This is a genomic window from uncultured Pluralibacter sp., from assembly GCF_913775985.1.
Classification (GTDB): domain Bacteria; phylum Pseudomonadota; class Gammaproteobacteria; order Enterobacterales; family Enterobacteriaceae; genus Pluralibacter.
Genome location: NZ_CAJYMB010000032.1, coordinates 1 through 56,999, shown reverse-complemented (window position 1 = coordinate 56,999; position 56,999 = coordinate 1). Strand labels below are relative to the sequence as shown.

General features: G+C 57.7%; 55 protein-coding genes, 2 pseudogenes and 1 other annotated feature (1 of these 58 running past the window's edge). Of the genes and pseudogenes, 34 read left to right on the top strand and 23 right to left on the bottom strand.

Going from position 1 to position 56,999, the window contains the following annotated elements:
• On the top strand, positions 1-977 hold the 3' portion of the coding sequence (locus QZ766_RS04515; RefSeq protein ID WP_297197846.1) for a DUF3748 domain-containing protein. 244 nt of this gene lie to the left of the window's left edge; 977 of the gene's 1,221 nt are visible here — the last part of the coding sequence; its start codon lies off the left edge, out of view; it ends in the stop codon at positions 975-977.
• Here the strand turns inward: QZ766_RS04515 and QZ766_RS04510 are convergent.
• Positions 974-1,303, bottom strand: coding sequence for a YceK/YidQ family lipoprotein (locus QZ766_RS04510; RefSeq protein ID WP_297198067.1), 330 nt, complete (start codon positions 1,301-1,303; stop codon positions 974-976). The genes QZ766_RS04515 and QZ766_RS04510 overlap by 4 nt on opposite strands.
• A gap of 278 nt (positions 1,304-1,581) precedes the next feature.
• Positions 1,582-1,657 (top strand) — a sequence feature (ROSE (Repression Of Heat Shock gene Expression) occurs in the 5'-region of heat shock genes and acts as an RNA thermometer to modulate expression.).
• Here QZ766_RS04510 and ibpA point away from each other — a divergent pair.
• Positions 1,651-2,064 (top strand): small heat shock chaperone IbpA, encoded by a 414-nt coding sequence (gene ibpA / locus QZ766_RS04505; RefSeq protein ID WP_297197844.1) that lies wholly within the window; start codon positions 1,651-1,653, stop codon positions 2,062-2,064. Its footprint overlaps the feature before it by 7 nt.
• Positions 2,065-2,169: 105 nt before the next feature.
• On the top strand, positions 2,170-2,598 hold the full coding sequence (ibpB, locus tag QZ766_RS04500; protein WP_297197841.1) for a small heat shock chaperone IbpB: 429 nt from the start codon (positions 2,170-2,172) through the stop codon (positions 2,596-2,598).
• A 51-nt stretch (positions 2,599-2,649) separates the two neighbouring features.
• Here ibpB and QZ766_RS04495 read toward each other — a convergent pair whose 3' ends face one another.
• The gene (locus QZ766_RS04495; protein ID WP_297197838.1) at positions 2,650-3,522 is read right to left on the bottom strand and encodes a response regulator transcription factor; all 873 of its coding nucleotides are present in this window, start codon (positions 3,520-3,522) and stop codon (positions 2,650-2,652) included.
• An 84-nt stretch (positions 3,523-3,606) separates the two neighbouring features.
• On the opposite strand from QZ766_RS04495, the gene QZ766_RS04490 reads away from it, so the two are divergent.
• The 5 genes from QZ766_RS04490 (at position 3,607) to QZ766_RS04470 (ending at position 8,801) form a co-directional block, all read left to right on the top strand.
• Positions 3,607-5,190 carry a solute:sodium symporter family transporter gene (locus QZ766_RS04490; protein WP_297197835.1) on the top strand — a complete coding sequence of 528 codons (1,584 nt, stop codon included), beginning with the start codon at positions 3,607-3,609 and terminating at the stop codon, positions 5,188-5,190.
• Between the two features lie 3 nt (positions 5,191-5,193).
• Entirely contained in the window at positions 5,194-6,687 is a 1,494-nt protein-coding gene (locus QZ766_RS04485; protein ID WP_297197830.1) for a sulfatase-like hydrolase/transferase, read from the top strand.
• Positions 6,688-6,740: 53 nt separating this feature from the next.
• Positions 6,741-7,088, top strand: a complete 348-nt coding sequence (locus tag QZ766_RS04480; RefSeq protein WP_297197827.1) for a YidH family protein — start codon at positions 6,741-6,743, stop codon at positions 7,086-7,088.
• Positions 7,078-7,461 carry a DUF202 domain-containing protein gene (locus QZ766_RS04475; RefSeq protein WP_297197824.1) on the top strand — a complete coding sequence of 128 codons (384 nt, stop codon included), beginning with the start codon at positions 7,078-7,080 and terminating at the stop codon, positions 7,459-7,461. The genes QZ766_RS04480 and QZ766_RS04475 overlap by 11 nt, the downstream gene beginning before the upstream one ends.
• 245 nt (positions 7,462-7,706) lie before the next feature.
• Complete coding sequence (locus QZ766_RS04470; protein ID WP_366509362.1) at positions 7,707-8,801, top strand: anaerobic sulfatase maturase; 1,095 nt, start codon at positions 7,707-7,709, stop codon at positions 8,799-8,801.
• 8 nt (positions 8,802-8,809) lie between these two features.
• Here the strand turns inward: QZ766_RS04470 and emrD are convergent, their stop codons facing one another.
• From emrD to QZ766_RS04425, 9 genes are all read right to left on the bottom strand, one after another.
• On the bottom strand, positions 8,810-9,994 hold the full coding sequence (gene emrD / locus QZ766_RS04465; RefSeq protein ID WP_297197818.1) for a multidrug efflux MFS transporter EmrD: 1,185 nt from the start codon (positions 9,992-9,994) through the stop codon (positions 8,810-8,812).
• 176 nt (positions 9,995-10,170) lie between these two features.
• Positions 10,171-11,004 (bottom strand): DMT family transporter, encoded by an 834-nt coding sequence (locus QZ766_RS04460; protein WP_297197815.1) that lies wholly within the window; start codon positions 11,002-11,004, stop codon positions 10,171-10,173.
• 62 nt (positions 11,005-11,066) lie between these two features.
• Positions 11,067-11,510, bottom strand: coding sequence for a GNAT family N-acetyltransferase (locus QZ766_RS04455; RefSeq protein WP_297197812.1), 444 nt, complete (start codon positions 11,508-11,510; stop codon positions 11,067-11,069).
• Positions 11,511-11,542: 32 nt separating this feature from the next.
• Positions 11,543-12,940, bottom strand: coding sequence for a 6-phospho-beta-glucosidase (ascB, locus tag QZ766_RS04450; protein WP_297197809.1), 1,398 nt, complete (start codon positions 12,938-12,940; stop codon positions 11,543-11,545).
• Positions 12,941-12,960: 20 nt separating this feature from the next.
• Positions 12,961-14,793, bottom strand: a complete 1,833-nt coding sequence (bglF, locus tag QZ766_RS04445; protein WP_297197806.1) for a PTS beta-glucoside transporter subunit IIABC — start codon at positions 14,791-14,793, stop codon at positions 12,961-12,963.
• Positions 14,794-15,403: 610 nt separating this feature from the next.
• Positions 15,404-16,081, bottom strand: coding sequence for a ribulose-phosphate 3-epimerase (gene rpe, locus QZ766_RS04440; protein ID WP_297197803.1), 678 nt, complete (start codon positions 16,079-16,081; stop codon positions 15,404-15,406).
• The gene (locus tag QZ766_RS04435) at positions 16,078-17,499 is read right to left on the bottom strand and encodes a PTS transporter subunit IIC (protein WP_297197800.1); all 1,422 of its coding nucleotides are present in this window, start codon (positions 17,497-17,499) and stop codon (positions 16,078-16,080) included. Before QZ766_RS04435 ends, rpe begins: the two co-directional genes overlap by 4 nt.
• Positions 17,500-17,562: 63 nt before the next feature.
• Positions 17,563-18,486, bottom strand: a complete 924-nt coding sequence (gene rbsK, locus QZ766_RS04430; RefSeq protein ID WP_297197797.1) for a ribokinase — start codon at positions 18,484-18,486, stop codon at positions 17,563-17,565.
• Positions 18,487-18,501: 15 nt separating this feature from the next.
• Entirely contained in the window at positions 18,502-19,497 is a 996-nt protein-coding gene (locus QZ766_RS04425) for a LacI family DNA-binding transcriptional regulator (RefSeq protein ID WP_297197795.1), read from the bottom strand.
• 368 nt (positions 19,498-19,865) lie between these two features.
• Here QZ766_RS04425 and QZ766_RS04420 point away from each other — a divergent pair.
• The 6 genes and pseudogenes from QZ766_RS04420 to nepI all read left to right on the top strand — a co-directional run.
• Positions 19,866-20,064, top strand: a pseudogene (locus tag QZ766_RS04420) (Tn3 family transposase); the annotation flags it as partial.
• Positions 20,065-20,588: 524 nt separating this feature from the next.
• A complete protein-coding gene (gene ivbL / locus QZ766_RS04415) occupies positions 20,589-20,687 on the top strand; it encodes an ilvB operon leader peptide IvbL (protein ID WP_297197792.1) in 99 nt (32 codons plus the stop codon).
• 103 nt (positions 20,688-20,790) lie between these two features.
• Positions 20,791-22,506: an acetolactate synthase large subunit gene (gene ilvB, locus QZ766_RS04410; protein WP_297197789.1), complete on the top strand. Its 1,716-nt coding sequence runs from the start codon at positions 20,791-20,793 to the stop codon at positions 22,504-22,506.
• A 3-nt stretch (positions 22,507-22,509) separates the two neighbouring features.
• Positions 22,510-22,800 (top strand): acetolactate synthase small subunit, encoded by a 291-nt coding sequence (gene ilvN / locus QZ766_RS04405; protein WP_297197787.1) that lies wholly within the window; start codon positions 22,510-22,512, stop codon positions 22,798-22,800.
• Positions 22,801-22,881: 81 nt separating this feature from the next.
• The gene (locus QZ766_RS04400; RefSeq protein WP_297198064.1) at positions 22,882-23,334 is read left to right on the top strand and encodes a DUF1198 family protein; all 453 of its coding nucleotides are present in this window, start codon (positions 22,882-22,884) and stop codon (positions 23,332-23,334) included.
• Positions 23,335-23,435: 101 nt separating this feature from the next.
• Positions 23,436-24,617 carry a purine ribonucleoside efflux pump NepI gene (gene nepI / locus QZ766_RS04395; protein ID WP_297197784.1) on the top strand — a complete coding sequence of 394 codons (1,182 nt, stop codon included), beginning with the start codon at positions 23,436-23,438 and terminating at the stop codon, positions 24,615-24,617.
• Here nepI and QZ766_RS04390 read toward each other — a convergent pair.
• Positions 24,610-25,524, bottom strand: a complete 915-nt coding sequence (locus QZ766_RS04390) for an EamA family transporter (RefSeq protein ID WP_297197781.1) — start codon at positions 25,522-25,524, stop codon at positions 24,610-24,612. The two genes, nepI and QZ766_RS04390, sit on opposite strands and share 8 nt — an antisense overlap.
• 171 nt (positions 25,525-25,695) lie before the next feature.
• Between QZ766_RS04390 and QZ766_RS04385 the strand changes: the two are divergent.
• Positions 25,696-26,126 (top strand): annotated as a pseudogene (locus QZ766_RS04385) (GNAT family N-acetyltransferase).
• A gap of 117 nt (positions 26,127-26,243) precedes the next feature.
• On the opposite strand, the gene QZ766_RS04380 reads toward QZ766_RS04385, so the two are convergent.
• The gene (locus QZ766_RS04380; protein WP_297197778.1) at positions 26,244-26,900 is read right to left on the bottom strand and encodes a TetR/AcrR family transcriptional regulator; all 657 of its coding nucleotides are present in this window, start codon (positions 26,898-26,900) and stop codon (positions 26,244-26,246) included.
• A gap of 80 nt (positions 26,901-26,980) precedes the next feature.
• Between QZ766_RS04380 and QZ766_RS04375 the strand changes: the two genes are divergently transcribed.
• The 4 genes from QZ766_RS04375 to nlpA all read left to right on the top strand — a co-directional run bounded on the left by QZ766_RS04375 (position 26,981) and on the right by nlpA (position 31,415).
• Positions 26,981-28,486, top strand: a complete 1,506-nt coding sequence (locus QZ766_RS04375) for an MDR family MFS transporter (protein ID WP_297197776.1) — start codon at positions 26,981-26,983, stop codon at positions 28,484-28,486.
• 68 nt (positions 28,487-28,554) lie between these two features.
• Positions 28,555-29,025: a nuclear transport factor 2 family protein gene (locus QZ766_RS04370; protein ID WP_297197773.1), complete on the top strand. Its 471-nt coding sequence runs from the start codon at positions 28,555-28,557 to the stop codon at positions 29,023-29,025.
• A gap of 111 nt (positions 29,026-29,136) precedes the next feature.
• The gene (locus tag QZ766_RS04365; RefSeq protein WP_297197770.1) at positions 29,137-30,450 is read left to right on the top strand and encodes a serine hydrolase; all 1,314 of its coding nucleotides are present in this window, start codon (positions 29,137-29,139) and stop codon (positions 30,448-30,450) included.
• A 152-nt stretch (positions 30,451-30,602) separates the two neighbouring features.
• Positions 30,603-31,415, top strand: coding sequence for a lipoprotein NlpA (nlpA, locus tag QZ766_RS04360; protein WP_297197768.1), 813 nt, complete (start codon positions 30,603-30,605; stop codon positions 31,413-31,415).
• Positions 31,416-31,472: 57 nt separating this feature from the next.
• On the opposite strand, the gene QZ766_RS04355 is transcribed toward nlpA, so the two are convergent.
• From QZ766_RS04355 to QZ766_RS04325, 7 genes are all read right to left on the bottom strand, one after another.
• On the bottom strand, positions 31,473-31,907 hold the full coding sequence (locus tag QZ766_RS04355; protein ID WP_297197765.1) for a hypothetical protein: 435 nt from the start codon (positions 31,905-31,907) through the stop codon (positions 31,473-31,475).
• A 198-nt stretch (positions 31,908-32,105) separates the two neighbouring features.
• Positions 32,106-32,786: an SDR family oxidoreductase gene (locus QZ766_RS04350; protein ID WP_297197762.1), complete on the bottom strand. Its 681-nt coding sequence runs from the start codon at positions 32,784-32,786 to the stop codon at positions 32,106-32,108.
• Positions 32,787-33,257, bottom strand: coding sequence for a YhcH/YjgK/YiaL family protein (locus tag QZ766_RS04345; RefSeq protein ID WP_297197755.1), 471 nt, complete (start codon positions 33,255-33,257; stop codon positions 32,787-32,789). It abuts the gene before it with no gap.
• Positions 33,254-34,423, bottom strand: a complete 1,170-nt coding sequence (locus tag QZ766_RS04340; protein ID WP_297197752.1) for an exo-alpha-sialidase — start codon at positions 34,421-34,423, stop codon at positions 33,254-33,256. The genes QZ766_RS04345 and QZ766_RS04340 overlap by 4 nt, the downstream gene beginning before the upstream one ends.
• 1 nt (position 34,424) lies before the next feature.
• A complete protein-coding gene (locus QZ766_RS04335) occupies positions 34,425-35,840 on the bottom strand; it encodes a sodium:solute symporter family protein (protein WP_297197748.1) in 1,416 nt (471 codons plus the stop codon).
• 78 nt (positions 35,841-35,918) lie between these two features.
• Positions 35,919-36,803, bottom strand: a complete 885-nt coding sequence (locus tag QZ766_RS04330) for a dihydrodipicolinate synthase family protein (protein WP_297197746.1) — start codon at positions 36,801-36,803, stop codon at positions 35,919-35,921.
• 17 nt (positions 36,804-36,820) lie between these two features.
• Entirely contained in the window at positions 36,821-37,966 is a 1,146-nt protein-coding gene (locus tag QZ766_RS04325) for an iron-containing alcohol dehydrogenase (RefSeq protein WP_297197743.1), read from the bottom strand.
• A 162-nt stretch (positions 37,967-38,128) separates the two neighbouring features.
• Here QZ766_RS04325 and QZ766_RS04320 point away from each other — a divergent pair, with 162 nt between their 5' ends.
• The 3 genes from QZ766_RS04320 to QZ766_RS04310 are packed head-to-tail and all read left to right on the top strand — an operon-like array spanning position 38,129 to position 41,145.
• Positions 38,129-39,403, top strand: a complete 1,275-nt coding sequence (locus tag QZ766_RS04320; RefSeq protein WP_297197739.1) for a four-carbon acid sugar kinase family protein — start codon at positions 38,129-38,131, stop codon at positions 39,401-39,403.
• The gene (locus tag QZ766_RS04315) at positions 39,396-40,382 is read left to right on the top strand and encodes a D-threonate 4-phosphate dehydrogenase (protein WP_297197737.1); all 987 of its coding nucleotides are present in this window, start codon (positions 39,396-39,398) and stop codon (positions 40,380-40,382) included. Before QZ766_RS04320 ends, QZ766_RS04315 begins: the two co-directional genes overlap by 8 nt.
• 1 nt (position 40,383) lies before the next feature.
• Positions 40,384-41,145 carry a DeoR/GlpR family DNA-binding transcription regulator gene (locus tag QZ766_RS04310; RefSeq protein ID WP_297197734.1) on the top strand — a complete coding sequence of 254 codons (762 nt, stop codon included), beginning with the start codon at positions 40,384-40,386 and terminating at the stop codon, positions 41,143-41,145.
• On the opposite strand, the gene QZ766_RS04305 is transcribed toward QZ766_RS04310, so the two are convergent.
• The 3 genes from QZ766_RS04305 to QZ766_RS04295 all read right to left on the bottom strand — a co-directional run bounded on the left by QZ766_RS04305 (position 41,142) and on the right by QZ766_RS04295 (position 43,650).
• Complete coding sequence (locus QZ766_RS04305; protein ID WP_297197731.1) at positions 41,142-42,344, bottom strand: cyanate transporter; 1,203 nt, start codon at positions 42,342-42,344, stop codon at positions 41,142-41,144. The genes QZ766_RS04310 and QZ766_RS04305 overlap by 4 nt on opposite strands.
• 144 nt (positions 42,345-42,488) lie before the next feature.
• Positions 42,489-42,959 (bottom strand): cyanase, encoded by a 471-nt coding sequence (gene cynS / locus QZ766_RS04300; RefSeq protein WP_297197729.1) that lies wholly within the window; start codon positions 42,957-42,959, stop codon positions 42,489-42,491.
• A 31-nt stretch (positions 42,960-42,990) separates the two neighbouring features.
• Complete coding sequence (locus QZ766_RS04295; protein WP_297197727.1) at positions 42,991-43,650, bottom strand: carbonic anhydrase; 660 nt, start codon at positions 43,648-43,650, stop codon at positions 42,991-42,993.
• A 106-nt stretch (positions 43,651-43,756) separates the two neighbouring features.
• On the opposite strand from QZ766_RS04295, the gene cynR reads away from it, so the two are divergent.
• The 12 genes from cynR to QZ766_RS04235 all read left to right on the top strand — a co-directional run.
• A complete protein-coding gene (gene cynR / locus QZ766_RS04290) occupies positions 43,757-44,641 on the top strand; it encodes a transcriptional regulator CynR (protein WP_297197725.1) in 885 nt (294 codons plus the stop codon).
• Between the two features lie 78 nt (positions 44,642-44,719).
• Positions 44,720-45,427: a dipeptidase PepE gene (gene pepE, locus QZ766_RS04285; protein ID WP_297197722.1), complete on the top strand. Its 708-nt coding sequence runs from the start codon at positions 44,720-44,722 to the stop codon at positions 45,425-45,427.
• 209 nt (positions 45,428-45,636) lie between these two features.
• Positions 45,637-45,849 carry a DUF1471 domain-containing protein gene (locus QZ766_RS04280; protein WP_297197719.1) on the top strand — a complete coding sequence of 71 codons (213 nt, stop codon included), beginning with the start codon at positions 45,637-45,639 and terminating at the stop codon, positions 45,847-45,849.
• 217 nt (positions 45,850-46,066) lie between these two features.
• The gene (locus tag QZ766_RS04275; RefSeq protein ID WP_297198061.1) at positions 46,067-46,660 is read left to right on the top strand and encodes an ATP-dependent Clp protease proteolytic subunit; all 594 of its coding nucleotides are present in this window, start codon (positions 46,067-46,069) and stop codon (positions 46,658-46,660) included.
• Positions 46,661-47,434: 774 nt separating this feature from the next.
• On the top strand, positions 47,435-47,929 hold the full coding sequence (gene tssB, locus QZ766_RS04270; protein WP_297197716.1) for a type VI secretion system contractile sheath small subunit: 495 nt from the start codon (positions 47,435-47,437) through the stop codon (positions 47,927-47,929).
• A gap of 33 nt (positions 47,930-47,962) precedes the next feature.
• Positions 47,963-49,507, top strand: coding sequence for a type VI secretion system contractile sheath large subunit (gene tssC / locus QZ766_RS04265; protein ID WP_297197713.1), 1,545 nt, complete (start codon positions 47,963-47,965; stop codon positions 49,505-49,507).
• Between the two features lie 14 nt (positions 49,508-49,521).
• Positions 49,522-50,865 carry a type VI secretion system baseplate subunit TssK gene (tssK, locus tag QZ766_RS04260; protein ID WP_297198059.1) on the top strand — a complete coding sequence of 448 codons (1,344 nt, stop codon included), beginning with the start codon at positions 49,522-49,524 and terminating at the stop codon, positions 50,863-50,865.
• A complete protein-coding gene (gene tssL, locus QZ766_RS04255) occupies positions 50,862-51,551 on the top strand; it encodes a type VI secretion system protein TssL, short form (protein WP_297197709.1) in 690 nt (229 codons plus the stop codon). The genes tssK and tssL overlap by 4 nt, the downstream gene beginning before the upstream one ends.
• Positions 51,548-53,272, top strand: a complete 1,725-nt coding sequence (locus QZ766_RS04250; protein WP_297197707.1) for an OmpA family protein — start codon at positions 51,548-51,550, stop codon at positions 53,270-53,272. The genes tssL and QZ766_RS04250 overlap by 4 nt, the downstream gene beginning before the upstream one ends.
• Positions 53,273-53,276: 4 nt before the next feature.
• Entirely contained in the window at positions 53,277-53,768 is a 492-nt protein-coding gene (locus tag QZ766_RS04245) for an Hcp family type VI secretion system effector (RefSeq protein ID WP_297197705.1), read from the top strand.
• Positions 53,769-53,948: 180 nt separating this feature from the next.
• Entirely contained in the window at positions 53,949-56,600 is a 2,652-nt protein-coding gene (gene tssH, locus QZ766_RS04240; protein ID WP_297197702.1) for a type VI secretion system ATPase TssH, read from the top strand.
• Positions 56,597-56,999, top strand: a 403-nt coding sequence (locus QZ766_RS04235; RefSeq protein WP_297197700.1) for a contractile injection system protein, VgrG/Pvc8 family, incomplete at its 3' end; no start/stop codon positions are given. The genes tssH and QZ766_RS04235, both read left to right, overlap by 4 nt.

Here is a 56,999-nt window from a genome sequence, read left to right as displayed (position 1 = left end):
CGGAACATCCGGACGACAGCTGGCGCTACGATTTTCACCACCGTCGGGGCGTCATCAGCGCCGGCGGCAGTGTGAGCAATCTGGATGCGATGGACATTACGCCGCCCTTTACGCCGGGGGCGCTGCGCGGCGGCAGCCACGTTCACGTCTGGAGCCCGGGCGGCGAGTACGTCAGCTTTACCTATAACGATCACGTGATGCACGCCCTCAATCCGGCGCTGGATCTGCGCAATGTTGGGGTTGCCGCACCGTTCGGGCCGGTCGCGCCCGCGGGCAGGCATCCGCGGGAGTATCCGGGCAGCCGCTGGTGCGTGCTAGTTAGCCGCACGGTGCCCGCGCCGGTGCCGGGCAGCGATGACATTAACCGCGCCTACGAAGAGGGCTGGGTAGGGGATCGGCAGCTGGCATTTATCGGCGATACCCTTTCGGCGCAGGGGGAAAAAGTGCCGGAGCTGTTTATCGTCGATCTGCCGCAGGATGAGGCCAGCTGGAAGCGGGCGGGAGACGCGCCGCTGTGCGGCACCGAATCAGCGCTGCCCGCGCCGCCCGCGGGCGTTCACCAGCGGCGTCTGACGTTTACCCACGGGAGGAAATATCCCGGTTTGGTTAACGTTCCCCGCCACTGGGTGCGCGGCAATCCGCAGGGCGATCAAATTGCCTTCCTGATGCGCGACGATGGCGGTGCGGTGCAGATGTGGCTGATCGCGCCAGACGGCAGCGGGCTGCGCCAGCTGACGCGCTGCGGCGGCATCGAGTCGGCCTTTAACTGGCATCCTTCCGGTCAGTGTTTGGGATGTGTTATCGACGGGCGCATCGCTACAGTGGGCGCGACGGACGGCGAGGTTCGTTTTCTGACGCAAAAAGGCGAAAGTGCGCCTTCTGCTGATGCCGTGGTGTTTTCACCGGACGGCGAGCAGATTGCCTGGATGCAGGATACCGCTGGTTTTCGCCAGCTGTGGATGACGCCGGTGAATTAAGGCATATTCATGTCGGCAGGCGGAATAACGTCGTTAATCGACTGATTCGCCTGTTCGCTTTTCTCAACCCGGCTCTTCACCGAGTCGTCGGTGCGGAACATATCCCAGGGAAGCAGCAGGGTGTCCATGACGGCGGTTAGCGGCATATCCACCGCCACCAGCGATTTAGTTCCCCAGCCGTTGCTGTCGTCTCCCAGCATCTGGGCGCTCGCCCGGGTGCCCGGATAGGTTCCTTCTTTGCCGCCGGTGTGTGACATGACGCTGGAGCAGCCCGCCAGCGCGATAATCCCTGACCATAAAATCGGTTTAAGCAGTAATGTTTTCATCATGAGTATCATCATTATTCGCATCGCGGATGCATATCGGGTGAGAGATATACCCTAATAATTCGAGCTGTTTCTAATCCAGCAGTCTGGTTTTCATGGGTATAACTTCTCGTCCGCCAAATGGGTAGTCCCTTAGCGGCGCGCTGTGGCGCCGGTCGCACTTTCCAGTCTAAGCGCTGAAGGCGAAAGTGCAAAAAAATAAGATCCCCTGACTTGAAAAGACTGCCCCCGGACCCATTTTATGATTAAGGCCATTTGGGAGCGCGCCTGAGGGGTGCTCCGGCTAATTAAGACCTGTCCAATGTAGAAGGTCAGTAAATTCTCGCTGATTTCAGGAGCTTTGAACTATGCGTAACTTCGATCTCTCTCCGCTTTATCGTTCCGCCATTGGTTTCGACCGCCTTTTCAATTTACTGGAAAATAACCAGGGCCAGGGCAACGGCAGCTATCCTCCGTATAACGTCGAGCTGGTTGACGATAACCACTACCGCGTGGCGATTGCCGTAGCCGGTTTTGCCGAGAGCGAACTGGATATTACCGCCCAGGATAACCTGCTGGTGGTCAAAGGCTCCCACGAGGCAGAGCAGAAAGAGCGTACCTATCTCTATCAGGGCATCGCCGAGCGCAACTTCGAGCGCAAATTCCAGCTTGCCGATAATATTCATATTAAAGGCGCAAACCTGGTGAACGGCCTGCTGTATATCGATCTTGAGCGCGTGATCCCCGAAGCAAATAAGCCGCGCCGCATCGAAATTAACTAATTCCCGCGGGCGGCGACGCCGCCCGAAATAACCCATGCTTGCCGTCAGGGAGCATATGCGAATTATTTCGCAGACTTCAACTCGCTTCTCAGAAGGAGAAAACACATGCGTAACTTCGATTTATCCCCCATGTTCCGTCAGTGGATTGGCTTCGATAAACTGGCTAATGCCATGCTCAATACCGCTGAAACCCAGGGCTTCCCGCCGTACAACATCGAAAAAAGCGACGATAACCACTACCGCATCACCCTTGCGCTGGCGGGATTTCGTCAGGAAGATCTGGATATTCAGCTCGAAGGTACCCGACTGGGCATTAAAGGCACGCCGCAAAAGCCGGAAAACGAGCCGAAATGGCTGCATCAGGGTCTGGTGACTCAGCCGTTCAGCCTGAGCTTCACGCTGGCCGAACATATGGAAGTTTCCGGCGCGACCTTCACCAACGGCCTGCTGCACATTGACTTAACCCGCAACGAGCCGGAAGCCGTCGCCCCGCAGCGTATCGCCATTAGCGAACGCCCGGCGCTGCATAGCTAATTACCGCCGCCGTAAACTGAGCCCCGCACTGGCGGGGCTTTTTAGTGTCCGCTATTCGCCTTTGCTGCCGGGTTTGAGCAGCACCGAGGGCGCCATCCCGAACCGCCGTTTGAAGGCCTTGCTGAAGTGAAAAGCATCGAAAAAGTTGAGCATGTCCGCCACCCGGCCCACGGTTTGGCCCTCCTGCCTGAGCAGAGAGTGGGCCAGATCCAGCCTTGCGTCCAGGTAATACTCTTTCGGCGTTTTGCCGGTATAGCGCAGAAACAGGCGACGCAGATACTGTTCGCTACACTGCATCTTCTGCGCCATCTCCTGCACCCGCCAGTTGCGCTGTAAATCGCTGTGCAGTACCGACAGCAGATTTTCTATCTGAACAACCCCAGGCTCTTTTTTTTCATTTTCTGAGATGAGGCAGATCCACTGATAAATAATTTTCGTCAGAAACGCCACCGCCAGGTTATTGCGCATTGAGTCTTTTGCCGTAATCATCTCGGCAACTTCTTCCAGCTCGCGATTATAGTGCTCACCATTGTAGATAACCCCCGTCTGCAATAGCGGAATTTGCATGACGCTGGTGGGAATAAACTCCATCCAGTACTGCTCCCACACCAGTCCCGCGCAGTGGTAGGCCTGAATATCGGTAGGTTTTAAAAAGATAATACAGTTGCCGTTAAGGATAATTTCCCGGCCGTCGCGCAGCAGCAGCTTGCCGCATCCCTGCAGCGTATAGACCGCCACCCACGAGTTCGGAATAAGCGGCTTGCGCTTGTCCCGCGGCCAGATTACCCGATAGCTTTCATCGGCCAGCGTGTGCCACAGCGAGAGCAGTGAGATTCCGCTGGAGATCACATTTTCGTCAAGAACCAGCGGAATATTGTATGTGGTTTCGTTTTTTACATGCGAAATATGGCTTTTTCCATTCATTTAATTTCGCGCTCGCTCAATTATCAGCCGAATACAAAACGGGATAGTAACTCCCGCATAATAAAACGTTGAAGGGCTGCAACGATGAACATCCTACAAATTGTGAGCTTTATAGCATTTACCCTACTGGTCGCCGTCATAACCTGGTGGAAATTACGCAAAACAGATAACTCCTCTCAGCAGGGCTATTTCCTGGCCGGACGTTCGCTAAAAGCACCGGTGATTGCCGCGTCGCTGATGTTGACCAACCTGTCTACTGAGCAGCTGGTGGGGCTAACCGGACAAGCCTACCGCAGCGGCATGTCGGTGATGGCCTGGGAAGTTATCTCGGCCATTCCGCTTATTTTTCTGGCGCTGGTTTTTTTACCGCGCTATCTGCAGCGCGATATCGCCACCATTCCGGACTTTATTGAAGAGCGCTACGATAAAACCACCCGCATCATTATCGACTGCTGCTTTTTGATTGCGACCGGCATCTGCTTTCTGCCGATTATCCTTTATTCGGGATCGCTGGCTTTTAACAGCATGTTCCACATCACTGAAGCCTTTGGCATTTCGCAAAATGCGGCTATCTGGGCGATGGCTACGGTGCTGGGGATTTGCGGGATCCTGTATGCGGTGATCGGCGGGATGCGCGCCATTGCTATCGCTGACGTTATTAACGGTATTGGACTGGTGATCGGCGGCCTGATGGTGCCTTTTTTCGGGCTGATGGCGATGGGCGACGGCAGCGTTAGCGCCGGTATTGAGAAGCTCACGACTGAGCATAGCCAGATGATGAACTCCATCGGCGGCAGCAGCGATCCGGTGCCGATCGGCGCGGCGTTGACCGGCCTGATTCTGGTCAATACGTTTTACTGGTGCACTAACCAGGGCATCGTGCAGCGCACGCTGGCATCAAGAAGTCTGGCGGAAGGACAGAAGGGGGCGCTGTTGACGGCGGTGTTAAAGATGCTCGATCCGCTGATTCTGGTGCTGCCTGGTGTTATTGCCTTTCACCTGTTTGCGGATCTGCCGGCAGCAGACATGGCCTATCCGGCGCTGGTGAATAAAGTAATGCCTCTTCCGCTGGTTGGTTTCTTCAGCGCGGTGCTTTTTGGCGCAATTATTAGTGCTTTCTGCGGCTTCCTCAACAGCGCCTCGACCCTGTTCAGCATGGGCATTTACCGCCGCATCATCAATCAGCAGGCGACGCCGGATAGGCTGGTGGTGGTCGGCAGGCGCTTTGGCTTCGTCGTGGCGATTGTCTCCGTGCTGGTGGCACCGTGGATAGCTAACGCGCCGGAAGGGCTTTATTCATGGATGAAGCAGCTTAACGGTATTTATAACGTGCCGCTGGTGACCATTGTCATTATGGGCTTCTTTTTCCCACGTATTCCTGCTGCGGCGGCCAAAGCGGCGATGCTGTTCGGTATCCTCAGCTACATCACTCTTAACTATCTGGTACATGTAGAGATGCATTTCCTCTACGTGCTGGCCTGCACTTTCCTCATTAACGTGGCCCTGATGCTCATTATTGGCGTCTACTCGGCGCTGGCTCGCTTCGGTGGCTACAACAGCACCTGGCTCACGGTTATCAGCTATTTGATTGTCGCCGCCGTCGTGATTTACCTGATTTACAGCAGCCGGCAGGCGCGCCGCTCCGCGCTGGCCCGTTCAGAAGGATAAAAGATGCAACGCCCAAACTTTCTCTTCATCATGACCGATACCCAGGCCACCAATATGGTGGGCTGCTACAGCGGCAAGCCGCTGAATACCAACCATATTGACCAGCTTGCAGAAGAGGGGATCCGCTTCAACTCCGCCTACACCTGCTCGCCGGTGTGTACCCCCGCGCGCGCCGGGCTGTTTACCGGCATCTATGCTAACCAGTCCGGTCCCTGGACCAACAACGTAGCGCCGGGCAAAAACATCTCTACTATGGGACGCTACTTTCAGGACGCGGGCTACCACACCTGCTACATCGGCAAGTGGCACCTCGACGGCCATGACTATTTTGGCACTGGCATTTGCCCGCCGGAGTGGGATGCTGACTACTGGTACGACGGCGCTAACTATCTGGCGGAGTTGACCGACGAGGAAATTGGCCTCTGGCGCAACGGGCTTAACAGCGTCGAAGATCTGCAAAAGCACAATATTGACGAGACCTTCACCTGGGCGCACCGCATCAGCAACCGGGCGGTGGATTTCCTCAGCCAGCCCGCGCGGGAGGATGAGCCATTTTTAATGGTGGTGTCCTACGACGAGCCGCACCATCCCTTTACCTGTCCTGTCGAATATCTTGAGAAATATCAGGATTTCTACTATCCGCTGGGTGAAAAAGGGCGCGATAGCCTTGAGGGTAAACCAGAGCACCATCGTCTGTGGGCCGGGGCGATGCCGTCGCCGGTGGGCGAAGATAACCGCTATCATCATCCGCTGTACTTTGCTTGCAATGATTTCGTGGACGACCAGATTGGTCGGGTGATAGAGGCACTGACCCCGGAACAGCGCGAGAATACCTGGGTTATCTATACTTCCGATCACGGTGAAATGATGGGGGCGCATAAACTCATCAGCAAAGGCGCAGCCATGTACGATGACATCACCCGCATTCCGCTGATTATGCGTCCGCCGAAGGGCCAGCCGGCGCAGGTGGACACGCCCGTAAGCCATATCGATCTGCTGCCGACCATGATGGCGCTGGCGGGCATCGATAAGCCGCCCATCCTGCCCGGCGAGAATATCCTGGGTGCGCGATCCGATCGCGGCGTGATGGTCGAGTTCAACCGCTATGAGATTGAGCACGATAGCTTCGGCGGCTTTATTCCAGTGCGCTGCTGGGTGACCGACCGCTGGAAGCTGGTGCTTAACTTGTTCACCAGCGACGAGCTGTACGACAGGCATCGCGATCCCGATGAGATGCACAATCTGATTGAAAACAGCGACTACGCGCAGATCCGTAACGATCTCCACGATAGCCTGCTGGATTATATGGATAAAATACGCGATCCGTTCCGCAGCTATCAGTGGAGCCTGCGCCCCTGGCGTACCGACGTCGCGCCGCGCTGGATGGGCGCGTTTCGCCCGCGGCCCGAAGACGGCTATTCGCCAGTGGTGCGGGATTACGATACCGGCCTGCCGACGCAGGGTGTTAAGGTCGAAGAGAAAAAGCAGAAGTTTTGATCCGCGTTGCCTCCCGTGAACCTGCAGGAGGCAACCCATCACAAGGAGCCGCAATGAAGATTTCCCGCCTCGGCGAAGCGCCAGACTACCGCTTCTCTCTGGCCAATGAGCGCACCTTTCTGGCGTGGATCCGCACCGCGCTGGGATTTCTCGCCGCCGGAGTGGGGCTTGACCAGCTGGCGCCGGAGTTTGCCACGCCGCTGATCCGCGAGGTGCTGGCGCTGGTGCTGTGTCTGTTTGGCGGCGGGCTGGCGGTATACGGCTATCTGCGCTGGCTGAACAACGAGAAGGCGATGCGCCTGAAGCAGGACCTGCCCTATACCCGCGGGCTGCTGCTGATAAGCCTCATTCTGGTGGCGGTCGTCGCCGCAGTGGCGGGACTGGTGCTGTATGGCGGATAGCCGCAGGGCGCGACGCATCAGCGATCCCGGCCTGCAGCCGGAGCGCACCGCACTGGCCTGGTTCCGCACGCTGCTCGGCTACGGCGCGCTGATGACGCTGGCGCTCAAGCACAGCTGGCACCGGGCCGGCGTGCCGTTCTGGCTTTCGGTGGCGGTGCTGATGGTGGTGGCGTTTATCCTCTGGCGCTACACCCTCAAGCGCAACCTGATGGACGTGACCCGCTGTCATTTTGACCAACCGGGCGCCGTACGGGATAAATTTTTGATCGCACTCGCAGTACTGGCGCTCGCATTGCTGTTTTCTATACCCGTCATACTTCGAGCTGCATGTGTGTTGGCTGCATTTGCTCACCCCGGTCACTTACTTCAGTAAGCTCCCGGGGATTCGCTCACTTGCCGCCTGCATGCAACTCGAATTATTTAGGGTATACCCGTCATACTTCGAGCTGCATGTATGTTGACTACGTGACTCGGTTCATCCCGGTCACTTATTCCCGTAAGCTGCCGAGGACTTGCTCATTTGCCGCCTGCATCCAGCTCGAATTATTTAGGATGTATGACCCAATTAAAACAGCCGCTTATCTTTTTTAATGGAGTGTTATGACAGGATGTCACGTCATGGCCAAACCGGCCAGTTCACGCTGTAATCTCAGCTGCCGCTACTGCTTCTACCTTGAAAAACAGCGCCAGCCGGTGATGGATGACGCCACGCTTGAACAGTTTATCCGCCAGCACATTGAGGCGCAGCCGGGGGAAGAGGTGCAGTTTGCCTGGCAGGGCGGCGAGCCCACGCTCTGCGGGCTGGATTTCTTTCGCCGGGCGGCGGCGCTGCAGCGCCGGTATGCGGACGGCAAGCGGATCCACAATGCTTTTCAGACCAACGGCGTGCTGCTCAATGAAGCCTGGTGCCAGTTCTTCCACGATAACGGCTGGCTGGTGGGGATCTCGCTGGACGGCCCGGCGGATCTGCATGACGCCTGCCGGGTCAGCCGCAGCGGCAACGCCACGCACCATAAAGTGCTGCGGGCGATAGGCATGCTCAGGGCCTGCCGCGTGGAGTTTAACCTGCTGGTGGTGGTCAACAGCCACAACGGCGAATCTCCACGGCGCATGTACCGCTATTTACGCGAGCTTGGCACCGCCCACATTCAGTTTATTCCGCTGATGGAGCTGGACGACCAGCGCAGGCCGGACGATCTGTCGGTTTCTGCAGCGACCTGGGGCCGCTTTCTGCGTGAGGTTTTCGATCTCTGGGTGCGTGAGGATATCGGGCGCATCTTTATCCAGCTTTTCGATTCTACGCTCGGCGTCTGGAGCGGCTACGCGCCGCAGATGTGCTCTTTGAGTAAAACCTGCGGCCACGCCTTTGCGCTGGAGGCCAACGGCGATCTTTACCAGTGCGATCACTATGTTTATCCGCAGCACCTGCTGGGGAATATTCACTGCGAGACGCTGGGCGAGATGAACCTTAGCGCCCGGGCAGTGACGTTTGGGGAGTATAAATCTACCTCGCTGGCCCCGGCGTGCCGCCGCTGCGAGATGCTGCGCCTGTGCCACGGCGACTGCCCGAAGCACCGCGACGAAAGCGGCAAAAGCGCGCTGTGCGCGGGCTATCTCGACTTCTTCACCCACAGCGCGCCTTATATGAAAGCGATGCGCGATCTTATCAGGCTGCGCCGCTCGCCGGCGGAGCTGATGGCGATGCTGCGCTAGCGCGGCAGCTAAACCGCCTGTTGCTGGTGGTGGAAGCGCGAAGCCAGCGGCAGCCAGCACACCAGGATCAGCAGACCCATCAGGGTCATCAGCAGGCCGAGGCTGCCCTGACCGTTTTGCGGCAGCAGCGCGGAGAGCCACGCCAGCGCCCCGGAACCGATGTTTTGCAGGCCGCCCACCAGCGCCCCGGCGGTACCGGCGAGGAAGGGGAACGGCTCCATTGCGCCGCTGGTAGCCAGCGGAAACAGCATCCCGGCCCCGAAGAAGAACAGCGCGGCGGGGATCAGCAGCGTCCAGACGTTCATCACCCCGAGCAGGCCGGGGATCCACATCATCAGGCCCGCCAGCAGGCAGCTCAGCACCGATTGCCACATCAGCGTCGAAAAGCGCTTGTTTGGCCGTCCGGCGAACCAGGAGCCGAAAAAGGCGGCCGGGATCGGCAGAATAAACAGAATGCTTACCGCCATGCTGCTGAGCCCCAGTCCGGCGCCCAGCAGCACCCCGGAGCTGGCTTCAAACGCCGCCACGCCCGCCAGGCCGCCCACCAGCATCAGCAGATAGCAGCTGAAGGCGCTGTTGCGAAACAGCGTCTTGTAGCTGGTCAGCAGCCGGGTTCTCGGTGCCTCCTGCGGGCGGGTTTCCGGCATCCAGCGCGCCATGCTGTAAATCACCACCGCGCACAGTACCAGCAGAAAACCGTAGCAGGCCCGCCAGCCCCACAGCGTGTCGAGCATCCCGCCGATCAGCGGTGCCAGCAGCGGGCTCACCAGAATGCCCATGTTCAGCATGCTGTTGGCGTGGCGCAGCTGCGTACCTTCGTACAGATCGCGGGGCAGGGTGCGGGCCATGACGCCGCCGACGCCGGTGCCCATACCCTGCACGGCGCTGGCGACGATCAGCGTCGTCAGGCTGTGGGTAGAAATGGCGACCAGCGTTGCCAGCAGGAAAATCGACATCCCGACCAAAATTACCGGCCTGCGTCCGACCCTGTCCGACAGCGGGCCGTAAAAAAGCTGGGAGATACCGTAAGTCAGCAAATAGGCGGCCATCACGCTCTGCACTGCCCCTTCGCGTACGCTCAGCGACTGTGCCATGTTGGCGATAGCCGGAATATAGATGGTCTGCGCCATCTGCCCGACGGCAACCAGCAGAATAAGCATCAGCAGCATGCTGATATTTTTATGCCTTTTCATGTCGATGAATACTTTGTTATTTGAGAGAAATGTAGATTATGACTCTAGCCATCTGGCTATTATGCGGAGGAATCTACCACAGTGGCGCGGCAGAACAACGGGCGCTGGCGGAATACTGCCCGCCCGGCAGGCAGTTTTTATCCACGAATGACGGCAACAAATGTTGCCAGCCTGTATCAGGCGACGCGCAGCAGAATCGCTCCGCAGGCAATGCCGCAGGCGGCGATAATGCGCGGCAGGGAAAGCCGCTCTTTGAGGATCAGTACGGCGATAACTGCGCCGAACAGAATAGATGTTTCCCTCAGGGCGGCCACGACCGCCAGCGGCGCCTGGGTCATCGCCCACAGCGCCAGACCGTACGAGCCAAGGGTGCCGACGCCGCCGAGCAGGCCCTTGCGCCAGTGGCGCAGCATATAGCGCGGCACCTCACGGCGCCGGGCGTACAGCCCGCAGGCCACCATACAGGTGCCGTTCAGCATAAACGTCCACAGCGTGTAGCCGAGGGCGGAGCCGGAGAGACGCACGCCGGTGCCGTCCACCAGCGTGTAGCTGGCAATAAAGCAGGCGTTAATCAGCGCGAGCGCCACGCCCTTGCGGGAGCCGCCGCGGCTTTGCATCGCCATCAGCAGGATAGAGAGGCAGATAACGCCGATCCCGGCCCACGCCAGCAGCGAGAGATGCTCGCCGGGCAAAAACAGGCTGACGGCCGCTACCAGCAGCGGGGCGGTACCGCGCATCAGCGGATAGGTCTGGCTCATGTCGGCAATCTGGTAGGTCTTTGCCACCAGCAGGGTGTACACCACTTGCAGTACGCAGGAGATAATAAGCCAGGGCACGCTGGCGAGAGCAGGCTGGGGAGAAAACGGCAGCGTCGCCGCGGCGATCAGCGCCGACGTGCCGGTAACGCTGACCGCGGCCAGCAGCTTGTCGCTGCCCGCTTTCACAATGGCATTCCAGGTGGCGTGCAGCAGGGCGGCAAACAGCAGTATAAAGAAGACGTTGAGCGTCATGGTGCAATTCTGTGATGAATTTCACACGAATGTAACATTGCGTATGTTGGGCTGCCAGCGGATTATGCGCGGCAGAAAATACGGTGAGTGATGCGCGGCTCGTCGACCACTGCCGTAAACCCCATACGCAGATAAAAGCCGCTGGCGGAGGCCGGCGCGTGGGTGTTGAGGTAATCAAATGCGCCGGCAGCGCCGGACATTACCGCCAGCAGAAGGTGCCTGCCTGCGCCGGTGCCTCGATGTTGTTTACTGAGGTAAAGATGGCGAATGCGCCCGGCCCGGGCGCATTCGCTGAACGGATCGCGGTTCAGGCCGCAGACACCCGCCAGCCGGTCATCAATATACAGACCCAGCAGCTTTTCCCCCGGCGCCTCAAAGCGGTTCTCCCCGGTGCGCCAGCCCGCGTCGAGCCGGCGCAGCATATTGAAATTCTCAGTAAGGCTTTCCGCTTTTAGCTCATCAAAGCCTGCTGCGTCAGGGGTTATCGCCACAATGACGTATTGCATCTTATCTCCAGGCTATTTGCCGGCGCATTCGGCTACGCTTTTAGCGTCGCGCCCCTGCTGGCAATCACCTCTTTATACCAGTCAAAGCTCGCTTTGCGGCTGCGGTTCAGCGTGCCGCTGCCGTCCTGCTGAATATCGACGTAGATAAATCCGTAGCGCTTGTTCACTTCGGCCTTCGAGGCGCTTACCAGATCGATAGGCCCCCAGGAGGTATAGCCCAGCACCTCCACGCCGTCTTCTATCGCCTCGCGCACCTGCACCAGGTGATCGTTGAGATAGCTGATGCGGTAGTCGTCATTGATCCTGCCGCTGGCGTCCGGCTTGTCGTTCGCGCCGAGCCCGTTTTCCACGATAAACAGCGGCTTCTGATAGCGATCCCAGAGCATATTCAGCAGCGTGCGCAGGCCCAGCGGATCGATTTGCCATCCCCATTCGGAGCTGGCCAGATGCGGGTTGGGCACCATGTCGAGAATGTTGCCGCGCAGCTTCTCGCCCAGCTGCGGATCGGCGGTAACGCAGCCGCTCATGTAATAGCTAAAGGAGATGAAATCGACGGTGTGGCGCAGGGCCTCGCAGTCGCTCTCTTCGATGTGCAGCGTAATGCCATTTTCGAGGAAGAAGCGCTGCATGTAGCCGGGATAGGCGCCGCGGCACTGTACGTCGCCGAAGAACAGCCAGCTGCGGTTCTCCTGCAGGGCGGTGAACACGTCCTCCGGGCGGCAGGAGAGCGGATACATCAGCCCGCCCAGCAGCATATTGCCCATTTTAGCGTCCGGGATTATCTCGCGGCAGGCTTTCACCGCCAGCCCGCTGGCCACCAGCTGGTGGTGGATGGCCTGATAGACATCGGCTTTTGTGACGTCGCCCGCAAGGCCCACGCCGGTCAGGGGCGCGTGCAGGGACATGTTGATCTCGTTAAAGGTCAGCCACAGCTTGACCTTGTGCTGATAGCGGGTGAAAACGGCGCGGGCGTAGCGCTCGAAGAAGGCGATAAGCTTGCGGCTGCCCCAGCCGCCGTAATTTTCAACCAGGCCCCAGGGCATCTCATAGTGGGAGAGCGTGACCATTGGCTGGATGTTGTGGCGCGCCATCTCGTCAAACAGCGCGTCGTACCAGGCAAGTCCTGCCTCGTTCGGTTCGGCTTCGTCGCCCTGCGGAAAAATGCGCGTCCAGGCAATAGAAACGCGCAGGCAGGTGAAGCCCATTTCGGCAAACAGGGCGATATCTTCGGGATAACGGTGGTAAAAATCGATAGCGGTGTCTTTAATGCTGAAGTCGCCGGGCTGGCGGGCGACCACCTCACCGAAAATCCCCTGCGGCAGCATGTCCGAGGTGGATATGCCTTTCCCGCCCTCGCGCCATGCGCCCTCTACCTGATTGGCCGCGACCGCGCCGCCCCACAAAAAACTGTCCGGAAAGGTGTTGCTCATTGTCTGATGCTCCTTAAGCGTTATTTAACCTGCAAAAATGGCTCGCCGGCGCGGATCTGCGGCGCGCGGTTGACGTGCTCAAGCCCGGCGTATTCGTCGCTGTTGCTGATAAGCACTGGCGTAGTGAGATCGTATCCGGCGCGGGTAATTGCCTGACTGTCAAAGGCAATCAGCGGATCGCCCGGCTTCACCACATCGCCCTCCTGTACAAAGGCGGTAAAGTGCTCGCCGTTGAGCTTTACCGTGTCGATGCCAACGTGGATTAATACTTCAATGCCGCTGCTGCTGAGCAGCCCCACGGCGTGCCGGGTGGAAAACAGCGAGGAAACCTGGCCGTGAAACGGCGCGACCACGCACCCTTCGGCGGGCACAATCGCCGCGCCGCCGCCGATCAGGCCGCTGGCGAAGGTGGGATCCGGCACCTCTTCCAGCGCAATCACCTTTCCGCTCAGCGGCGCCAGAATATCGCGCTCCGACACTTGCGAAGCCGGTGCCGCCGCGCGCGGCAGGCCGGCGGCGAGCGTCAGCAGAACGGCGGTCAGGAAGGCGGCGGCGGAAGCGATAACCGCGCCCCAAACTGCGGCGTTAATACCGTCCGGCGGAATAGACTGGGCGAGGGTGAAAATGCTGGCAAGGCCCATCGAGTAAACCTGGGTCTGGCTGAGGGCGACAATAACGCCGCCCAGGCAGCCGCCGAGGCAGCCAAAAATAAACGGCCGGCGGTTGGGCAGATTCACGCCGTAAACCGCGGGCTCGGTGATGCCGAAGACGCCGGCGACGGCGGCGGATCCCGCCAGGGTTTTCAGCCTGGCGTCCCGGGTTCTCAGCAGCACGCCCAGCGCCGCGCCGACCTGGCCAAATACCGAGGGCACGATAATCGCCAGCATCGGATCGTGGCCCAGCACCGCCAGGTTGTTCATCATCAGCGGCACCAGCCCCCAGTGCAGGCCGAAAATCACGCACACCTGCCACAGCGCGCCGAGCAGGCCGCCCGCCAGCCACGGCGCGAGCTGATAAATCCACTGAAAGCCCGCCGCCAGCAGCTCGCCTGACCCGGTAGCCAGCGGGCCGATCGCCAGAAAGGTCAGCGGCACGGTGATGGCTATGCAGACAAGCGGCGTCAGAAAGTTTTTAACGGCTGAGGGCATAACCCTGTTGCACAGCCGCTCCAGCCAGCAGCTGAAGGCGGCGGCGCAGATAATGGGGATCACCGACGAGGTGTAGTTAATAAATACCACCGGGATGGCGAAAAATGTCTCCGTCGAGCCGCTGGTGAAAGCCTCGATCATCAGGGGATGCACCAGCGCGCCGCCGATAACCAGGGTCACGAACGGGTTGCCGCCGAATTTTTTGCCGGCGGTGTAGCCGAGGATCATCGGCAAAAAATAGAACAGCGCGTCGCCGGCGGCGTAGAGGATGCGGTAGGTGCCCTGGGCCGGATTCATCAGGCCGCACGCCAGCCCGATAGCCAGCAGGCCTTTCAGGATCCCGCAGGCGGCCATTACGCCGATAAAAGGCGTGAAAATGCCGGAAACAACGTCGATAAAGCGCGCCAGCAGCCCTGCGCTGCTGCCCTTTTTTTCTTCTGCGGGCGGTACGTCATCGCTAAGGCCGGCGGCCTGCTGCACTGCGAGCCAGACGTCGTGAACGTGGTTGCCGACAACCACCTGAAACTGGCCGCCGCTTTCAACCACCATAATGATCTCCGGGTTGGCCTTCAGCGCCTCAGCGTCAGCTTTTGTATCGTCTATAAGCCTGAAGCGCAGGCGCGTGGCGCAGTGTACCAGGCTTTGAATGTTTTCCCTGCCGCCGACGCGGCGCACAATTTCCTGCGCCAGTTCCTCATATTTCATGCTCTTTCCCGTACTTATCCTGTGAAATGGCTGCTCGTTCGCCGGAGCTTTCCTTAACAACGCGCAAAAAAAAACCTAAGACACCTGCGCGCAGCCGGGCTGCAGCAGGTGTCTTAGGTTTTGCCTGGGTTCAGTAACAATCCCGGTAGACGTCCTAAAACTAATGGCTGTGCAGCGCCAAGTCCAGAGGGGAACCTTGCTTTATGTGATGGCGGTCAAAAGGCGCGGATCTCGCCTGCAAAAACGGAGTGGCGGTTAGCAGAAGTTATTATTGGAGGGCTGTCTTAGGGATCAGTTTGGATATCGAAAATTATTGTACGTTAAGACGGTTTTTTGTACCTCTAAGATGTAGTCGAGCTTGCCAATTTTGAGCGAGGTGCGGATGGGTCAGCAAGGTGACTGATAGGAAATTGCTATCTGTCTGTCCGGGAAGCATCGTAGATGGGCGTTTTTGTTTAATTCCATATGCGAACATCAATTCATTATTATGGGGAATGGGAGAAATAAGGCAGGACGCTGTTCAAAAGAAAGAACGGAATAATTGCGATTTTTTTGAAAAGACCCCAAAAGAGGGGCCTTTATTATGGTCACATTGGAGATCTTAATATATTCATGATTCCATTGAGACAGTGTCAGTGATTGCCCGGGTTTCCGCCAGATTTTCAGTGAGCGTTCCGCGGTTATGGAACAGTGCACTGGTACCCAATACGAACATTCCTGCACCCTCCGCGACACATGGTGGAATGGTGTGGTGACCTATATTCCCGTCAACTTCGATGACGGCATCACTGCCGTGCTCTTTAAGCCAGGTATGTGCAAAACGAACCTTTTCGTGCATCGTCTCAATGAATTTCTGCCCCGCAAAACCTGGATTTACGGTCATAATGAGGAGCACATCAATCAGATCAACTACGTATCCTAAAGATTCCACGTTTGTGGACGGATTCAGTGCGACCCCGGCTTTTACACCACAACTGCGAATGGTGCTCAGCACACCGTGCAGATGGGTGACTGCTTCGGCATGAACAGTGATAATATCCGCACCAGCTTTGACCAGCGGCTCAATGTAGCGCTCCGGTTTATCCACCATCAGATGCACATCAATAGGACGCGTCGTCAGTGGTTTTATTGAACGGATAAAATCAATGCTCAGCGCAAAATTATCGACAAACTGGCCATCCATGATATCGATGTGATAGAAATCGATACCTCCTTTCTCCAGCTCCAGAATTTGCCCACCAAGTTGAAGGAAATCGGCACACATCAGGGATGCCCCTAAAAGTCTCATTTAACCACCTCAAAATTTACAGAAGGATCACATACAAAACGGACCGTATTAATTTGCTGCATCCGGCGGAAATACCAAATAAACATACTCAGATAGACTACGACCGCGATAACAGACATCACCACCATCTGCATATCGAGAGACACGCTGGCTTTGGCGATTAACATGGAAAGCATTTTTTCAAGTGGATCAGAGTCCACGGAGGAGAATAGCTGGTCATGCGAGAGTCCTTTTGGGAAGCTATTCATAGCGATAGACGTCCTGGTTACAAACTCGGCAATCAGCGTGGCGGCCCATAAAAATAGTGGGATCAGCACCGTCCCAATCAGGGTCATACGGATTACCTTACCCTGAGTAATAATCAGCAAGGCTGGGGCCAGTACGGTCAGTAAAATCCCCCCCAGTGGCAATACTTTGTTTCCGGGTAGAATAATGGCCGCCACCAGTAACACTGGCGCCAGGATATTCGCCACGGCCCACAGCTCTGCGCGGGACGCCAGAATTGGCCAATCAATTGCTACATAAATCTGGCGACCTTTGAAACGCTTCTCCATCATATTGGCAATACCATCAGACAACGGTTTGATAGCCGGACCAAACCAGTTACCGACTGCACTGAACAGCTCCAGGGAGACTCCGGCAGTAAAGGCCAACGCAAACAACTCGCTCATCGGCAGCTTGCCAAGAATACCGACAAAGAATCCAAGGTAGACGCCGATAGCAAATTTCGAACCCCAGAAGCCAATTTTTTCGTTCAGCTTTTCTGCATCAAAATCGTACTTGTCGATAAATGGAATGAAGCGTGAAATAAGTTCATTCACCATCAGAACCGGAGGACAGATGAGTAAAGAAGGGTGCGCGGTAGTGGTAATACTACTCTGTTCATACTTCAGTAATTTTTTTATCTGTGGTTGCATTACATCTGAATTAACCAGCATCAGAATATAAATCACACCTACCACAAACGTCGTCAGAACTAGGTTGTTTTCTGAATAATACAGTGTCAATAGTCCAATCACTGAGATGTTCCAGATGTTAAACAAATCGACGTTCAGAGTTTTAACACGCTTCAGAGAAAGCAACAGGACATTAATAATAATGCAGACCGTCGCGAAATAAAGTGTATACATTGAACCCCAGGTGATTACTGCCAGCGGGGCCCACCCCAGGTCCGTAATTGAGAGAGAAACCCCGGTTGATTCAACGAATTTATTCAGCGCCGGTGCAAATGCCCCGGTTAATAATGAAATAACAGCCCCCATTCCGGTCAGGGCAACCGCCATCAGAATCCCTCCTTCGAGGGCTTTTGATATTTTTACACGAAACAACAATGAAAGTAGCGTAATGATGAAAAACATCATTGCCGGTGCACCCAACGATATAAACGATGAGAAATATGAATTTAATTGCGAAAGCATGTAGCCCACCCTTCCTGAATAACAGGAATAGTTAATACAGAGTTAATATTATTGGTTGTTTAATCAGGCAGTAATACTTTCGATAACGGCTTTCACTTCATCCATCGCCGGGATCGCATCATGACCACCTGCCCTTGAAACTTTAATGCCAGCGACAACCTGTGCAAATCGGATAGCATCTTCTATATTATTTTCGTCGTCGATTAGATAATTGGCTAGCGCTCCGGCAAAACAATCACCCGCACCGACAGTATCGACTGCATTAACTCTCAGTGCTGGAATAAAGACGGATTTTTCATTCTGATAAAGCAGGCAACCATCACCACCCATTTTAATAATGACGTTTTTTACTCCCATTTTATAAATGATTTTTGCGGCTTCCAGTGCACTTTTTTCATCATTCACGGTAACACCGGTAATATGATGGGTTTCACTGCTATTCGGAACAATTAAATCAGCATAAGGGAAGCATTCAGGATTAATGCCCTGTACCGGTGCCGGGTCCAGGATTACAAACATGCCTTTTGCACGTCCCATTCGCATGGCAGCAAGGACGGATTCCTGGCTGGTTTCCATCTGAATCAGCAGGATCTTCCCGCTGATCTCTTCCAGTGCTTTGCTGACATCTTCCGGACCGAAAGCGAAGTTGGCGCCGAGGTTCACCAACAGTGTGTTATCACCACTCGGCTCAACCAGACCTACACAGGAGCCCGTTTTCGCCCCTTCTTTTACGATCATGTACGAATCGTCAATCCGGCGTTTTTTTAGATTCTGACGCAGCTGACGTCCGGCATCATCATCACCAATACAGCCAATAAAACAGACTTTTTTTCCGTAACGGGCGGCGCTGACCGCTTGATTATTGCCTTTCCCGCCGGCTGTCATCTGAATGGATTTACAGAATGTATTATCTCCACTCTTTGGAAATTCATGGCAGTTCACAATCACATCCATATTAATACTGCCCATGACGACGATATCGTACATAATGACTCCTTATTTCTATTCTCGTTTGAAGGTTGATTCTCTTATAACTAGTTCTGGTGTGATAATTAAATGCTTAATTTCAGCTTTACCATTGATGAGCTCAATCATGCTTTTAATTGAGAGTTGGCCAATTTTATTTAGATGCTGATTTATCGAACTTAGCCTTGGTATAAAAATCTCATCCATCGATGAATTATCGTATCCAACCACCAGCACATCATCGGGTACTTTTATTCCTGAGTCGATACAGGCACGGATGGCGCCGAATGCCATGGCATCGTTCGAACAGAATAAACCGTCAAATTTTTCACCTTTATTAATAAATTCCATAAAGGCATGATATCCACCCGTCGATGTTAAATCACTGTGGACGACGGTAATATTTTTACGACCTGTTTTTGATGATACAACCTCAGAAAATCCCGCCATACGCTCATTCGCAATCTCATCATCTGGCGTCCCCGAAAGCATGATCGGATTTACACAGCCTCTTTCAAACAGGTGTTCTGTCGCTAACCTGCCACCAATTCTATGGTCTACCGTCACTGATGAATAATGAGGATCAGAGCCTGAACGGTCTATTGTGATGGTTTTAATACCATTCTTTTCGAGATTCTCCAGATCCTTACCGGTGACCGACAGTGAGTTAATTATGGCTCCGCAGACAAAATTACTGCGCATCGAGTTAAGGTAATATTCAACCTTGGTCCGATCATCACTGCTATTAAAGAACAGTGTGTTATACCCGTTTTTGTTAGCTTCTTTCTCTATTTCAGATAATAAATCCGAAAAGAACTGGTTGTTTAACGTCGGCAGCATGACGGCAATAAGGTTCGTCCGGCCATGGGACAGGTTTTTTGCTATGGAATTCGGTACGTAGCCCATATCGTCGATAATTTTCAGAATGTACTTCCGCATATCTTCGCTGATATCACTTTTGTTGTTTATTGCTCTAGATACAGTTGCTACGGATACCCCGGCTTTTTTTGCTATATCTTTAATTGTTGTCATTCTTTCTCCGTAACCGGTTACGAAACAATACTACCGGTGATGATTTGATGTCAATTAGTGTTCAGAGGGATAAGTGGACGTACTCCACCCAACCCTCTGAAATTCTGGTACAAAACATGATAATCAAAGATTATTGGCATTTCATTTTTTTGATAACCATCACAATAAGATCATCAAAGGTGAGAGGCAGGTGCGGCCATCAGTCGTTAATGCGGTAATGCCCATTGATTACCCCAAACCGAGGCCAGCAGCATAGTGACTATCTTGAAAGCAGACTGCTGAGGATGATCCATGGCTTGTAATAGAAAATATACTCCTATGGACTGAATTTGTTGCCAGTCTGGAGGAAATACGTCATGTCGCTACATCTGCTTATGCTTGACTGGCTCCGCGCTCCGGCACTTTGTTGGCAGGTACAGGCGAAGCTGAATAAAGGAGAAGTCCGTAACGCGCTCGCGCGCGCTATTCCTACACTGTTTGGGTGAAATCAAGGACCGAAATTAGAGCTATCACGCCAGTGGACTAACGCTCCAGACAACTGCCATATCCCTGTGGAATACAGTCTATACCCGTTATACTTAAGCTGCTTGTGCGTTGGCTGCGCTCGTTCACCCCGGTGACTTACGAAAGTCAAGCTCCCGTGGATTCACTCATTTGCCGCCTTCAAGCAACTCGAATTATTTAGGGTATATACGTACAGAGCGGTCTATGCCTTAAAGCGTAAAGGGGCAGAGATCAACGAGTGACTGCTATCACATTTGTTGCCGTTAGGCTGGGTGTACATCAACCTTATATGAAATTATATCATTAAAAACAATAACATATAATGTTTCGGTGAGTTTCCGGCTGAGGCCATCTAAAGTCGAAAAGTCAAACAACAACTTTAACGTACAATAATTTTCGATAACCAAACTGACCCTTTTAGCTTTTTTAATTCTGCGCGGATCGCTATCAGCGGCACGATTTGGTGCGCAGCGGCGGCGGCACGCGATCTTTATCCTCTTTTTCCATGCTGCCCGATAATTTCATTGTCAGCTGCCGCAAGCTGTGTTTGTATAATTCGGTCATCCAAAAAAACGTCATGGTCCCTAATGAACGCTATCCGCAACGCACAGAACCTACTACTTACCGCGCACTCCGCCGCGGTAGTCGTCGTGCGTGTGGTGGTGGTCGTCGGCAACGCGCCGTAGGGTCCGGAACACACGATTCCAAAACCCCGCCGGCGCAAACCGGGCGGGGTTTTTTATTAAGACGCCCCCCGGAAAGTCGGCCCAGAATAAAAAGGACTGGAGCATGGCAACTTCGGACACAATGTCGGGCACCGCACCGTCACGACCTGCCCCGCAGGCAAAGCGCTTTACCGGCGCGCAGTTAATCGTTCATTTACTCGAGCGCCAGGGTATTACCACCGTTGCCGGTATCCCCGGCGGCACGGTGCTGCCGCTGTACGATGCCCTGAGCCAGAGCAGCCAGATTCGTCACGTGCTGGCCCGCCACGAGCAGGGCGCGGGCTTTATCGCCCAGGGCATGGCGCGCACCCAGGGTAAACCGGCGGTGTGCATCGCCTGCAGCGGGCCGGGCGCCACTAACCTGGTGACCGCCATTGCCGACGCGCGGCTCGACTCGATTCCGCTGGTGTGTATTACCGGACAGGTGCCGGCTTCAATGATTGGTACCGATGCGTTCCAGGAAGTGGATACCTACGGCATCTCTATCCCCATCACCAAACACAACTACTTAGTGCGCCACATCAGCGAGCTTCCGCAGGTGATGAGCGACGCTTTCCGCATCGCCCAGTCCGGGCGTCCGGGGCCGGTGTGGATAGATATTCCTAAGGACGTGCAGACGGCGGAAATCGACATCACCGATCTGCCGATGCCCGGCTGCAAAGCCCCGGCGCCGGTATTCGATCTTGCCGACGTGCGCGCGGCGGCGGCGATGATTAACGCTGCCCGGCGCCCGGTGCTCTATCTGGGCGGCGGGGTGATCAACGCCCCGGCGCAGATCCGCACGCTGGCGGAAAAAGCGAACCTGCCCACCACCATGACGCTGATGGCGCTCGGTATGCTGCCCAAGGCGCATCCGCTGTCGCTGGGCATGCTCGGGATGCACGGCGCGCGCAGCACCAACTACATTTTGCAGGAGTCAGATTTGTTGATTGTGCTGGGGGCGCGTTTTGATGACCGGGCGATCGGCAAAACCGCGGAATTTTGCCCGAATGCCAAAATCATCCACGTGGATATCGACCGCGCCGAGCTGGGCAAAATCAAGCAGCCGCACGTGGCGATGCAGGCGGATGTTGGCGAAGTATTGGATCAGCTGATCCCGCTGATTGAAGCCCGGCCGCGTGCCGAATGGCGCCAGCTGGTTTCTGACCTGCAGCAGGAATTTCCCTCCGCTATCGCTCAGGAGCGCGATCCCCTGAGCCACTACGGGCTGATTAACGCGGTTGCCGCCTGCGTGGACGACGAGGCGATTATCAGCACCGACGTCGGCCAGCACCAGATGTGGACCGCCCAGGCCTATCCGCTGAACCGCCCGCGCCAGTGGCTCACCTCCGGCGGCCTCGGCACTATGGGATTTGGCCTGCCCGCCGCCGTCGGCGCGGCGCTGGCGAACCCGCACCGCAAGGTTATCTGCTTCTCCGGTGACGGCAGCCTGATGATGAACATTCAGGAGATGGCGACCGCGGCGGAAAACCAGCTCGATGTAAAAATTATCCTGATGAACAACCAGGCCCTGGGGCTGGTGCACCAGCAGCAGAGCCTGTTCTACCAGCAGGGCGTGTTCGCCGCGACCTATCCCGGCACCATCAACTTTATGCAGATTGCCGCCGGATTTGGCCTGCAAACTTGCGATCTTAATGCCGAAGCCGATCCGCACGCGGCGCTGCAGGCGATTATCTCGCGTCCCGGCCCGGCGTTAATTCACGTCAGGATCGATCCTGAACAAAAAGTCTGGCCGATGGTGCCGCCGGGTGCGGCAAATACTGAAATGGTGGGGGAATAAGCCATGCAAAACGCGACTCATGACAACGTTATTCTTGAGCTAACTGTCCGCAACCATCCGGGGGTAATGACCCACGTCTGCGGCCTGTTCGCCCGCCGGGCCTTCAACGTTGAGGGTATTCTCTGCCTGCCGATCCAGCACAGCGACCGCAGCCGCATCTGGCTGCTGGTCAACAACGACACGCGGCTGGAGCAGATGATTAGCCAGATAGACAAGCTGGAAGACGTCAGCCAGGTTATCCGCCACCAGAGCGATCCGGGGGTATTCAATACGCTGGGACAGTATTTTGACTGATTCTCACTAATCGCCGCGCCGGTCTGGCTTTTGGAACGGATGTCCTTATTATGTCCGGGCAGCGGCGAAGAGAGAGGATGCATGGTCTGGGTGATGATAGCCACTCTGGTGGCGGTTTTTGTGGTGGGATTTCGCATCCTGACCTCCGGCTCTCGCCGGGCAATTAAGCGCCTGAGCGAGCGCCTCGGCGTGACGCCGGAGCCGGTGGAATCGATGATCGATCAGATGGGAAAAAGCGCGGGCGAAGAGTATCTGCGCTATCTGGAGCGCCCCAATGAGGCGCACCTGCTGAATGCCGCTCAGATCCTGCTTATCTGGCAGGTGGCGATTGTTAACGGCAGCGAAAGCAACCTGCTGTGGTGGCACCGCCATCTGCAAAAGGGGCGGCTCGCATCGCCGTTGACCGACGCGCAGGTTCGGCTGGCGCTGGGCTTTCTGCGCGAGCTGGAACCGGATATCGCCGACTTTAACGCCCTCCAGCACCGCTATAACGCGCTGTTTATGCAGGATACGGGCGTCAGCTGGCTGCATTAGCAAGTAGCAAAAATGCATAGCTAAAGTTGGCGAATTGTTAATTGTGTCACGGTTATAATGTTACACTGCGCAACTATTACAATTTTTTGCGCGGTAAATCAATGAGTGTAACTTCCGGGACGTTAACTTCCTCCACAACGCTGGCGCGGCCCAACTGGTCTGCCGTGTTTGCCGTTGCCTGCTGCGTTGCCGGCCTGATTACCGTCGAGTTTCTACCGGTCAGCCTGCTGACGCCGATGGCGCAGGAGCTCGGCATTTCCGAAGGTTTGGCCGGGCAGTCGGTGACCACGACCTCATTTGTTGCCATGTTCTCCAGCCTGTTCATCACCCACGCCATTGGCCGCACCGACCGCCGCTACGTGGTGATCGCTTTCGCCGCGCTGCTCACCTTCTCCTGCCTGCTGGTCTCCTTTGCCACAAGTTTTACCATGCTGCTGCTCGGACGCGCCTGTCTGGGCCTGGCGCTCGGCGGCTTCTGGGCAATGTCGGCGTCGCTGGTCATTCGTCTCGTGCCGACGCTGTTCGTGCCGAAAGCGCTGTCGATTATCTTTGGTGCCCTGTCGATTGCGCTGGTGATCGCCGCACCGCTGGGCAGCTTCCTCGGCGCGCTGATCGGCTGGCGCAACGTTTTTAACGTCGCGGCGGTGATGGGCGTGCTCTGTATTTTCTGGGTATGGAAGGCGCTGCCTTCGCTGCCGGGCGATACCGGGCCGCGCGCCAACATGCTGGCGCTGCTTAGGCGTCCCGGCGTGGTGGCCGGTATGCTCGCTATTTTCACCTCATTTGTCGGTCAGTTTTCCTTCTTCACCTACATCAGGCCGATCTATATGAGCCTGGCCGGGTTTGATGTTAACGGCCTGACGCTGGTTCTGCTGAGCTTCGGCATCGCCAGCTTCGTCAGCACCTCTTTCTCTTCGCTGCTGATGAAGCTCTCGGTGAAGGCAACGCTGGCCCTCGCGCCGCTGCTGCTGGCGATCTGCGCGGCGTTACTGCTGCTGTGGGGCCATGAAAAAGCGGTGGCGGTGGGCGTGGCGATTGTCTGGGGCGCCGCCTTCGCGGTGGTGCCGGTGGGCTGGTCAACGTGGGTAACGCGCTCGCTGTCGGATCAGGCTGAAAAGGCCGGCTCCATTCAGGTGGCGGTGATCCAGATGGCAAACACCTGCGGTGCCGCCTTTGGCGGCATCGCGCTGGACCACTTTGGCCTGCTGTCACCGATTGCGCTCTCCGGTTCCCTGATGCTGTTTACCGCGCTGCTGGTGCTGCTCAAGGTGCGGATCAAGTAGCCCTGCGGTTGACCTTTGCCTGGCGGCGGGAGTCGAGGGAGATAAGCACCACCGAAGAGAGGATCAGCAGCGTGCCCAGCCAGTCCGGCAGGGCAAAGCTGACGCCGAGCAGCAGCACCGACAGCAGGGCGCTGCTGAGCGGCTCCGCGCAGCTGAGGATGCTGGCCTTCGGGCCGCCGATCATCTGCGCGCCCTTCAGATAGAGGCTGAAGGTCAGCGAGGTTCCAATCACCACCAGATAGAAAAACGCCAGCACCAGGCTGCCGCTCATCGTCACGTGTGTCCCCGATCCGGCGTAGAACGGCAGCAGGCAGGCGCCGCCGATCAGCATGCTCCAGCCGACAATCGCCAGCGTGCCGTAGCGGGCAATCAGGGTTGAGGGATAAGTGGTGTAAAACGCCGCCGCGAAAGCCGAGGCGATGCCCCACAGCAGCGCCGCTGGCGAGATAGAGAGCGAAGTAGGGCTGCCGTGGGTGACCAGCAAAAAAGTGCCCGCCAGCGACGTGCAGATAGCGGCTATCACCGGCCAGCCGGGCCGGGCCTTGCGCGCCAGCGCAAACCAGCTGACGATAAGCGTCGGCGACAGGAACTGCAGCACGGTAGCGGTAGCGGCGTTAGATTTTTCAATGGTTTGCAGAAAGGTCAGCTGCACGGTGAGCGCGCCGGCCACCGAAAACAGCAGCAGGCTCAGCGCGTCCCGGCGGTTTTTCAGAATGCGGAAAATTTTATCGCCGTGCACGAAGCCCAGCATCAGCAGAATAAATCCGGCGAAAATCAGCCGCACCATGGTCAAAAACGGCGACGATATCTGGCTCTGCTCCATGATGTACTGCGCGCACACTCCTGAACTTCCCCACAGCACGGCGGCAATCAGAACGTTCAGCATCCCTTTTCTGGTGGATCCCATCTTTCCCTCGATAACTTACTGTTTGCTCGAAGAATAGTCGCAGAAGGAACAAAACGGAAGTTGCCGCCGTCACATCTGCTCAATCTGGCTCGATGTGCGGCGAATACCGCATATCGCAGGCGGATGTTATAAATAAATGAAAATAAAAAGCAGGCTGAACGGGAGAATAAGATGAAGATCGACGTTACGGACGTTATTACCGCGCAAGATCAGGAAGAACTCTTTGCCGGCCTGCGGGCCTACAACAGCCAGTTTATTGATACCCGTGACTGGTACAGTCTCGGGGTGTACGCCCGTGACGCGCAGGGGAAAATGCGCGGCGGGCTGATCGGCAAGCGCAAGGGCGACTGGCTGTGCATCGACTACCTGTGGGTCAGCGAGGAAGCTCGTGGGTGCGGGCTCGGCAGCACGCTTATCGCCGAGGCAGAGGCGCGCATTCGCCAGTGGGCTGCCGCCAGATGCTGGTGGACACCGCCAGCTTTCAGGCGCTGCCGTTTTATCAGAAGTGTGGCTTCACGCTGAGCCATACCCTGCAGGATTTCCCCTATGAGGGGATGCAGCGCCACTACCTGACGAAGAGCCTGGCGCATCAGGTTAATTGACGTGCAATTTTAGCGCCGGGCCGCGCCCGGCATCCTCACGGACTTCAGTACGCGGCGGTTTCTCCGCGCGGGCCGGCGCGAAACTGACTGCGGCATATATGCCTGTTGAAACAGGCTCTAACCCCGTATCCCCTGATTCATCATCGCCAGCGCGTGGCTGACAATGCGTTCGGCGCTGATGCCCTGAATGCGCGCGTCGCTGCGGGCGCGTGAAAACGGCATCAGCACCAGGCTTATCAGGGTGGGGAAAACCAGCTCCGGCGTCAGGCCGGGATTGAGTTTTCCCGCTGCCTGCCAGCCGGCAATTCTGTCCAGCATCTGGCGATAGCTTTCTTCCCCGAAGCGGGCATTCATCTGCTGGCGCAGCACCGGCACCTCGCCAATCATCTCGTGCATCCACAGCGGGGCGAACCAGGGGTGCTTTCCGGCCATGTCGGCCAGCACCTGTGCCATTCCGGTAAAGGCGCTGACGGGATTGTCGGCGTGCTGCAGAAAAACCGCGCCGATGCGGTCGCACAGCGGCATAAAGCGGGCTTCCAGCAGTTCCTCCACCAGCGCTTCGCGGGAGTTGAAATAGTAGTGAAGCATCGCCGGCGTGACGCCCGCTTCGCGGGCAATGGCGTTAAGCGATACCCGGGCGATACCGTCCCGGGCAAACAGCGCCAGGGCAATATCTATCAGCTGTTCGCGATTGGCGGTGCCCGGTTTTTTGCCGCGCGGGCGGCCCGGACGCCGCGGTTTATCAGATTTATCTTTGTCGGCTGATGCTGTCATTTACGCAATATCCCTTGACCTGAACGGTGACTTCTACAAATATTAATTATCTATTTAATTAATTTCAATCGCGTGTAGCTATGGACTCTCAATCTATCAAGCAGCCTGAGCAGACTGGCGTCAAATCCATTCGTCTGCTGTTCAGCGCTCTGCTGCTGGTGATGCTTTTGTCGGCGCTGGATCAGACCATCGTATCAACGGCGCTGCCGACTATTGTTGGCGAACTGGGCGGTCTGGACCGGCTCTCCTGGGTGGTGACCGCCTATATTCTCGCCTCGACCATTGTGGTGCCGCTGTACGGCAAGTTCGGCGATCTGTTTGGCCGCAAGCGGGTGCTGCAAATCGCCATCGTGCTGTTCCTGCTCGGCTCGGCGCTGTGCGGGCTGGCGCAAAATATGACCCAGCTGGTGCTGATGCGCGGCCTGCAGGGGCTCGGCGGCGGCGGGCTGATGGTGGTCAGCATGGCCGCGGTGGCGGACGTCATCCCGCCCGCGGATCGCGGGCGCTATCAGGGGCTGTTCGGCGGGGTGTTCGGCCTCGCCACGGTGATCGGCCCGCTGATTGGCGGCTTTATCGTTCAGCACGCCTCCTGGCGCTGGATCTTCTACATCAATCTGCCGCTGGGGCTGTTTGCACTGCTGGTGATTGGCGCGGTGTTCCGCAGCAGCAGCAAGCGCAGCGAGCATCAGATTGACTGGCTCGGCGCGCTCTATCTCAGCATGGGCCTGCTGTGCATCACCCTGTTTACCTCTGAGGGCGGCTCGGTTCACGCCTGGGACGATCCGCAGCTGTGGTGCATTCTGGCGTTCGGGCTGGTGGGCATCGGCGGGTTTATTTACGAAGAGCGGCTGGCGTTTGAGCCGATTATTCCGCTGTCGCTGTTTCGCAACCGCAGCTTTCTGCTGTGCAGCCTGATGAGCTTTATTATCGGCATGGCGCTGTTCGGCTCGGTAACCTTCCTGCCGCTTTATCTGCAGGTGGTGAAAGCCGCTACCCCCACCGAGGCCGGGCTGCAGCTGATCCCGCTGATGGGCGGCCTGCTGCTGACCTCGATTATCAGCGGGCGCATCATCAGCCGCACCGGCCGCTACCGGCTGTTTCCTATTCTCGGGACGCTGTTCAGCACGGCGGGTATGGCGCTGCTGACGCGCATCACTATTGATTCACCCACCTGGCACCTGTACCTGTTTACCGGCGTGCTGGGCATGGGGCTCGGACTGGTGATGCAGGTGCTGGTGCTGGCGGTGCAGAACGCCGTTGCCGCCAACATGTACGGCGTCGCCACTTCCAGCGTCACTCTGTTTCGCTCCATTGGCGGCTCCATCGGCGTGGCGCTGTTTGGTGCGGTGTTTAACCACGTTCTGCAGTCGAGCCTGACCCGCCTGCTGCCGGAAAACGCGGTTATCCCGCCCGGCATGAATCCGGATGCCATTCACCATCTGCCTGAGAATTTGCGCCTCGGCTATCTGGACGCCTTCGGCTCCGCTATCCACGCGGCATTTACCATGGCGGCGTGCATTATGGCGGCGGCCTTTGTGCTGTCGTGGCTGCTGCGGGAAGCGCCGCTGCGCACCTCGCATCAATAATCGGTTACGTTTGCCCGGGGCTGTGGCAGGATGCCTGATACGCCCCGAGCTAACTCCCGGAGAACACTATGACAGAATCTCGCCCGCCGCTGCCGCCCTTTACCCTTGAGTCCGCCATTCAGAAAGTCCGCGCCGCCGAGGACGGCTGGAACAGCCGCGATCCGCACAAGGTTGCGCTGGCATATACGCCGGACAGCCAGTGGCGCAACCGCAGCGAATTTATCGACGGCCGCGCGCAGATCGTGGATTTTTTACAGCGCAAGTGGGCCCGCGAGCTGGAGTATCGCCTGATTAAAGAGCTGTGGGCCTTCGGCGATACCCGCATCGCCGTGCGCTTCGCCTACGAGTGGCGCGACGACAGCGGCAGCTGGTTTCGCTCTTACGGCAATGAGAACTGGGAATTCGACAGCAGCGGCCTGATGCGCACCCGCTTCGCCTGTATCAACGATCTGGCTATCGCCGACAGCGAGCGGATGTTCCACTGGCCGCAGGGCCGCCGCCCGGACGATCATCCGGGGCTGAGCCTGCTGGGGCTGTAGCAAGACAATCCGCTGCGGGGGATTTTCCCCCGCTTACTGACTGCACCTGCCCGAATCTCTTCACCTACAGTGTGGCCTGCATCATTTACTTTACCGATGAAGGCCAACTTTATGCGCAAGATGAAAACTGAACTCTGCCTCCTCGCCCTCTGCCTGGGCTTCAGCCTTAATGCCGCTGCGGCGCAGCCCGCTAACGATTGCGGCGTGCCGCAGCTGGCCGCCTGCCCGCAGCCTGCGGATACCCGGCTTCCCGACGTTAAAGATATGCTCACCTGGGATCGCCAGCAGCGTGTAGTGGGTTTTCGCAGCGACTTCCGCGCCTATCCGGGGGACGTATTCAAAGCCGGCGAGCCCCGTCCGATCCCGCTGGTATCGCGCTCCCTGAAGGAGGCGACTTACGAGTACCACGGCCACCGCTACGGTGTGGAGGATTACATCAAGCGCAATGACGTCACCGGGATGATGGTGATTAAAAACGGCAGCATTGCATACCAGTATTACGGCAGCGGCAACACGCCGACCACGCTCTGGACCTCCCGCTCGGTGGGCAAATCCGTAGTCTCTACGCTGGTAGGTGCAGCGGTAAAAGAGGGCAAAATTGCCTCGCTCGACGATGAGATCGTGAAGTACAACCCGGACGTGAAGGGCACTGCCTGGGAACACGTCACCGTACGCCAGCTGATGCAGCACACCTCCGGCGTAAAGTGGAACGAGGACTATACCAACCCGCAGTCTGACTTCGCGAAGCTGACCCAGTGTGAAGCCAACAAGGGCACCTACGACTGCGTGAAGGCGCTGGTTAACGATCCGGCGCGCAAAGCTTACGCGAAGCCTGGCGAAGCGTGGTCATACTCCTCCGGCGGCGCGTGGCTGCTCGGAGATACGCTGGAAAAAGCCACCGGCAAATCGCTGGCGCAATATCTGCAGGAAAAAATCTGGCAGCCGTACGGTATGACCCACGACGGCGTGTGGCACAGCTACCAGCCCGGCAAGCACGACGTTGGCGCCCACGGCTTTAACGCCACGCTGGAAGACTGGGGCAAGTTTGGCCTGTTTATTATGAACGACGGCGTGCTGCCTGACGGCACCCGCGTGCTGCCGGATAATTGGGTGAAAGACGCCAGAACCTGGAATACCGCCGACAAATCGGTGACGGCCGGCCACCCTGACGGCAGCTACGGCTATCAGTGGTGGAACAACAGCGTGCCGGTCAATGCCAAAGACGTCGCGCCGGTGAAGGGGCTTGAGAGCCGGGATACGATGTGGGCGCTCGGCATCTTTGGCCAGGTGATTGTCGTTAACCCGAAAGAGCAGCTGGTGATTGTGCAGTGGTCAACGTGGCCGAAGGCGGAGCCGTCATTCAGCGCCCAGCCGCTGGAGGCGTCGCTGATGTTCAACGCCATCGCCAATACCCTCGCCAAATAACATCCCCGCGCGCGCCGCTCACGCAGCAGCGCGCGCATTTTCGTTAGTCGTTTTCGTTCTGATTCATTCCTTTTCGTTTTAAACCTCCCGGCAGCAAACTCGCTATAGTCGATATCCACAGGAGAGTCCTGTTTTTAAAGAGGAAATCGGGCGTGAAAATAGCGTTACCTTCTCTCGGCGCGCTGGCGCTGGCCGGGCTGTTGCTCGCAGGCTGCGACGGCGGCAGCAGCGATGCAAAGCATATTAAAGTCGGTGTGATTAACGGCGCTGAACAGGACGTGGCCGAAGTAGCCAAAAAAGTGGCGAAAGAGAAGTACGGCCTCGACGTCGAGCTGGTGGGCTTCAGCGGCTCGCTGCTGCCTAATGATGCGACCAATGCCGGAGAGCTGGATGCCAACGTTTTCCAGCACCGCCCGTTCCTGGAGCAGGATAACAAAGCCCACGGCTATCACCTGGTGGCAGTGGGCAACACCTTTGTCTTTCCGATGGCGGGCTATTCACGCAAGATAAAATCCGTTTCGGCGTTGGGTGACGGCGCGACCATCGCCATTCCCAACGATCCCACCAACCTTGGCCGGGCACTGCTGCTGCTGCAAAACGAGAAGCTGATTACCCTGCGCCCGGATAAAGGGCTGCTGCCGACGGCGGTGGATATCGTCGATAATCCGCATCATTTAAATATTATCGAGCTGGAGGGCGCGCAGCTGCCGCGGGTGCTCGACGATCCGAAAGTCGATGTGGCGATTATCAGCACCACCTACATCCAGCAGACCGGCCTGTCGCCGGTGCGCGATAGCATCTTTATCGAAGACCGGAACTCGCCCTACGTCAATATCGTGGTGGCCCGCGAGGACAACAAAGACGCAGAGAAGGTGAAAAACTTCGTCAAGGCCTATCAGTCGCCGGAAGTTGCCAGCGCCGCCGAGCGCATTTTTAACGGCGGGGCGGTGCCCGGCTGGGAGTGAGAGCGTCACCTGTAGCAACGAGGGCCGGCAGGATGCTGGCCCGTTTTCATTCTGCGATCAGATACAGGTATAAAAGTAGGGCCCGCGCGGGCAGGGGCGCAGGCGGTATTGCACGGGATTCTGCTTCAGGGTGTACATTTTGCCGGAGAACGGATCGACGCCCAGCCAGCCCGGCAGCCCCAGGAACACCAGATTGCCGAAGGTGTACCAGTTGCTGAGACGGGTCGCCAGCGGCACGTTCACCGAGCTGTAGCCCGGATGGGACAGCGTCAGCGTGTAGCGGAATCCGCCGAAATAGCCGCCGTCGTATTTTTTCAGCACCACGTACTGCGGCGTGGTCCCGGAGGCGGCAATCTGCCCGTACTTATCGGTAATGGTAAACGTGGCGCGTGAGGGAATGCTGTCAATGAGCACGCGCTCGTCGCTGCGGCCAACAATGGTGGCGCAGCCGGTCAACAGCAGCGAAAACAGAAGTATAAAGGCGAGTTTCATCCTTGAGGCTCCGGCAAAGGTTTGCTTTTAAAGGCGGCACGGGCCCGGTGAAACTTAATTTTTTGTTGTTCTTAGAGCGCTGATATCCGCCTCAAGCTGCGGTTTGCCACATCCGCCGATGATGGCTTTTCTCAGTAAACGTAAAAAGCGCCGCGGAGGTGCGGCGCTTATTGATATAACAAGCTGCTAATGAAAGTGCTATTTACCCAGCGACGCGCCGCCGCAAATCGCGATCTCCTGACCGGTAATGGCTCCGGCCTCAGGTTGAAGCAGGAAGGCGATCAGCGCTGCTACCTCCTGGGGCTGGATCAGACGGCCTATTGGCGGCATGATTGGCGCTGATGCCGCGCGGCCTGGCTGAGTCAGCATCGGCGTCGCGGTTGCGCCGGGGGCGACCACGTTTGCAGTGATCCCGCGCGACGCCAGCTCCATCGCCCAGCTGCGTACCATCCCCACTAGCGCGGCTTTGGTTGCAACGTACTGTGAACGATTTGCCGCGCCGCGAGAGGTGCGGCTTCCTACGACAACCAGGCGGCCTCCGGCCTGCATCTGGGGGGCAAAGTGATTCATAACGGTTTCTGCAGCCTGAACGTGAAGCGCCCACAGCTGCTGGCCGATATCGCTTTCAAGTTTGCCCAGCGGCGCGGCGGCCATGATACCGGCAGCGTGAATAATCGCCTGCGGCGTTTCGAGCCCGGCAAGGGTTTCCCTCAGAGCATCACTGCAGGTAAGATCGACGCTGATACTGCGAAAATGCGGATCGTCAATTGCCGTGGGTCGGCGGCTGAGCCCGATAACGGACCAGCCTCTTTCCAGTAGCAGTCGGACCGTTGCCTGTCCAATCCCGGAACTTGCCCCGGTCACTATTGCAAGCTGCATTTATGCCTCCAGTAGCGCCTTTGGCACTTTGAATACGGCTTTTCTGACTTGAGAAGGTACATCTACGGCACACAGCGCCTGATGCGGCTCTCCCGGTAGAAATACCGCAAAATCCCCTTCACCGAGCTGGATCGAGACGCCCGTCGGCGTGCGCGGAGTGATGAATAAGTCCTGCTTACGTTCTTCATCATCAGGCTGCATAACCGCGGTGGCGGCGGCATAAATTAGTTCACTGCCTTCAAGGATCACCTGAATATCGGCCCACTGGCGGTGATATTCGGTATGGCGAGCCTCGCGGTGTTGCGTTTGCGCCGGGCCAATATTGCAGAACCATTGTGCGCCGTCCGGCTGCCATCGTCCGTCTTCTCTGGCCTTCAGGGCGGAGAGCGTTGCGCCCTCGGTGGCCAGGATGGCGTTAAGCACCGCCGGCAAGCCTGCCTGGGACAGGGCGTCGAGATTGCCAACAATCATGATTCACCGCCTTTTACCCACGCCGGGGTAACGCGGACATATTTAATTGCCTGGCGGAAATAGGTATAGGCAATGTGCAGCTCCCCGTCGTGGCCCTGTTTTATGCTGGGATAAGAGAACTCCCGGTTCAGCTTTTCCTGAGAATTATTGGTCATGCAGTAGCCGTCGCCTTCATCCAGATTTCGCTGCCAGGGCCAGCTGAGGCCCCCGTCGCCCGAAATCGCTACGGTCATCGGAGCCCGCGGCGCGCCCCAAAATGCCGAGCGTCCCTCTTTCACTTCAGGCTCTTTGCGTCCGTCGCCATCGTCAATTTCATCGTACAAGGAGGCTCTGCGCTCGGAGGCGCCTGCGGCACTCATATGATTGAAAACAAGCGCCAGCTCGCCGCTTTCAAGCGTTGTCACCTGGATCGAGGAGTTATTGTTTGGCAGCTCTGTAGGCTTCGGAGATGACCAGCTCTCTCCGTTATCCGAAGAGTGGCTGATATAGATATTGTCCGCCCAGCGGCTGCGAAACAGCGCCACCAGACTGCCGTCTTTCAGCGGCGTGATGTTCATGTGTACGCAGCCCAGGCTGTCCTGGACCTCTACATCGCGCCACGTTTTTCCCCGATCGGCAGAAATTTTCACTGCGCTGATATCGTCGTTGCCCACCCACTTTTCACCCGGACGGGTGCGGCAGTAAAATACCGGCAGCAGCCAGTTTCCGTTCTCCAGCACCGTCATCGGCTGACGGATAAACGTGCCCGGCTTATCAAGGAGAGTATCAATTGCCCCCCAGGTTTTCCCGAAATCATTCGACTGGCGATAGCGCACAATCGCCGTGTCCTGGTTGCCGGAAACCTGCGCAGTCCACATCAGCCACAGCGTACCGTCAGGTGCCAAAAACAGTACCGGGTTCTGTTCCGAGCGGGTTGGGTCATCGGAGAGTTTAACCGCTTCACTCCATGTCTGGCTGCCCGGTGCCAGGCGCGAGCTCCAGATGGAAATATCGGCAATGCCCTCCTGCGTACCGCCAAACCAGACGCACATCAGCGTGCCATCCGGCAGCGGCAGTACATTAGCGGCGTGATTCTGTGGGCATTCTGACGGCAACATTGCGATGGCAACAGCGCTGTCCTGCTCCAGAGGGCGTACGACGCCATCACGATTTACGGTTACGGTCATGTCAGGCTCCATTATTTTCGACAGAGGTGGAGAGTGTTGAGTTTTTCGCTTTGTTCGGGATCAGGTAGTCCAGCGCCATAATAATGGCCGGGGTGATCAGCGCGATGTACATGTTATTAATACCAAAGGGATCGCCGAGCATATACCACACAGAAGTCATCACGCATGCGCCTATCAGGCCGGCATTTGCGCCGCGGGCGCTTTTAAAGAACGGGGCATAGAATGCGATAACCGCGACGACCGAAATGGAGAGGCGAATGGCACGGGTAAAGAACGACAGCTTCAGTACTTCCGGCACGAACAGCACGAAAATCAGCGGTAGAAAGCCGATAAACAGCGACAGCCAGCGGGTCGCTTTAAATTCCTGCTCCGGCGTCGGCTTGCGATAAGGCACATAAAAATCTTTGACCACCAGAGAAGCAATGGCCAGCGCAACCGTACTGACGCTCACAAAAATGGAAGCTACCAGCGAGGTTGTGACCAGGCCTGCCATCCAGGGGCGCATGTCCTGCAGGAATACCGGCATCGCGTACAGGCTATTAATTTCCGGATGCAGATATTTAGCCGCGACGCCGATGACGCCAATAGCCAGTGCGATAGGCATACAGAAGAAGAAGGCAACCCAAGTCGCGCGCTTGGCCGATTTCACATCTTTAGTCGACGAGATCGCCTGAATGACAAACTGGGTGCAGAAAATAGATCCGATTGTACCAATGAGCCAGGCCACAATGGTGGTGGCACCAATATTGCCATCCCAGGTCCAGTAGTAGTCCGGCATGTGATCGATCATTGGCTGTAGGCCGCCGGTTTGCGACAGGGCAAACCACAGGATCGCGATGACGCCAAAATATTTCAGCGCACTGTGAATCACCGTCACCAGCGCCATCCCTTTCATACCACCAAAGGCAAAATAGAATGTACTGACGATGGCGGTAATAAAGGCTGCAACAGGCAGGTTGACTTTTAATACGGTGGAAATAGCCGCCGCGCCGCTAACATAATTACCTACGTTTACCAGCAGCAGTGCGTAAATCATGATTAGCGAAATAATATTTTTAGTTGTTGTACCGTATTTTTCTGCAATTGCGCCGGAGATCGTAATCTTTCCGGTGCTGTAAATACGCTTCACCAGCAGAAGTCCGAAGAGCGGAAAGCCAATGGCAGCACCAATAACAGACCAGGACGCGGCAAAGCCATCTTCGAATGCAGCCTGCGCGGTACCAATGGTGGATTTAGCACCGATGAATTCAGACATCAATAAAATACCGACGACAAAAGCCGGCATTGCGCGTGAGCCTTCCATAAAGTCGCCGCTGTTTTTACTGCGTAAGCGGAATGTCAGCCAGGTTGTGAAAATAATATAGGCAATGACAATGCCGATAATAAGTAGGGTATCTTCAGCTGAAAAATGGTTCATACAGACCTCTCTTAGGGCGTATAAAACCCGGGCACGTCAATGTGCCCAGCTTTCTGGTTATTAGTCAGAGTGTGTTAATTATTGGAGGTACTGGGTCACAATCTGGCGAATTTGCTGTTCCTGATCCGGGGTAAAGCGCACCGCGTAGCGGCTTTCGCCGGTATCGTGCCCCATGAGCTGCAGCGCTTTTTTCACTGCTGCAGGTGAGAACGCCACGCGATACAGATCGGTACGCAGGCCGGTGACACTCTCCTGGGCCCGCGCTGAACCCTCAATATCACCGGCATTGAAGCGGGACCAGATAGCATTGATCTCTGCGGGGGCGACATTGGCTAAACCGGAAATACAGGCCGAGCAGCCCTCTACAAATCCTCTATGAATCAGAGAGTCCGGGCCGTTTAACACCGTAAAGTTTTCAATATCTTTTACCGCTGTCAGAAAACCGTTCAGGCTTTCATAACTGCCCGCGCTATCTTTTATGCCAATAATATTGGGATGAGCGGCCAGCCGACGCACGGTCTGCGGCTCAAGGACGTTGCCGGTCCGGACCGGGATGTTATAGAGAAAAACAGGCACGCTGAGCGCATCGGCAATCTCGCTATAGTGCGCAATCAGCTCTTCCTGCGAGAGCGGCACGAAATAAGGCACGATGGCGGATACCGCATCAACACCCAGCGTTTCAATCTGCTTACCCAGTCGGATAGTTTCCCGGGTAGATATTTCGCCGATATGTGCGACTACATTTGCGCGTCCGGCCACTTCCGCGACGCAGGTTTCGGTAACGGCGATTTTTTCACGCTCGTTGAGCACAAAAAACTCGCCGTTGGTGCCGCCGCAGAAAATACCGTTTCCGGCAGCGAGCTGGCGATTTACCTGAGATTTTAATGCGGGAAAATTGAGCTCTCCCTGCGCGTCAAAAGGCGTTATTACCGCCGTTAATACTCCCTGAATGTTATTTGTCATAACGGACTCCGCAGCGCTTAATTTTTAGGAAAAAGAGTGTGATAGATGCCCTGTACCTCATCATGGCTGACGGTGCAGGGGGCGTTATTCATTAAGCGCTTCACATTTAGCGCAGCATCGCTCAACGACGAAATATCGCTGCGGGGAACGCCCATCGTTTCCAGGTTATCAGGCAGGTTCAGGCGCTTAACCAGATCGGCAAGATAGGCCACCAGTGCATGGGATTTTTCATCATCGCTCAGCGCTGTATCAGCACCGGGAATGAGATCCCATACCCTGGCAAATTTTTCCACGGCGTGCGGGCGCACGACTTTCATGCAGGGCGCCAGCAGAATGGCATTGGCCACGCCGTGGGGCAGATGGTATTTGCCGCCCAGAGGATAAGAGAGCGCGTGGACCAAGTGGGTGCCGGCATGCGCAATCGCAGCACCGCCGTAATAGGATGCCCAGAGCATCTCAAGCCGGGCATTGAGGTTATGAGGTTCACTTACCGCAACGTCAATATTGCGCAGCAGCTTATACAGTCCGGTCAGCGCCACGTTATCGCTGACAGGATTCGCCACCGTAGAGGTATAGCATTCCAGCAAATGGCACAGGGCATCAATTCCGGTTGAGGAGGCAATATGTGCCGGCATGCTGGTGGTCAGTTCAGGCAGGAGAGCGACGTAATCGGGTAGCAGAACTGGTGAGATAATACCCACTTTTGTACTCTGTTCCGGGATGGCCAGAATGGCGTTTGGTGTCGCCTCAGAGCCGGTTCCCGCGGTGGTGGGTATCAGCAGGGAAGTGACACGGTGCGTTGGTTTTTCCCCGGCCAGCAGCGCTTCAAGGCTTTTTGATTCAGGAGCACACAGTACCGACAGCAGTTTGGCTACATCCAGAACGCTGCCGCCGCCAATACCCACCACAATATCTATTGTCCGATCCGGCAGCTCGCGCACGATGTTGGCTACGTCGTGCTGGCTTGGTTCTGCGGGAACGCTGTCAATAATGTAAACATCTCTTCCCTCATTACGCAGCAGCGCCACGATTTGCTGTGTTTCTTCAAGCTTGATGATATTGGCATCTGAGAGCAGCAAAACGCGCTGCCTGCCCGCTAATACAGGAGCAAGGGCGGGGATCGCTCCGGCTCCGCTAATCAACGTACTGTTAATGGTAATCACGATATTCTCCTGTTGCCGGAGGTGATTGAATTTAATCAATCGCTCTCGCGGCTCTCGCACTTTGATGGCTAAATTTATAATTTAAACCGAAAATGAAAAGATTGATGTTGCTCACATATAATCAATTATGATTGAATATAATCATAAGCGGATAATTACACAATGGGAGTGACGATGGCGGGACGGAATACTGATAACTCTATTCTTATCATCGCTGATGACTTCACTGGCGCGAATGATGCCGGAGTTACCCTGGCGAAGTGCGGAAATATCGTTGATGTCGTGCTGCATGCGGATTATCAGCGCGATGGCCGGGCCGACGTGTGCATTCTCAATAGTGATAGCCGGGCGCTGCCCGTGGAGCAGGCTTACGATCGCGCACTTTCACTGGCCGCTTCTGTCGGAGAGCGGCAGCCTTACCGCTGGCGGATAAAAAAAATAGATTCCACTCTCCGGGGGAATCCGGGGGCAGAAACCCTGGCGATGATGCGGGCGCTGGAGATCGACATCGCGCTCGTGGCACCGGCATTTCCCGCTGCAGGGAGAACGATCCGCGACGGCCAGTGTTTGGTTAACCACCGACCGTTGACCGAAACGGAATTCGCGACCGATCCCAAAACGCCGGTGCACAGTGCAGATGTTGGTTTCGTTTTTCAATCACAAAGCGAGCTCCCCTGTCTGCATATCGGCCTTGATGTTTTGCGTGCAGGAAAACTCAGCGAATGTCTTGCACAAATATCTGCGCCGACACTGGTCATTATTGACGGCGAAACGGATGCTGATCTCGATTATGTAATGGAGGCGGCCAGGCGCCTACCCTCCTCTCCGCTACTGGTCGGCTCGGCAGGTCTGTGCGATGCCTTTGCCCGGGTTGTCACATCACACTCTCGCCCCTGCCTGCTGGCGGTGGTGGGCTCGATGAGTGAAATGGCGCAGCAGCAAATCGAGGTGCTTAAGCAGCAGTCCGATGCGCGCCTGATACTTATCAATATTGATGACGCGCTGAACGACAGGCCGGAAAGCTACCTCACACAAATAGCGAATGCGCTGGAAAGCGGGCAGCACTGCATTGTGCATACCTGCTCAGACAGCGCTGCGCGCCATCGTATCGACGACGTGTGCCGCCAGCGGCAGCTCAGCCGCAGCGAGCTTGGCGAAAACATTTGCGCTTTTTTAGGCGCGCTCGTCCGGGATGCCGCGAGCATCAGCGTACCCGATGCGCTCTATTTATCCGGCGGTGATGTTGCGCTGGCCGCCGCGCGCGCGCTGGGGGCAACGGGATTTCGAATTACAGGCTGCGTGGCGCAGTGCGTGCCGTGGGGTCATTTTTTAGGAAGTAACTGGCACATGCCAGTCATGACTAAGGCCGGGGGCTTTGGTGATGAAACAACCCTGCTCAAGGTTTTGCATTTTATCGAGGAGAACGTAAGTGTCTAATATTATCGCTGTAACGATGGGTGACCCGGCAGGTATTGGTCCTGAGATTATTATTAAGTCGCTGGCGGAGGGTGAACTCTCCGGTGCGCCTGTGGTGGTGGTCGGCTGCGCGAAAACCTTTGAGCGTATTATGGGGCTGGGGATCGTTCCTGCCGCGCAGATGCGCGTTATTAATAGCGTTGCGGACGCGCGTTTTTCTCCCAATGTAATCAACGTCATTGATGAGCCGCTGGCCGATCCCCAGGCGCTCAAGCCGGGCATCGTACAGGCGCAGGCGGGCGATCTGGCCTACCGCTGTATTAAGCGGGCGACCGAGCTGGCAATGTCAGGCGAAGTGAAGGCCATTGCGACAGCGCCGCTGAATAAAGAAGCGCTGCATACCGGCGGCCATTTCTACCCGGGACATACGGAGCTGCTGGCGAAGTTAACGCATACGCAGGATTACGCGATGGTGCTGTACACGGATAAACTCAAAGTTATTCATGTTACGACCCACATCGCTCTGCGCAAATTCCTCGATACTCTCAATCAGGATCGTATCAAAACGGTTATTCGGGTTGCTGATGATTTTTTAAAACGCGTTGGCTATGACAATCCGCACATTGCAGTGGCGGGCGTAAACCCTCACGCAGGTGAAAATGGCCTGTTTGGCGATGAGGAGATCAAGATCGTGGCGCCTGCAGTAGAGGCCATGAAAACGGAAGGTTTCAACGTCACCGGCCCCTGCCCGCCAGATACGGTATTCATGCAGTGCCATGAAGGAATGTATGACATGGTGGTCGCGATGTATCACGATCAGGGGCACATCCCGCTTAAGCTACTTGGCTTTTACGACGGCGTAAATATTACCGCCGGACTGCCGTTTATTCGCACATCAGCCGACCACGGTACGGCATTTGATATTGCCTGGACAGGAAAAGCCAAGTCTGAGAGCATGGCTACTTCGATCAAACTCGCCATGCAAATAACGCGGAATTAAGATGAAGGGATATAACCGTCTTGAACAAATTATGGATTACCTGAAGAGCCATAATCTTGTCACGGTTGATGAGTTAGTGTCGGTGACGGATGCGTCACCGGCGACGATCCGCCGGGATCTGATCAAACTTGATCAGGAAGGCGTAATCAGCCGCACGCACGGCGGCGTGACGCTCAATCGGTTTATCCCTGCTCAGCCCACCACATTAGAGAAATCCCAGCGTCATCTTGCTGAAAAGCGGGCGATTGCCGCGCGGGCTGCCAGTCTCGTCAAAGCCGGCGATGCTGTTGTACTTGATGCCGGCACGACGATGATCGAGCTGGCGCGTCATTTAACGCACCTTCCGCTGCGCGTTATCACCAGCGACTTACACATCGCTCTCTTTCTGGCGGAATATAAGCAGATCGAGGTGACCATTATTGGCGGGCGCATAGACGACAGCAGCCAGTCGTGCGTTGGCGAGCATGCACGCCGCTTCCTCAATGACATCTGGCCTGACATCGCTTTTGCCAGCTGTAACGGCTGGGATTTTGACAGGGGAATTACTTCACCAACGGAAGAAAAAGCGGCGTTAAAGCGCGATCTTATTGTCAATGCTACGCGCCGCGTGCTGCTGGCGGACAGTTCAAAATATGGCAAGTGGGCTCTATTTAACGTTGCCCGACTGCACTCCCTGACCGATATCATTACCGACAGTCACATTACACCGGACGTCATTGAGAAAATGACCAGCCTGGACATCCGCTTTACTGTTGCCGATTAACCCTTCAACTCATTCTCTACACGCCAGGCCTTTGGATACCCCGCTGGTTTAAAGCGCAGCGTCAGCAGTATCAGCGCGGCCGCGGCCGCGGCGTGTACCGTCCAGTCCAGCAGAAAGTTGCCGCTCGCGCTGCGCAACAAGCCGGAAAGCCACGGCGAGAGTCCGGCAATGATAAAGCCAATTCCCTGCATAAACGCCACCAGCCGCCCGCCGATGGCGGGATGCCCGGCGTGATCGAGGGCCAGCACCAGACACAGCGGAAACGCGCCGCCGAGCCCCGCGCCGCACAGCATTGCCCACAGCGCCGACAGCGACAGCGGCGCGAAGATAAATCCACAAAAGCCGATCAGCTGAAGCGCAAGCGTCAATATGAGCAGCCCGCGGCGATCCTGCTGCCGGGCGAACAGCGGTAGCGCGAGTGCCCCCAGGGTTTGCCCCACCGTCATCAGCGCCAGCAGCGATCCGCTGTGCTGGGCGCTGGCCCCGAGCTGAATGTAATAAGGCGGCAGCCAGGCTATCAGGCTCGCATAGCCGCCGTTAATCACGCCAAAATAGAGGCCCAGCAGCCACGCGCGCGGGCTGGCTGATACGCGAACAGATGCCGGCGGAGCGCGGTGCTCTTCCTGCGGTGCCCGACCGCGCAGCGCCAGCCAGCCTGCCAGCGCAATAATGGCCGGAAGCGCCCACCAGGCCAGCGAGCGGTACCACAGCTCACTGCGATCGGCCAGCCAGGGCGTGATTGCCGCCCCCAGTCCGCCGCCGCCCATTAGCGCCGCCGACCACAGACCCATTACCTGCGGCATCCGGCGCTGGAACAGGCGCTTTATCACCGCCGGCATAATCATCTGAATAATGCCGATGCCAATTCCGCCCAGCAGGGCGCTGCTGATAAGCAGGCAGCTCTGCGGTGCCATCTCGCGCAGCAGCGCCCCGGCAGCAACCAGCAGCAGGCCGAGTGCCACGCTGTGACGTTCGCTAACGCGCGCGTTGATCCAGCTTCCCGCCAGCGCCAGCGCGCCCATGGCGATAACCGGCAGGGCGGTCAGCAGCGACGCGGTGGTGAAATGCATGCCTGTGGCGGCGCGCAGCTGCGGCAGCAGCGGGCCAACGGAGGTGAGCAGGGGGCGCATATTAATGCCGATAAGTACCAGAACCAGCAGCATTATCAGCTGGTGGCGGACGCGCGCATCCGTAATCATTTTTTCTCCTTGTTCTGTCAGCGCAGCAGTGTCGGAAAGCGCAGCGCCGCCCGGGGGAACCGGACGGCGTGGGTGAGACTGTTTGATTTATCGACGATTAAGGTTCAATCGTAACGATACGCCCGCGGGCTGGGGCGTTATTGATCAAAACGGTTTCGTCGGCAGATATTTGCCGTCGAGGGTAATCACCGCCCGCTCACCGCCTTCCGGATCGGCCACTTTTTTCACGTCCAGCTTGAAGTTGATGGCGCTGATAATGCCGTCGCCAAATTTTTCGTGAACCAGCGCTTTCAGGGTGGTGCCGTAGACCTGCAGCATCTCGTAGAAGCGATACATGGTGGGATCGGTCGGCACGCGGTCATCAATGCTGCCGCGCAGCGGGATGGTCTGCAGCAGCAGAACCGCATCTTCATCCAGGCCCAGCTTGTCGCCGATCAGGCGGGCAGCCTGCACCGGCAGCGCGTGCTGTCCCAGCAGAGCGGCGGTCACAAACGCTTCTGACAGCCCGGTGCCGTCGGCAAGCTGTTCAAAGGTAAAGTCTTTCTTAGCTTTGATAAGCAGGATCTGGTCGGCCAGGGCCAGGCGAATGTCGCGGTTGATTTGGGAATGGATCATGGATAAACCTCCGGTAAATTAAGGGGGAAAATTAGTCTGTCAGGGCGTGCTGCAGCGGCACGGCCCGGGTGTCGGGATTGTCAGCCAGGGACACAAACTGGCGACGGGTACCGTCATAGGCGGCGATATCGCCGCTCTCAATGTCATAAACCCAGCCGTGGAGCGCAATGCGGCCTTCTTCCAGCGCCAGGCGCACCGACGGATGCGTCTGGATATTTGCCAGCTGGGCAATAACGTTTTCACGCACCATGGAATGCACTTTTTCCGCTTCCGTGCAGTGATCGCGGGCCTCGTTGACGACGCGTGCAGAGTCGGCGTAGCGCAGCCAGTGGCCGACGGCAGGCATGTGATCCAGGCAGTGGCAGCCGGCGATGGCGGTCATGGCACCGCAGTCCGAGTGGCCGCAAATCACGATGTCCGATACCCGCAGCGCCGCGACGGCATATTCAACGGACGCCGTTACGCCGCCGGGCTCCGGGCCGTAGCTCGGCACGATGTTGCCCGCATTGCGGATAACGAACAGGTCGCCCGGCTCGCGCTGGGTAACCAACTCCGGCACCAGGCGGCTGTCGGAGCAGGAGATAAACAGCGCTCTGGGGTTTTGCTGGCTGGCGAGGTGCCTGAACAGTTCGGCGCGCTCGGGAAAGACGCTGCGCTGAAATTTCAGGAAACCATCAATAATTTCTTTCATGCTGCCTCCTCGGCACTAAATGATGGAGCCAAGGCTACTCGCCGCTTCCTATAAGGTAAAAGACGCATTTATAATGAACACTATTGTTATTACTTATAGGTGAGTGATGCTGCTGCGCCATATCCACTATTTCCTTGCTGTCGCTGAGCACCGGGGTTTTACCCGGGCCGCCGAAGCACTGCACGTCTCTCAGCCCGCGCTTTCCCAGCAGATCAGGCAGCTGGAGGAGACGCTCGGCGCGCCGCTATTTGATCGCAGCGGCCGCGCTGTTCGCCTGACCGACGCCGGCGAGATCTACCTGAGCTATGCCCGGCAGGCGCTGCAGGCCCTGAAAGCCGGCAGCCGGGCGATTCATGACGTGGAGGATCTCAGCTGCGGCGAGCTGAAAGTGGGGGTAACACCGACCTTTACCGCCTATCTGACCGGCCCGCTGCTGGCCGCCTTTCATGCGCGCTATCCCGGCGTGACGCTCCAGCTGCGGGAGATGTCGCAGGAGGCAATTGAAATGCAGCTGGCGCGGGACGAGCTGGACGTCGGCATTGCCTTTACCGACGTTCACTCAGCGGAGATCGCGGCCCGGCCGCTGCTGGTCGAAACTCTGGCGCTGGTGGTGGCTAACGGCCATCCGCTGGCCGGGCGCGAAACGGCAGATCTCCACCAGCTTAAAGACGAAAAATTTGTGCTGCTCAGCGGCGAATTTGCCACCCGGGAGCAGATCGATCGCTTCAGCCGGCAGGTTAGCCTGCATCTGCCGGTAATAATGGAAGTGAATTCCATCAGCGCAGTGCTGGAAATGGTGCGCAGAACGTCGCTGGCCACGCTGCTGCCGGCGGCCATTGCCGTCCAGCATTCCGAGATAACTGCCATCGCGCTGGAACCGCCGCTGCTGGAGCGCACCGCGGCCCTGCTGCAGCGCAAAGGCGCGTGGCAAACGGCCGCCGCCCGGGCGTTTATCGCGCTGGCGCACGAGCAGGCGGCGGCGATAGGATAAGATCAACGCACGGGTATTCTGGCGTGTTGCCGGAATCTCGCACATTATCAAGGAGTCATGATGAAAAGAGCACTATTGATGAGCAGTTCCCGGATGGGCAGCATGGGCTATCTGGAACACGCGGACGCCCAGCTGCGCACGCTGCTGGGCACCGGGCCGGTGGAGGTGCTGTTTATCCCGTTTGCCGCGGTATCTTCCAGCTTCGATGCTTTCGAGAAGCGCGTTCAGCCCGCGTTTTCCCGCCTGGGCTATGGCCTGACGTCTATTCACCACTTCAGCGATCCGCTTGCGGCAGTGCGCAATGCGCAGGCTATCGCCGTGGGCGGCGGCAATACGTTTGCGCTACTGACCCGTCTCTATCAGGCCGGCATTGTGGAGCTGATTTCTGAACGGGTGAACGCCGGCGAGCTGCCGTATGTCGGCTGGAGCGCGGGCAGCAATGTCGCCACGCCGACGATCCGCACCACCAACGATATGCCGATTGTACAGCCGCCGTCGTTCAACGCGCTTAATATCGCGCCGTTTCAGATTAACCCGCACTTTATTTCGGGTAAAACGGCGGGCCACAACGGCGAGAGCCGCGAAGATCGCCTCAACGAGTTTCTGGCCTTTAACCCACAGGAACAGCTGCTGGCCCTGTATGAAGGGTCTGCGCTGTATATTGAAGGCGTCCGGGGTCGGATTCTGGGGGAGAAAGAGGGGCTGTGGTTTAAAGCGCCGGACAATATCGAGAAGATTGCTCCGGATGTGCCGTTTGATTTGTCGATGATTCAGGGCGTGTGCTAACGGTTTTAAAAGAGGCGGGAGCCCGGCGGGTGCGGCCGGGAGGCCGCAGACGTATCTTTGACTGTAGGGCTATAGGGGAACTCGTTATTATTCTATTTTAAGCAACAGTATGTTGCCATAATTGCTATTTAAGGCATAAGTAAACCGTCGTATCCTTCTTGCCATCAAGTTGCACCGGGCAACTTACTCCATTACCCAAGGATACGATTATGAAAAGCATGACTACTCTGATTACCGCCGCCGTTCTTTCAACTCTCGCGTTTGGCGCATCGGCACACAGCGTTACCGCTACCGGCACCACGCTCGATTCTGCCGAGGCGGTGATTGCCCAGAAGGCAAAAGCGCAGCACGCAAGCTCCTACAAAATCACCAGCGCCCGGATGGGTAACCGCGTGTCGATGAGCGCCGAGCTGTATAAATAAAACAGCCTCTGAATAGATAACGCTGATGCTTCTGCGCCGCCATCTTCTGGCGGCGCAGGCATTTTAGCGGCGGGAAAACTGACGCCCGGGCGGACGCGCATTCTCAGGTGTGGTGGCGGTTCGCGTTTAAAGACGCGGGCCTGATTGTCCTGATATGCTATATGTATCTGACTATGGCCGTATCTGTTAAGGAGCAACACCTATGTTACCCACCATCATGAATGAAAATAGCGACGACAAGAAAGCCGCCGAAGGCGCCGAGCCGGCGTTTATCCAGCAAAAGCTCCTGTCGTCCCGCTCGATTGTTATCTCCGGTGAAATCAATCAGGAGCTGGCGCAGAAAGTGGTGACCCAGCTTATTCTGCTGCAGAGCATCAGCGACGATCCGATCCGCATCTACCTCAACAGCCAGGGCGGCCACGTTGAAGCGGGTGATACTATCCACGACTTCATCAAGTTTATCCGTCCGGATGTGCACATTATCGGTACCGGCTGGGTTGCCAGCGCGGGTATCACCATTTTCCTCGCGGCGAAGAAAGAGCACCGTTACTCGCTGCCGAACACCCGCTTTATGATCCACCAGCCGATAGGCGGCGTGCGCGGCCAGGCGACGGACATCGAAATTGAAGCCCGCGAAATTATCCGCATGCACGATCGCATTAACCGCCTGATTGCCGATGCTACCGGCCAGCCGCTGGAGCGCGTCAAGAAAGATACTGACCGTAACTTATGGATGTCCCCGGACGAGGCGCTGGATTACGGCATCGTCGGCAAACGCATTTCCCACTTCGACGAGCTGAATCTGGGCTAATTAGTCGAAGATGAAAAACCCACGAAGCCTGCGGCGACGTGGGTTTTTTTATGGTCTGCTGGCGCATAATGAACGGGATGCCAGCACGTTTTTTGTACTTCTGAACTCCCTGTCTGGTGGGATGGCATCACAACACGACGGTTACTTTTATATCATTAGTTACGCTAAAGTATTTTTATTGAATTGATATGGTTTGAGTAAAAGAAGCCGATAATGTTCATTTTGAGAAAGTTCAGTTTTTTATTTTTAGCACTGAATTGGCTTATGGTCGTAAAGCGATTCGCTAAATTATAGAGGGTGAAAGTGGATGTTTGCCTTAAATGACACATTTGATTCTCTAATGTTATTAATAGAGTAAAGTTGTTTTTTTATTTATTCGTGCTAAAACTCTTATTCACTTTAATAATTAATCCACAAAGATATATTTCATTTTTATATGTATTCATCGGCGGTGGTATGTAATTATTATTTACACTCCTGTTGCCTGAATTCATATTTTTTTTGATTTATATCAATTTCGATGCAATGAAAATTTTAAATTACTTTTCGTTGCTTTTGTGGTTTTTTGTTCGTTTATTTTATTTATTTTAGTTTATAAAACCAAATAACTCGTATGGAGTGCTTTTTTTTATACCAGGAAGATATATTGGGATTTTTCTTTTATCAGTAATTTGATCTCGTTATTGTTTTTTCTGTAGTGTGTTGAATTAATGTGTTTTCGCGCAAGAAATCTTACGCATAAATATCTGTGGCAATAACTAAGGGAATAATGACATGGCCGACAGCTTCCAGAGTGAAGTACCCAAAGCACGTATTAATCTCAAACTCGACTTACATACCGGCGGCGCGGGGAAAAAGACTGAACTCCCGCTCAAGCTGCTGGTGACGGGGGATTTCAGCAACGGGCAGGAAAAAGCCCCGCTGTCTGAACGCGAGAAGCAAAATATCAACAAGAACAACTTCGACTCGGTGCTCGCCGAGTACGCGCCGCGGGTGAACCTCGCGGTGAAAAACACCCTCGCCGGCGACGGCAGCGAAGAGAACGTTGACCTCACCTTTCGCAGTATGAGCGACTTCACCCCCGAGCAGGTGGCCCGCCAGATACCCCAGCTGAAGGCCATGCTCGCCATGCGCAGCCTGCTGCGCGACCTCAAGGCTAACCTGCTCGACAACCAGGCCTTCCGCAAGGAGCTGGAAAAAATCCTGCTCGACCCGGCGCTCAGCGCCGAGCTGCGCGGCGAACTCTCTGCCCTGACCCCCAAACAGTAGCCCCCCGCGACTTTTTAACGGATTAATTAAGGAATGCTCATGTCTGTACAAAATGAAAACGCTTCCGGCAGCGAAAGCGTGGTTCTCGAACGTCCGGCGGGCGGCGTGTACGCCTCGCTGTTTGAAAAAATCAACCTGCACCCGGTCTCCGGGCTGAGCGCGCTGGACGTCTGGCAGGACGCGCAGGCGATGTCCGACGCCAGCGCCGACGAGCGCCTGACCGCCGGGATGCAGGTGTTCCTCGAGTGCCTGAGCAAGGCCGGGGCGAAGGTGGAGAAGCTCGACAAAACCCTGATTGATCACCACATCGCCGAGCTGGACTGGCAGATTAGCCGCCAGCTGGACGCGGTAATGCACCATGAAGAATTTCAGGCGGTGGAGAGCCTGTGGCGCGGGGTGAAGTCGCTGGTGGACAAAACCGACTTCCGCCAGAACGTGCGGGTGGAGCTGCTGGACATGTCGAAGGACGACCTGCGCCAGGACTTCGAGGACTCGCCGGAGATTATCCAGTCCGGACTGTACAAGCACACCTACATCGACGAGTACGACACCCCGGGCGGCGAGCCGATTGCGGCGGTGATTTCGGCCTACGAGTTCGACGCCTCGGCCCAGGACGTGGCGCTGATGCGCAACATCTCGAAGGTGTCCGCCGCGGCGCACATGCCGTTTATCGGCTCCGCCGGGCCGAAATTTTTCCTCAAGGACTCGATGGAGGAGGTGGCGGCCATCAAGGACATCGGCAACTACTTTGACCGTGCCGAATACATCAAGTGGAAGACGTTCCGCGACACGGACGACTCGCGCTACCTGGGGCTGGTGATGCCGCGGGTGCTGGGCCGCCTGCCGTACGGACCGGACACGGTGCCGGTGCGCAGCTTCAACTACGTGGAAGAGGTGAAGGGCCCGGACCACGACAAATACCTGTGGACCAACGCCTCGTTCGCCTTTGCGGCCAACATGGTGAAGAGCTTCATCAACAACGGCTGGTGCGTGCAGATACGCGGCCCGCAGGCGGGCGGTGCGGTGCAGGACCTGCCGATTCATCTGTACGACCTCGGCACCGGCAACCAGGTGAAAATCCCGAGCGAGGTGATGATACCGGAGACCCGCGAGTTCGAGTTCGCCAACCTGGGCTTCATCCCGCTGTCGTACTACAAGAACCGGGACTACGCGTGCTTCTTCTCGGCGAACTCGACCCAGAAGGCGGCGCTGTACGATACCCCGGAGGCGACGGCAAACAGCCGCATCAACGCGCGGCTGCCGTACATTTTCCTGCTGTCGCGCATCGCGCACTACCTGAAAATAATCCAGCGCGAAAACATCGGCTCGACCAAGGACCGGCGCCTGCTGGAGCTGGAGCTGAACACCTGGGTGCGCAGCCTGGTAACGGAGATGACCGATCCGGGCGACGCGCTGCAGGCGTCACATCCGCTGCGCGATGCGAAGGTGGTGGTGGAAGACATCGAGGACAACCCGGGATTCTTCCGCGTGAAGCTGTTCGCGGTGCCGCACTTCCAGGTGGAAGGGATGGACGTCAACCTGTCGCTGGTTTCGCGGATGCCGAAGGCCAAGTCGTAACGTAGGACCGGAAGCTGATGAAAACGGAACAACCGTTGTGGGGCAGAGGCATTATGGTCTCTCCCCAGCACTTCCAGCAGCAGGCCGCGCAAGCGGCCTGGTCTGCCGAGTGCATTGCCCGGCTGGGACTTTCCCAGCCCTGGGGAATGATTGACGCCGCTTTTGAACCGGATGCGCTAAAGCTGGGCCGCCTGCAGGCCCGGCACCTGCACGTTCGCTTTCAGGACGGCACATTGATCGATACCGACAACGCTGACGCCCTGCCGCCGGCGCTGTCCCTTGAAAGTGAATCCCGGGACGCGGTGGTAGTGCTGGCGCTTCCGCTGCTGCGGGCCAACGGCGGCAACTGCCTGAAGCCCGATGAGGTGGCCGAGCGCCCGGTACGCTTTCGCCAGCGCTGGCGAGATGTGCGCAATACTTTTGGCGACGACACTCGCCAGATTGCGGTCATGCAGCCCGAACTGACCCTGCGCTTTGCCCGTCAGGACAACAGCGATTACCTGACCTGTCCTGTCGCCCGCGTGCAGCAGGATTCACAGGGCGTCTGGACCCTGGACGAGACCTTTCTTCCTCCGCTGCTGACGCTGCGCGGCAGCCGCTGGCTGTCGACCCAGCTTGAACAGCTGCTGACCCAGCTACGCGCGCGCCTGGGACGGCTGATGGCGATGCGCCGGGAAAGCAATGAGCGAATGGCGGATTTTGCCGTCGCCGACGTCTCCCTGTTCTGGCTGCTTAACGCTCTCAACAGCGCCGAGCCGGTGCTGGGGCAGTTTCAGCGCAATCCGCAAAGCCCGCCCGAGCGCCTCTATCCGGAGCTTGCCCGGCTGGCCGGCAGCCTGCTGACCTTTTCGCTGGCCCATCAGGTGAGCGCTATTCCAGTCTGGCAGCATGAGCAACTGAATGCAGTTTTCCCGCCGCTGTTTAACCTGCTTGGGGATCTGCTTGAGGCCAGCCTGCCGTCGCGGGTGGTGTCGCTGGAGCTTGACTACGACGCCCGTCTGCACTTTTGGCAGGCAAGGCTGCACGATCCGCGCCTGCGGGAAGGGGCGGACTACTACCTTTCCGTACGATCGCCGATGCCGGCGGCGCAACTGCAGGAGCAGTTCCCGCGCCAGTGCAAGGTGGGCAGCCCGGATCACGTCCGCGACATCGTCAACTCATCCCGGGTTGGCGTTCCGCTGATGCCGCTGCGCCACGTCCCCGCGGCTATTCCGCTGCGTCTGGAAAACCAGTATTTCAGCCTCGTTCTCTCCGATCCTCTGGCCGCGGAAATGATCCAGAGCGGCACCTGCATGTTTTACGTCCCGGGGATGCTCGGCGAGCCTGAACTTGAACTCTTTGCGGTACTGAGAACATGAGTGAACGTAAGCGCGGCGCTGCCGCACCCATTGATATTGATGCCCTGCTGCAGGACACCTGGCTACAGGTTATCAGCCTGCGCCACGGGCCGAAATTTCAGGAAGGCGAAGGACGCGTGCTGTGGGAGCGCTGTATCGCCGATGTGGAGCGCGTGCAGCGCGAGCTTAAAGCAAGCGATCTGGACGAAGTGAGCTGCCGGCACATTATGACCGCGCAGTGTGCGCTGCTCGATGAAGCGGTAAAAAGCCGCAACGTTGACGACGATGCCTGCATGCAGTGGTACGACATTCCTCTGCAGGGCCACTTCCTCGGCACCATGGACGCCGGCGACACGCTGTGCGACCGAATGCGCGATGTACTGCGCGAGCCGGCGCCCGACAGCGCCGTGTTGACCTGCTTCCAGCGGGTGATGATGCTGGGATTCCTCGGCAGTTTCAGCTCCCTGAACGATCCGGACCGGCAAAAGCTGGTGAGTGCCCTGAATGAACACGTTGCGCCCTTCAGCTATCCGCAAACGCATCCGGTGCTGGCGGAAAGCCCTGCCGGAACAGGGATGAGCAGCTGGCTGGCATCGTGGCCGGTGCGTATTGGCCTGAGCGTGATTGCGATCGTAGTCCTGTGGTGGGGGCTTAATCACTGGCTCGACAGGATGCTGCTGACCCTGCTGCCGGGAGTAGTGAAATGAGTCCTGCGCAGCGGCGCTGGCTGGCACTGTGGGCCGCCCTGCTGAGCGTCGTTATCTGCCTGGGTTTCCTGCCGGCCTCCTGGCCGCTCGCCGCACTCGTTCTGCTGGTTGTACTCGGGGCGATCGCAGCGGTCTGGTACGCCACGCGCGATCGCCTTCCGCACGACGATGCTCTGCGGCTGGATAACCTGCCGGAAGCCGTCTATCGCCAGCCGGTGGTGCTGGTCTGCGGCGATCTGCCGCTCGCCTGGCCGCAGCCGTCGCCGGTAATGACCGTGACCCAGGGCTGCTGGATCCGGGTCGAGGAACATCAGGATCTGGACCGGGTAGCCCGACAGGTGCTGCGGCTGCGCCCGGACTGGGGGCGCCAGCTGTCGGTGATGGTCAGCGTTTGCCCACAGCAGCACGTTGACAGCGAGGCGCTGACCGGGCGGCTGATGGCCCTGCGCTGGCAAATTTGTCGGCTGCGTAAGGAGACAGGGCACCGTGTGCCGCTGGTGCTGAGCGGGCAAACGGGCAGTGCGATGATGAACGATACGCTCTGGCAGGCGGCGGTTGCCGGAGAGGGTCTTCGGGTCTGGCGCGAGTCTTCCGCGCCCTGTTCAATTGCCGCGTGGGTCACAACCGGCGGCGTACCGGCGATGCAGCAGCAGGTGCTGATGAACAGCCTGATGGGCTGGTTTCACCAGCATGTCAAAGCGGTGTTCATGGAGGATAACCCCGATGTTCCGGCCGTTACGCCCGATGCGGTGCTGTGGGGTATCGGGCCGATTCTTGCCGGAAGCCTGGCGTCTTCGGCCTGGACGGCGTGGCTGGCCCGCCACACGGCTATGCGCCAGGTTAGCGGCTGGCAGCCGGTTGGCACCGACAGCACGGTCATCTCTCCACTGCCGGATTTTATTCTGCCGCTGCTGCCGATGGGGCACGGATTAACCCCGCTCGGTCGGGCGCTGCGCTGCGCGCTCAGTATCTTCACGCTGGCAGCCGTTGCCGCGCTGCTCTGCAGCGGCTGGAACAACCGCCAGCTGCTGCACCGCGTGAGCTTTGATATTGCCCGCTATTACCGCATTCCGATGGATGACTACGCCCCGAAAGCGGCTGCCGTAGCGATTTTACGCGAGGATGCCGCGCAGCTGGACGGCTGGACGCGTAATGGCGTACCTGCCCGGCTGAGCCTGGGACTGTATCAGGGCGAGCACCTGCGCATGCCGGTGCTGGATGCCATTCGTTCGTACGTGCCACCGCCGCCTCCGCCGAAGCCAGAACCGACACCTCAGCCGAAGGCAGAGCCGGTGCCGGAAATTGTGCGGCTCGACAGCATGTCCCTGTTCGACTCGGGTAAAGCTCAGCTGAAGGCGGGCTCTACCAAAATGCTGATTAACTCCCTGGTGGGCATCAAAGCCAAACCCGGCTGGCTAATTGTGGTCGCTGGCCACACCGATAACACCGGCAATACGCAGCTAAACCAGACGCTCTCCCTCAGGCGTGCAGAAGCGGTGCGCGACTGGATGCGCGATACCGGCGACGTGCCGGAGAGCTGTTTTGCGGTACAGGGCTACGGCGCGAGCCGCCCTGTGGCCACTAACGACACGACGGAGGGCCGCGCGCTCAACCGCCGCGTCGAAATCAGTCTGGTTCCGCAGGCCGACGCCTGCCGGATCCCGGACGTCAGTAAAACGCCATCGCAGGAAGATGGCGATTCATATCCAAAAGGAGAATAACACAATGGCAATTCCCGTTTATCTGTGGCTGAAGGACGACGGCGGCGCGGACATTAAAGGTTCCGTGGACGTTAAGGATCGCGAAGGCAGCATCGAAGTCGTTGCGCAGGAGCATAACCTGTACATCCCGACCGACAACAACACCGGCAAGCTGACCGGCACCCGCGTCCACACGCCGTTCCTGTTCACCAAGGAAATCGACGCCTCCAGCCCGTACCTGTATAAGGCGGTCACCACCGGCCAGACCCTGAAGTCTGCCGAGTTTAAGTGGTACCGCATTAACGACGCGGGCCAGGAAGTGGAGTACTTCAACACCACGCTGGAGAACGTCAAGCTGGTGAAAATTGCGCCTCTGATGCACGACATCAAGGATCCGGCGAAAGAGAAGCACAACCACCTGGAGCGCATCGAGCTGCGCTACGAAAAAATCACCTGGACCTATAAAGACGGCAACATCATTCATTCCGACTCCTGGAACGAACGCGTTACCGCCTAAGCCTCAGGCGGGCAGATCCTCTCTGCCCGCTTTTTTTGTTTGCGAAGCGCCTGCATCAGGCGGGTCCTTCGCAAAAATACCCTTTGCCTTACTGACCTCGCGCCTTCGGGTCTCCTTAACAATGGGAAACGGCGAGGGCGGTAGCGTGCCCAATTATCCGAACAGAGAGAACATCGAGAAATGGAAAATCCAGCCATCCTGTTACGCCGCCTGAACCCGTACTGCGCCCGCGCCATGGAAGGGGCAGCTGCGCTGTGCCAGACCCGGGCCCATGCCGAAATCCTGCCCGAGCACTGGCTGCTGAAGCTGCTGGAGCAGGGCGAGGGCGACCTGACGGTGCTCGCCCGCCGCTACGAGTGGGATATGGATTCGCTCTGGCAGAGCCTGCTCGGCTGGCTGGATGCGCAGCCGCGCTCCGTGCGCCACCGCCCGCGTCTTTCTGACGACATCCAGACGCTGATGCAGCAGGCCTGGCTGGCGGCTTCTCTCAGCGGCGAGGAGCACATTCGCAGCGTCCACCTGCTGATGGCGCTGGTGGAGAAACCGAAGCTGGCCCGCTGCGATGGCCTGTGGCCGCTGCTGACCCTCGGCCAGAGCCAGCTCGAGCGCCTGCGCCCGCTGCTGGACGCGCAGTCCGAGGAGCGCCCGGAGGTGCAGCAGGAGGCCGAACTGGCCCGCGGCGGCGAGGATGCGGCTCTTGCGGACGAACCGGACGCAGCAGGCGCAACCGCCGGTGGGCTGAGCCAGGCCCTTCAGGGCGCGCTGGACAAGTTCACCCTCGACGTTACCGCCAAAGCCCGGGAGGGCAGCATCGACCCGGTGTTCGGCCGCGACTCCGAAATCAGACAAATGGTCGATATTCTCTCCCGGCGACGCAAGAATAATCCGATTCTCGTCGGCGAGCCCGGCGTCGGTAAAACCGCGCTGGTTGAAGGCCTCGCCCTGCGCATCGCCGAAGGCAATGTCCCGGCATCTTTAAAAACCGTCGTCCTGCGCACTCTTGACCTCGGCCTGCTGCAGGCAGGGGCCGGCGTGAAGGGCGAGTTCGAGCAGCGCCTGAAAAACGTTATCGACGCGGTCCAGCAGTCGCCGGTGCCGGTCCTGCTGTTTATCGACGAGGCCCACACCATCATCGGCGCCGGTAACCAGGCGGGCGGTGCGGACGCCGCCAACCTGCTGAAGCCGGCGCTGGCGCGCGGGGAGCTGCGCACCATTGCCGCCACCACCTGGAGTGAATACAAGCAGTACTTCGAGCGCGACGCCGCGCTGGAGCGCCGCTTCCAGATGGTGAAGGTGGACGAGCCGGACGACGACACCGCCTGCCTGATGCTGCGCGGCCTCAAGTCCCGCTATGCCGAGCACCACGGTGTACACATCACTGACGACGCGGTGCGCGCTGCGGTCACTCTGTCGCGCCGCTACCTGACCGGGCGTCAGTTGCCGGATAAGGCTGTGGATCTGCTGGACACCGCCGCTGCCCGGGTGCGCATGAGCCTCGACACCGTGCCGGAGTCTATCGTGCACCTGAAGGCGCAGCTGGCGGCGCTGGGGTTTGAGGAGCAGGCCCTACTGGAGGATATCGCCGCGGGCCGCAGCGGGCACGGCGACCGCCTTGCCGTCATTGAGCGGCAGCGGGCCGGGCTGGAAGAGACGCTGGCCCAGCGCGAGAGCCGCTTTGAGGCGGAGAAAGACCTTGCGCAGCAGCTGATGGCCAGCCGGCAGGACATCAGCCGCCAGGCCGAAATTGCGGCGCTACAGCAGCGGCTGGAGGCGGAGCAGCGCGGCGAGGTGCTGGTGCAGGTGGACGTCGACGCGCGCACCGTGGCCAACGTCATCGCCGACTGGACCGGCGTGCCGCTCTCCTCCCTGATGAAGGACGAGCAAACCGAACTGCTGTCCCTGGAAAATGAAATTGGCCGACGTGTAGTAGGTCAGGACACCTCGCTAAACGCCATCGCCCAGCGGCTGCGCGCGGCGAAAACCGGCCTGACCCCGGAGAACGGTCCGCAGGGCGTATTCCTGCTGGTGGGCCCGAGCGGCGTGGGTAAAACCGAGACCGCGCTGGCGCTGGCTGACGTGCTGTACGGCGGGGAGAAGTCGCTTATCACCATCAACCTGTCGGAGTATCAGGAGCCGCACACGGTTTCCCAGCTGAAGGGCTCCCCTCCGGGCTACGTCGGTTACGGGCAGGGAGGTATTCTGACCGAGGCCGTACGCAAGCGGCCGTACAGCGTGGTGCTGCTGGACGAAGTGGAGAAGGCGCACCGCGACGTGATGAACCTGTTCTACCAGGTGTTTGATCGCGGCTTCATGCGCGACGGCGAGGGGCGCGAAATCGACTTCCGCAACACGGTTATTCTGATGACCTCGAACCTCGGCAGCGACGCGATCATGGACCTGCTGAACGATCAGCCGGAGGCCACCGACGGCGATCTGCAGGAGCTGCTGCGCCCGACGCTACGCGACCATTTCCAGCCTGCGCTGCTGGCGCGTTTCCAGACGGTGATTTACCGGCCGCTGGCCGGAGCGGCGATGCGCACTATCGTGGAGATGAAGCTGGGGCAGGTGAGCGCGCGCCTGAGTCGCCACTACGGGCTGAGCACGCGGGTTGACGAGACGCTGTACGACGCGCTGACCGCGGCCTGCCTGCTGCCGGACAGCGGGGCGCGCAACGTTGACAGCCTGCTGAACCAGCAGATTCTGCCGGTGCTGAGCCAGCAGCTGCTGGTCCACATGGCCGCGAAACAGAAGCCGTCAACGCTGACCCTGGACTGGGACGAGGAAGAGGGGATCGTGCTGGAGTTTGACGCAGTGCCGGGAGGCGATGAATGAGCGACAGCCCTATACTGCGATTCAGCCACAGCCACCACCTGCTGGCGGTGAAGGGCTGCGGGTCAGCGCTGGACGTGCTGGCCTTCGAGGGCCGCGAGGCGCTGAGCCAGCCGTTCAGCTACCGCATCGAGTTCACCAGCCCCGACCACGCCATCGCCAAAGAGGCGATGCTGATGAAGGCGGCGTCCCTGACCCTGCAGGCCCCGGTAGACCAGGGCTTCGGCATTAAAATACAGCAGCCGGTGCGGGTGATTCAGGGCGTGGTGTCGGATTTCGCGCGCCTCGGCACCTCGAAGGACGAAACCCGCTACGCCCTGACGCTGGCGCCGCGCCTGGCGCTGCTCGACCGCACCCGGCAGAACGCCATCTACCAGGACATGTCGGTTCCGCAAATCGTGG

Coding starts and splice junctions, on each gene's coding strand:
- QZ766_RS04510 (WP_297198067.1), bottom strand. CDS start 1,303: ATGAAAACATTACTGCTTAAACCGATTTTATGGTCAGGGATTATCGCG.
- ibpA (WP_297197844.1), top strand. CDS start 1,651: ATGCGTAACTTCGATCTCTCTCCGCTTTATCGTTCCGCCATTGGTTTC.
- ibpB (WP_297197841.1), top strand. CDS start 2,170: ATGCGTAACTTCGATTTATCCCCCATGTTCCGTCAGTGGATTGGCTTC.
- QZ766_RS04495 (WP_297197838.1), bottom strand. CDS start 3,522: ATGAATGGAAAAAGCCATATTTCGCATGTAAAAAACGAAACCACATAC.
- QZ766_RS04490 (WP_297197835.1), top strand. CDS start 3,607: ATGAACATCCTACAAATTGTGAGCTTTATAGCATTTACCCTACTGGTC.
- QZ766_RS04485 (WP_297197830.1), top strand. CDS start 5,194: ATGCAACGCCCAAACTTTCTCTTCATCATGACCGATACCCAGGCCACC.
- QZ766_RS04480 (WP_297197827.1), top strand. CDS start 6,741: ATGAAGATTTCCCGCCTCGGCGAAGCGCCAGACTACCGCTTCTCTCTG.
- QZ766_RS04475 (WP_297197824.1), top strand. CDS start 7,078: ATGGCGGATAGCCGCAGGGCGCGACGCATCAGCGATCCCGGCCTGCAG.
- QZ766_RS04470 (WP_366509362.1), top strand. CDS start 7,707: ATGGCCAAACCGGCCAGTTCACGCTGTAATCTCAGCTGCCGCTACTGC.
- emrD (WP_297197818.1), bottom strand. CDS start 9,994: ATGAAAAGGCATAAAAATATCAGCATGCTGCTGATGCTTATTCTGCTG.
- QZ766_RS04460 (WP_297197815.1), bottom strand. CDS start 11,004: ATGACGCTCAACGTCTTCTTTATACTGCTGTTTGCCGCCCTGCTGCAC.
- QZ766_RS04455 (WP_297197812.1), bottom strand. CDS start 11,510: ATGCAATACGTCATTGTGGCGATAACCCCTGACGCAGCAGGCTTTGAT.
- ascB (WP_297197809.1), bottom strand. CDS start 12,940: ATGAGCAACACCTTTCCGGACAGTTTTTTGTGGGGCGGCGCGGTCGCG.
- bglF (WP_297197806.1), bottom strand. CDS start 14,793: ATGAAATATGAGGAACTGGCGCAGGAAATTGTGCGCCGCGTCGGCGGC.
- rpe (WP_297197803.1), bottom strand. CDS start 16,081: ATGAGACTTTTAGGGGCATCCCTGATGTGTGCCGATTTCCTTCAACTT.
- QZ766_RS04435 (WP_297197800.1), bottom strand. CDS start 17,499: ATGCTTTCGCAATTAAATTCATATTTCTCATCGTTTATATCGTTGGGT.
- rbsK (WP_297197797.1), bottom strand. CDS start 18,486: ATGTACGATATCGTCGTCATGGGCAGTATTAATATGGATGTGATTGTG.
- QZ766_RS04425 (WP_297197795.1), bottom strand. CDS start 19,497: ATGACAACAATTAAAGATATAGCAAAAAAAGCCGGGGTATCCGTAGCA.
- ivbL (WP_297197792.1), top strand. CDS start 20,589: ATGAACGCTATCCGCAACGCACAGAACCTACTACTTACCGCGCACTCC.
- ilvB (WP_297197789.1), top strand. CDS start 20,791: ATGGCAACTTCGGACACAATGTCGGGCACCGCACCGTCACGACCTGCC.
- ilvN (WP_297197787.1), top strand. CDS start 22,510: ATGCAAAACGCGACTCATGACAACGTTATTCTTGAGCTAACTGTCCGC.
- QZ766_RS04400 (WP_297198064.1), top strand. CDS start 22,882: ATGGTCTGGGTGATGATAGCCACTCTGGTGGCGGTTTTTGTGGTGGGA.
- nepI (WP_297197784.1), top strand. CDS start 23,436: ATGAGTGTAACTTCCGGGACGTTAACTTCCTCCACAACGCTGGCGCGG.
- QZ766_RS04390 (WP_297197781.1), bottom strand. CDS start 25,524: ATGGGATCCACCAGAAAAGGGATGCTGAACGTTCTGATTGCCGCCGTG.
- QZ766_RS04380 (WP_297197778.1), bottom strand. CDS start 26,900: ATGACAGCATCAGCCGACAAAGATAAATCTGATAAACCGCGGCGTCCG.
- QZ766_RS04375 (WP_297197776.1), top strand. CDS start 26,981: ATGGACTCTCAATCTATCAAGCAGCCTGAGCAGACTGGCGTCAAATCC.
- QZ766_RS04370 (WP_297197773.1), top strand. CDS start 28,555: ATGACAGAATCTCGCCCGCCGCTGCCGCCCTTTACCCTTGAGTCCGCC.
- QZ766_RS04365 (WP_297197770.1), top strand. CDS start 29,137: ATGCGCAAGATGAAAACTGAACTCTGCCTCCTCGCCCTCTGCCTGGGC.
- QZ766_RS04355 (WP_297197765.1), bottom strand. CDS start 31,907: ATGAAACTCGCCTTTATACTTCTGTTTTCGCTGCTGTTGACCGGCTGC.
- QZ766_RS04350 (WP_297197762.1), bottom strand. CDS start 32,786: ATGCAGCTTGCAATAGTGACCGGGGCAAGTTCCGGGATTGGACAGGCA.
- QZ766_RS04345 (WP_297197755.1), bottom strand. CDS start 33,257: ATGATTGTTGGCAATCTCGACGCCCTGTCCCAGGCAGGCTTGCCGGCG.
- QZ766_RS04340 (WP_297197752.1), bottom strand. CDS start 34,423: ATGACCGTAACCGTAAATCGTGATGGCGTCGTACGCCCTCTGGAGCAG.
- QZ766_RS04335 (WP_297197748.1), bottom strand. CDS start 35,840: ATGAACCATTTTTCAGCTGAAGATACCCTACTTATTATCGGCATTGTC.
- QZ766_RS04330 (WP_297197746.1), bottom strand. CDS start 36,803: ATGACAAATAACATTCAGGGAGTATTAACGGCGGTAATAACGCCTTTT.
- QZ766_RS04320 (WP_297197739.1), top strand. CDS start 38,129: ATGGGAGTGACGATGGCGGGACGGAATACTGATAACTCTATTCTTATC.
- QZ766_RS04310 (WP_297197734.1), top strand. CDS start 40,384: ATGAAGGGATATAACCGTCTTGAACAAATTATGGATTACCTGAAGAGC.
- QZ766_RS04305 (WP_297197731.1), bottom strand. CDS start 42,344: ATGATTACGGATGCGCGCGTCCGCCACCAGCTGATAATGCTGCTGGTT.
- cynS (WP_297197729.1), bottom strand. CDS start 42,959: ATGATCCATTCCCAAATCAACCGCGACATTCGCCTGGCCCTGGCCGAC.
- QZ766_RS04295 (WP_297197727.1), bottom strand. CDS start 43,650: ATGAAAGAAATTATTGATGGTTTCCTGAAATTTCAGCGCAGCGTCTTT.
- cynR (WP_297197725.1), top strand. CDS start 43,757: ATGCTGCTGCGCCATATCCACTATTTCCTTGCTGTCGCTGAGCACCGG.
- pepE (WP_297197722.1), top strand. CDS start 44,720: ATGAGCAGTTCCCGGATGGGCAGCATGGGCTATCTGGAACACGCGGAC.
- QZ766_RS04280 (WP_297197719.1), top strand. CDS start 45,637: ATGAAAAGCATGACTACTCTGATTACCGCCGCCGTTCTTTCAACTCTC.
- QZ766_RS04275 (WP_297198061.1), top strand. CDS start 46,067: ATGAATGAAAATAGCGACGACAAGAAAGCCGCCGAAGGCGCCGAGCCG.
- tssB (WP_297197716.1), top strand. CDS start 47,435: ATGGCCGACAGCTTCCAGAGTGAAGTACCCAAAGCACGTATTAATCTC.
- tssC (WP_297197713.1), top strand. CDS start 47,963: ATGCTCATGTCTGTACAAAATGAAAACGCTTCCGGCAGCGAAAGCGTG.
- tssL (WP_297197709.1), top strand. CDS start 50,862: ATGAGTGAACGTAAGCGCGGCGCTGCCGCACCCATTGATATTGATGCC.
- QZ766_RS04250 (WP_297197707.1), top strand. CDS start 51,548: ATGAGTCCTGCGCAGCGGCGCTGGCTGGCACTGTGGGCCGCCCTGCTG.
- QZ766_RS04245 (WP_297197705.1), top strand. CDS start 53,277: ATGGCAATTCCCGTTTATCTGTGGCTGAAGGACGACGGCGGCGCGGAC.
- tssH (WP_297197702.1), top strand. CDS start 53,949: ATGGAAAATCCAGCCATCCTGTTACGCCGCCTGAACCCGTACTGCGCC.